This window comes from Variovorax sp. Root411, assembly GCF_001425205.1.
Taxonomy (GTDB): domain Bacteria; phylum Pseudomonadota; class Gammaproteobacteria; order Burkholderiales; family Burkholderiaceae_C; genus Variovorax.
Map to the genome: position 1 here is coordinate 415,123 of NZ_LMDW01000020.1, position 55,855 is coordinate 470,977.

At 66.9% G+C, this 55,855-nt stretch carries 54 protein-coding genes (2 of these 54 running past the window's edge); 34 read left to right on the top strand and 20 right to left on the bottom strand.

Annotation, left to right across the window (positions count from 1 at the left end):
* The 12 genes from ASC92_RS26450 to ASC92_RS26505 all read left to right on the top strand — a co-directional run.
* Nucleotides 1-1,453: the 3' portion of a thiamine pyrophosphate-binding protein gene (locus tag ASC92_RS26450; protein ID WP_056521905.1), read on the top strand. Its footprint begins 245 nt before the window's first position; the window shows 1,453 of its 1,698 coding nt (coding positions 246-1,698); the start codon falls outside the window, past its left edge; the stop codon is at nt 1,451-1,453.
* 14 nt (nt 1,454-1,467) lie between these two features.
* Entirely contained in the window at nt 1,468-2,265 is a 798-nt protein-coding gene (locus tag ASC92_RS26455; protein ID WP_056521908.1) for an aspartate dehydrogenase, read from the top strand.
* Nucleotides 2,266-2,273: 8 nt separating this feature from the next.
* Nucleotides 2,274-3,752: an aldehyde dehydrogenase gene (locus ASC92_RS26460; protein ID WP_056521911.1), complete on the top strand. Its 1,479-nt coding sequence runs from the start codon at nt 2,274-2,276 to the stop codon at nt 3,750-3,752.
* A 334-nt stretch (nt 3,753-4,086) separates the two neighbouring features.
* Nucleotides 4,087-5,058 carry a VOC family protein gene (locus ASC92_RS26465; RefSeq protein ID WP_056521914.1) on the top strand — a complete coding sequence of 324 codons (972 nt, stop codon included), beginning with the start codon at nt 4,087-4,089 and terminating at the stop codon, nt 5,056-5,058.
* Between the two features lie 14 nt (nt 5,059-5,072).
* Nucleotides 5,073-6,068 carry a Bug family tripartite tricarboxylate transporter substrate binding protein gene (locus ASC92_RS26470; RefSeq protein ID WP_056522187.1) on the top strand — a complete coding sequence of 332 codons (996 nt, stop codon included), beginning with the start codon at nt 5,073-5,075 and terminating at the stop codon, nt 6,066-6,068.
* A gap of 44 nt (nt 6,069-6,112) precedes the next feature.
* The gene (locus tag ASC92_RS26475) at nt 6,113-6,334 is read left to right on the top strand and encodes a recombinase-like helix-turn-helix domain-containing protein (protein ID WP_056521917.1); all 222 of its coding nucleotides are present in this window, start codon (nt 6,113-6,115) and stop codon (nt 6,332-6,334) included.
* 26 nt (nt 6,335-6,360) lie between these two features.
* Nucleotides 6,361-7,383 (top strand): aromatic ring-hydroxylating oxygenase subunit alpha, encoded by a 1,023-nt coding sequence (locus ASC92_RS26480; protein ID WP_056521920.1) that lies wholly within the window; start codon nt 6,361-6,363, stop codon nt 7,381-7,383.
* A gap of 124 nt (nt 7,384-7,507) precedes the next feature.
* Nucleotides 7,508-8,476, top strand: a complete 969-nt coding sequence (locus ASC92_RS26485; protein ID WP_056521924.1) for a PDR/VanB family oxidoreductase — start codon at nt 7,508-7,510, stop codon at nt 8,474-8,476.
* Nucleotides 8,477-8,525: 49 nt separating this feature from the next.
* A complete protein-coding gene (locus ASC92_RS26490; protein WP_056521926.1) occupies nt 8,526-9,632 on the top strand; it encodes a porin in 1,107 nt (368 codons plus the stop codon).
* 42 nt (nt 9,633-9,674) lie between these two features.
* Complete coding sequence (locus ASC92_RS26495) at nt 9,675-10,997, top strand: MFS transporter (RefSeq protein ID WP_056521929.1); 1,323 nt, start codon at nt 9,675-9,677, stop codon at nt 10,995-10,997.
* 613 nt (nt 10,998-11,610) lie between these two features.
* A complete protein-coding gene (locus tag ASC92_RS26500; protein ID WP_056521932.1) occupies nt 11,611-13,833 on the top strand; it encodes a M1 family metallopeptidase in 2,223 nt (740 codons plus the stop codon).
* Nucleotides 13,834-13,912: 79 nt separating this feature from the next.
* The gene (locus ASC92_RS26505; protein ID WP_056521935.1) at nt 13,913-14,323 is read left to right on the top strand and encodes a hypothetical protein; all 411 of its coding nucleotides are present in this window, start codon (nt 13,913-13,915) and stop codon (nt 14,321-14,323) included.
* A 222-nt stretch (nt 14,324-14,545) separates the two neighbouring features.
* On the opposite strand, the gene ASC92_RS26510 is transcribed toward ASC92_RS26505, so the two are convergent.
* The 7 genes from ASC92_RS26510 to ASC92_RS26540 form a co-directional block, all read right to left on the bottom strand.
* Nucleotides 14,546-15,283: an ABC transporter substrate-binding protein gene (locus ASC92_RS26510; RefSeq protein WP_056521939.1), complete on the bottom strand. Its 738-nt coding sequence runs from the start codon at nt 15,281-15,283 to the stop codon at nt 14,546-14,548.
* A gap of 40 nt (nt 15,284-15,323) precedes the next feature.
* Nucleotides 15,324-16,151 carry a substrate-binding domain-containing protein gene (locus ASC92_RS26515; protein ID WP_056521943.1) on the bottom strand — a complete coding sequence of 276 codons (828 nt, stop codon included), beginning with the start codon at nt 16,149-16,151 and terminating at the stop codon, nt 15,324-15,326.
* Between the two features lie 102 nt (nt 16,152-16,253).
* Complete coding sequence (locus ASC92_RS26520) at nt 16,254-16,451, bottom strand: hypothetical protein (RefSeq protein WP_056521946.1); 198 nt, start codon at nt 16,449-16,451, stop codon at nt 16,254-16,256.
* 21 nt (nt 16,452-16,472) lie between these two features.
* Nucleotides 16,473-17,369: an SPFH domain-containing protein gene (locus ASC92_RS26525; protein WP_056521950.1), complete on the bottom strand. Its 897-nt coding sequence runs from the start codon at nt 17,367-17,369 to the stop codon at nt 16,473-16,475.
* Nucleotides 17,370-17,520: 151 nt separating this feature from the next.
* The gene (locus ASC92_RS26530) at nt 17,521-18,291 is read right to left on the bottom strand and encodes a TIGR04325 family methyltransferase (protein ID WP_056521953.1); all 771 of its coding nucleotides are present in this window, start codon (nt 18,289-18,291) and stop codon (nt 17,521-17,523) included.
* Between the two features lie 90 nt (nt 18,292-18,381).
* Nucleotides 18,382-19,275: a response regulator transcription factor gene (locus tag ASC92_RS26535; protein ID WP_056521956.1), complete on the bottom strand. Its 894-nt coding sequence runs from the start codon at nt 19,273-19,275 to the stop codon at nt 18,382-18,384.
* Nucleotides 19,253-22,651, bottom strand: a complete 3,399-nt coding sequence (locus ASC92_RS26540) for an ATP-binding protein (protein ID WP_235506013.1) — start codon at nt 22,649-22,651, stop codon at nt 19,253-19,255. The genes ASC92_RS26535 and ASC92_RS26540 overlap by 23 nt, the downstream gene beginning before the upstream one ends.
* Nucleotides 22,652-22,895: 244 nt before the next feature.
* Between ASC92_RS26540 and urtA the strand changes: the two genes are divergently transcribed.
* The 8 genes from urtA (at nt 22,896) to ASC92_RS26580 (ending at nt 30,231) form a co-directional block, all read left to right on the top strand.
* Nucleotides 22,896-24,161 (top strand): urea ABC transporter substrate-binding protein, encoded by a 1,266-nt coding sequence (gene urtA, locus ASC92_RS26545; RefSeq protein ID WP_056521962.1) that lies wholly within the window; start codon nt 22,896-22,898, stop codon nt 24,159-24,161.
* Nucleotides 24,162-24,237: 76 nt separating this feature from the next.
* Nucleotides 24,238-25,152, top strand: coding sequence for an urea ABC transporter permease subunit UrtB (urtB, locus tag ASC92_RS26550; protein ID WP_056521965.1), 915 nt, complete (start codon nt 24,238-24,240; stop codon nt 25,150-25,152).
* A 29-nt stretch (nt 25,153-25,181) separates the two neighbouring features.
* Nucleotides 25,182-26,372, top strand: coding sequence for an urea ABC transporter permease subunit UrtC (gene urtC / locus ASC92_RS26555; RefSeq protein WP_056521968.1), 1,191 nt, complete (start codon nt 25,182-25,184; stop codon nt 26,370-26,372).
* 18 nt (nt 26,373-26,390) lie between these two features.
* Complete coding sequence (urtD, locus tag ASC92_RS26560) at nt 26,391-27,134, top strand: urea ABC transporter ATP-binding protein UrtD (protein ID WP_056521971.1); 744 nt, start codon at nt 26,391-26,393, stop codon at nt 27,132-27,134.
* A 308-nt stretch (nt 27,135-27,442) separates the two neighbouring features.
* The gene (gene urtE, locus ASC92_RS26565) at nt 27,443-28,132 is read left to right on the top strand and encodes an urea ABC transporter ATP-binding subunit UrtE (protein WP_056522190.1); all 690 of its coding nucleotides are present in this window, start codon (nt 27,443-27,445) and stop codon (nt 28,130-28,132) included.
* 36 nt (nt 28,133-28,168) lie between these two features.
* Nucleotides 28,169-29,401: a formamidase gene (gene fmdA, locus ASC92_RS26570; protein ID WP_056521974.1), complete on the top strand. Its 1,233-nt coding sequence runs from the start codon at nt 28,169-28,171 to the stop codon at nt 29,399-29,401.
* A gap of 8 nt (nt 29,402-29,409) precedes the next feature.
* A complete protein-coding gene (locus ASC92_RS26575; protein ID WP_056521978.1) occupies nt 29,410-29,751 on the top strand; it encodes a zinc ribbon domain-containing protein in 342 nt (113 codons plus the stop codon).
* 129 nt (nt 29,752-29,880) lie between these two features.
* A complete protein-coding gene (locus ASC92_RS26580; protein WP_056521981.1) occupies nt 29,881-30,231 on the top strand; it encodes a hypothetical protein in 351 nt (116 codons plus the stop codon).
* Nucleotides 30,232-30,307: 76 nt separating this feature from the next.
* Here ASC92_RS26580 and ASC92_RS26585 read toward each other — a convergent pair whose 3' ends face one another.
* The 3 genes from ASC92_RS26585 to ASC92_RS26595 are packed head-to-tail and all read right to left on the bottom strand — an operon-like array spanning nt 30,308 to nt 33,221.
* A complete protein-coding gene (locus tag ASC92_RS26585) occupies nt 30,308-30,994 on the bottom strand; it encodes an RraA family protein (RefSeq protein WP_414820429.1) in 687 nt (228 codons plus the stop codon).
* 14 nt (nt 30,995-31,008) lie between these two features.
* Nucleotides 31,009-31,995 carry a Bug family tripartite tricarboxylate transporter substrate binding protein gene (locus ASC92_RS26590; RefSeq protein WP_056521987.1) on the bottom strand — a complete coding sequence of 329 codons (987 nt, stop codon included), beginning with the start codon at nt 31,993-31,995 and terminating at the stop codon, nt 31,009-31,011.
* Nucleotides 31,992-33,221 (bottom strand): pyridoxal phosphate-dependent aminotransferase, encoded by a 1,230-nt coding sequence (locus ASC92_RS26595; protein ID WP_056521992.1) that lies wholly within the window; start codon nt 33,219-33,221, stop codon nt 31,992-31,994. Before ASC92_RS26595 ends, ASC92_RS26590 begins: the two co-directional genes overlap by 4 nt.
* 102 nt (nt 33,222-33,323) lie before the next feature.
* On the opposite strand from ASC92_RS26595, the gene ASC92_RS26600 reads away from it, so the two are divergent.
* Both ASC92_RS26600 and ASC92_RS26605 read left to right on the top strand, forming a co-directional pair.
* Nucleotides 33,324-34,328 carry a LysR family transcriptional regulator gene (locus ASC92_RS26600; RefSeq protein ID WP_056521993.1) on the top strand — a complete coding sequence of 335 codons (1,005 nt, stop codon included), beginning with the start codon at nt 33,324-33,326 and terminating at the stop codon, nt 34,326-34,328.
* A gap of 66 nt (nt 34,329-34,394) precedes the next feature.
* Nucleotides 34,395-35,690 carry an aspartate carbamoyltransferase gene (locus tag ASC92_RS26605; protein WP_056521996.1) on the top strand — a complete coding sequence of 432 codons (1,296 nt, stop codon included), beginning with the start codon at nt 34,395-34,397 and terminating at the stop codon, nt 35,688-35,690.
* A gap of 43 nt (nt 35,691-35,733) precedes the next feature.
* On the opposite strand, the gene ASC92_RS26610 is transcribed toward ASC92_RS26605, so the two are convergent.
* The 3 genes from ASC92_RS26610 to ASC92_RS26620 form a co-directional block, all read right to left on the bottom strand.
* Complete coding sequence (locus ASC92_RS26610; protein ID WP_056521998.1) at nt 35,734-38,016, bottom strand: glycoside hydrolase family 3 N-terminal domain-containing protein; 2,283 nt, start codon at nt 38,014-38,016, stop codon at nt 35,734-35,736.
* A 142-nt stretch (nt 38,017-38,158) separates the two neighbouring features.
* Nucleotides 38,159-38,926, bottom strand: a complete 768-nt coding sequence (locus ASC92_RS26615) for a class II aldolase/adducin family protein (RefSeq protein ID WP_056522001.1) — start codon at nt 38,924-38,926, stop codon at nt 38,159-38,161.
* Nucleotides 38,927-38,947: 21 nt separating this feature from the next.
* Entirely contained in the window at nt 38,948-39,544 is a 597-nt protein-coding gene (locus ASC92_RS26620; protein ID WP_056522004.1) for an HD domain-containing protein, read from the bottom strand.
* 103 nt (nt 39,545-39,647) lie between these two features.
* Here ASC92_RS26620 and ASC92_RS26625 point away from each other — a divergent pair, with 103 nt between their 5' ends.
* Nucleotides 39,648-40,370, top strand: a complete 723-nt coding sequence (locus tag ASC92_RS26625) for a Crp/Fnr family transcriptional regulator (protein ID WP_056522007.1) — start codon at nt 39,648-39,650, stop codon at nt 40,368-40,370.
* A 15-nt stretch (nt 40,371-40,385) separates the two neighbouring features.
* On the opposite strand, the gene ASC92_RS26630 is transcribed toward ASC92_RS26625, so the two are convergent.
* The 7 genes from ASC92_RS26630 to ASC92_RS26660 form a co-directional block, all read right to left on the bottom strand.
* Nucleotides 40,386-41,555: an ABC transporter substrate-binding protein gene (locus ASC92_RS26630; RefSeq protein ID WP_056522011.1), complete on the bottom strand. Its 1,170-nt coding sequence runs from the start codon at nt 41,553-41,555 to the stop codon at nt 40,386-40,388.
* A 95-nt stretch (nt 41,556-41,650) separates the two neighbouring features.
* Entirely contained in the window at nt 41,651-42,061 is a 411-nt protein-coding gene (locus ASC92_RS26635) for a VOC family protein (RefSeq protein WP_056522014.1), read from the bottom strand.
* 35 nt (nt 42,062-42,096) lie between these two features.
* On the bottom strand, nt 42,097-42,546 hold the full coding sequence (locus ASC92_RS26640) for a helix-turn-helix transcriptional regulator (RefSeq protein WP_056522018.1): 450 nt from the start codon (nt 42,544-42,546) through the stop codon (nt 42,097-42,099).
* Nucleotides 42,547-42,601: 55 nt separating this feature from the next.
* Entirely contained in the window at nt 42,602-43,375 is a 774-nt protein-coding gene (gene trmB / locus ASC92_RS26645; RefSeq protein WP_056522022.1) for a tRNA (guanosine(46)-N7)-methyltransferase TrmB, read from the bottom strand.
* Nucleotides 43,375-44,340, bottom strand: a complete 966-nt coding sequence (gene gluQRS, locus ASC92_RS26650) for a tRNA glutamyl-Q(34) synthetase GluQRS (protein WP_056522197.1) — start codon at nt 44,338-44,340, stop codon at nt 43,375-43,377. The genes trmB and gluQRS overlap by 1 nt, the downstream gene beginning before the upstream one ends.
* Before the next feature lie 10 nt (nt 44,341-44,350).
* Nucleotides 44,351-45,433, bottom strand: a complete 1,083-nt coding sequence (locus ASC92_RS26655) for an NAD(P)/FAD-dependent oxidoreductase (RefSeq protein WP_082519736.1) — start codon at nt 45,431-45,433, stop codon at nt 44,351-44,353.
* A 119-nt stretch (nt 45,434-45,552) separates the two neighbouring features.
* The gene (locus ASC92_RS26660; protein WP_056522025.1) at nt 45,553-46,506 is read right to left on the bottom strand and encodes a LysR family transcriptional regulator; all 954 of its coding nucleotides are present in this window, start codon (nt 46,504-46,506) and stop codon (nt 45,553-45,555) included.
* A 163-nt stretch (nt 46,507-46,669) separates the two neighbouring features.
* Here ASC92_RS26660 and ASC92_RS26665 point away from each other — a divergent pair, with 163 nt between their 5' ends.
* The 11 genes from ASC92_RS26665 to ASC92_RS26715 all read left to right on the top strand — a co-directional run.
* Nucleotides 46,670-47,371: a pirin family protein gene (locus tag ASC92_RS26665; protein ID WP_056522028.1), complete on the top strand. Its 702-nt coding sequence runs from the start codon at nt 46,670-46,672 to the stop codon at nt 47,369-47,371.
* Nucleotides 47,372-47,455: 84 nt separating this feature from the next.
* Nucleotides 47,456-47,875 carry a DoxX family protein gene (locus ASC92_RS26670; protein WP_056522031.1) on the top strand — a complete coding sequence of 140 codons (420 nt, stop codon included), beginning with the start codon at nt 47,456-47,458 and terminating at the stop codon, nt 47,873-47,875.
* 128 nt (nt 47,876-48,003) lie between these two features.
* Complete coding sequence (locus tag ASC92_RS26675; RefSeq protein ID WP_056522034.1) at nt 48,004-48,555, top strand: flavodoxin family protein; 552 nt, start codon at nt 48,004-48,006, stop codon at nt 48,553-48,555.
* Between the two features lie 28 nt (nt 48,556-48,583).
* Nucleotides 48,584-49,507, top strand: a complete 924-nt coding sequence (locus ASC92_RS26680) for a pirin family protein (protein ID WP_056522037.1) — start codon at nt 48,584-48,586, stop codon at nt 49,505-49,507.
* Nucleotides 49,508-49,905: 398 nt separating this feature from the next.
* Nucleotides 49,906-50,847: an alpha/beta hydrolase gene (locus ASC92_RS26685; RefSeq protein ID WP_056522041.1), complete on the top strand. Its 942-nt coding sequence runs from the start codon at nt 49,906-49,908 to the stop codon at nt 50,845-50,847.
* Nucleotides 50,848-50,959: 112 nt separating this feature from the next.
* Nucleotides 50,960-51,793 (top strand): helix-turn-helix transcriptional regulator, encoded by an 834-nt coding sequence (locus ASC92_RS26690; protein WP_056522044.1) that lies wholly within the window; start codon nt 50,960-50,962, stop codon nt 51,791-51,793.
* A 16-nt stretch (nt 51,794-51,809) separates the two neighbouring features.
* Nucleotides 51,810-52,685 carry a branched-chain amino acid ABC transporter permease gene (locus ASC92_RS26695; RefSeq protein ID WP_056522048.1) on the top strand — a complete coding sequence of 292 codons (876 nt, stop codon included), beginning with the start codon at nt 51,810-51,812 and terminating at the stop codon, nt 52,683-52,685.
* A gap of 6 nt (nt 52,686-52,691) precedes the next feature.
* Nucleotides 52,692-53,768: a branched-chain amino acid ABC transporter permease gene (locus ASC92_RS26700; protein WP_056522052.1), complete on the top strand. Its 1,077-nt coding sequence runs from the start codon at nt 52,692-52,694 to the stop codon at nt 53,766-53,768.
* Nucleotides 53,765-54,583 (top strand): ABC transporter ATP-binding protein, encoded by an 819-nt coding sequence (locus tag ASC92_RS26705; RefSeq protein WP_056522054.1) that lies wholly within the window; start codon nt 53,765-53,767, stop codon nt 54,581-54,583. The genes ASC92_RS26700 and ASC92_RS26705 overlap by 4 nt, the downstream gene beginning before the upstream one ends.
* Nucleotides 54,584-55,028: 445 nt before the next feature.
* Complete coding sequence (locus ASC92_RS26710; RefSeq protein ID WP_056522057.1) at nt 55,029-55,802, top strand: ABC transporter ATP-binding protein; 774 nt, start codon at nt 55,029-55,031, stop codon at nt 55,800-55,802.
* Nucleotides 55,803-55,807: 5 nt separating this feature from the next.
* Nucleotides 55,808-55,855 carry the start of an AMP-dependent synthetase/ligase gene (locus ASC92_RS26715; protein ID WP_056522059.1) on the top strand. 1,809 nt of this gene lie beyond the right edge of the window, so only the first 48 of its 1,857 coding nucleotides appear in the window; the start codon lies at nt 55,808-55,810; its stop codon lies off the right edge, out of view.

Genomic DNA, 55,855 nt, shown 5'->3' on the forward strand with positions numbered 1-55,855 from the left:
CGCGGGCAACATCGCGGGCAGCATGGTCGAGGCGCTAACGGCCGGCGCGCCGCTCTTGCACATCACCGGGCAGATCGAGACGCCGTACCTGGACAAGGGCATGTCGTACATCCACGAGGCGCCCGACCAGCTCACCATGCTCAAGGCCGTGTCGAAGGCCGCGCTGCGCGTGCGCAGCGTCGAGACGGTGCTCGGCACGCTCAAGCGCGCGGTAGAGCTCGCGCTGACCGCACCCACCGGCCCGGTCAGCGTGGAGATTCCGATCGACATCCAGTCGGCGCTGACGACCATGCCGGCCGACCTGTCGCCGCTGCCCATCGAGCGGCCGGTGCCGTCGGCCGCCGCGCTCGACGCGCTGGCCGCGCGCCTCGCCGTTGCCAAGCGCCCGATGCTGTGGGTCGGCGGCGGTGCCCGCCACGCCCGCGCCGCCATCCAGCGCCTGCAGAAGCTGGGCTTCGGCGTGGTCACCACGACGCAGGGTCGCGGCACGGTGCCCGAGGACGACGCCGGCTCGCTCGGCGCCTACAACATCCAGAAGCCGATCGAGGCCCTCTACCAGACCTGCGATGCGATGCTCGTGGTCGGTTCGCGCCTGCGCGGCAACGAGACGCTGAAGTACGAACTGAAGCTGCCGCACCCGCTGTACCGCATCGACGCCGATGCCGCCGCCGAAGGCCGCTGCTACGCGTCCGAGGCCTTCGTCTGCGGCGATTCCGCGCTGGCCCTCGAAGGCCTCGCCGATCGCCTCGAAGCCGCCAGGTACAAGGCCGACCCGCAACTGCTGGTCGACCTGCGCACCGCGCACGACCAGGCGGTCGCCACGCTGCGCGACGGCCTCGGCCCGTACGCCGAACTCGTGCGACAGATCCAGTCGGTGGCCGGCCGCAAGTTCAACTGGGTGCGCGACGTCACCGTTTCCAACAGCACCTGGGGCAACCGCGAACTGCGCGTGTTCGAACCCAGCGCCGGCGTGCACGCCACGGGCGGCGGCATCGGCCAGGGCATGCCCATGGCCATTGGCGCGGCCATCGGCGCGGCGGTGACGGGCTCGGGCCGCAAGACCTTCTGCCTGGCCGGCGACGGCGGCTTCATCCTGAACCTGGGCGAGCTGGCCTGCATGGTGCAGGAGAAGGCGCCGATGGTGATCGTGCTCATGAACGACAAGAGCTACGGCGTCATCAAGAACATCCAGGACGCACAGTACGGCGGCCGCCAGTGCTATGCCGAGCTGCACACGCCCGACTACGACCTGCTGTGCAAGTCGATCGCGCTGCCGCACGCCCGCGTGCAGGACCTGGCCGATCTGCCGGCCCGCCTGGACGAGGCGCTGTCCGCCAACGGCCCGTTCCTGCTGGAGATCGACATGCTGTCGATCGGCGGTTTCAAGACCACCTTCGCCGGCCCGCCGACCAACACGATCACGCAGATTCCTGCGCTCGGCGCGGCCAAGTGAGCGGAGCCTTTCCCATGCCCGCCATCACGCGCATTGCACTCATCGGCTGCGGAGCCATCGGCACCTCGGTGCTCGAACTGCTCCGGGGCGATCCGGCCCTCGAGGTTGTGGCCATCGTCGTGCCCGCTGAGGGCATCGCCGCCGCGCAGAAGGCCGCCCCCGACGCACAGGTGGGCAGCGCCGTGCCCGCCGCCGGCATCGACCTCGTGGTCGAGACGGCCGGCCATGCCGCCATCGAAGAGCACGTGCTGCCTGCGCTGGCACGCGGCACGCCTTGCGTGGTGGCCTCTGTCGGCGCACTGTCGGCCACGGGCTTCGCCGAGAAGCTCGAGGCTGCCGCCATTGCCGGCAACACGCAGGTGCAGCTGATTCCCGGTGCCATCGGCGCCATCGACGCGCTCGCCGCGGCCCGCATCGGCGGCCTCGACAGCGTGCGCTACACCGGCCGCAAGCCGCCGCAGGCCTGGAAGGGCACGCCGGCCGAGCAGGGCCGCGACCTCGACAGGCTGGCGCGGGAAACCGTGATCTTCGAAGGCAGCGCGCGCGAAGCGGCCTTGCTGTATCCGAAGAACGCCAACGTCGCGGCCACGGTGTCGCTCGCGGGGCTGGGGCTGGACAAGACGGTGGTGCGCCTCATTGCCGACCCCGCCACCACCGAGAACGTGCACACCGTCGAAGCCGAAGGCGCCTTCGGCAGCTTCGAGCTGACGATGCGCAACAAGCCGCTCGCGGCCAACCCCAAGACCTCGGCGCTGACCGTGTACAGCGCCGTGCGCGCGCTGCGCAACCGCGTCGCGCCTCTCGCCATCTGAGTCACCCCATGATTTCTTCCGAACTTCTCCCGATCTGCATCGCAGGCGAATGGCGCCTGGGCGGCGGCGACGTGTACGAGAGCTTTTATCCGGCCACCGGCGAACCCATCGCGCGCCTGAAGGCCGCGAGCCTCGCCGATGTCGAGGAGGCCATCACCCGTGCCGACCATGCGTTCCGCACCAGCGGCTGGGCCCAGCGCCTGCCGCACGAGCGCGCCGCCGTGCTGCACCGCGTGGCGCAGCTGATCCGCGAAGAGGGCGAGTCGCTCGCGCAGAAGCAGCGCCTGGACAACGGCAAGCCGATCAGCGAAACGCGCAACCTCGTGGCCAGCGCCGCGGGCACTTTCCAGTTCTTCGCGGCAGCGCTCGAGACGCTGGAAGAAACCATCACCCCTTCGCGCGGCGCCTTCGTCACGATGAGCGTGCACGAGCCGATGGGTGTGGTCGCGGCCATCACGCCGTGGAACTCGCCCATTGCGAGCGAAGCCCAGAAGCTCGCACCCGCGCTCGCGGCCGGCAACGCGGTGGTCGTGAAGCCCGCCGAAGTCACGCCGCTGATGGCGCTGGAGCTGGCGCGCATCTGCGAGCAGGCCGGCGTGCCGAAGGGCATCGTGAGCGTGCTGCCGGGCAGGGGCTCGGTCATCGGCGATGCGATCACCAAGCATCCGCTGGTCAAACGCGTGTCGTTCACGGGTGGCACCACCACCGGCAAGCACATTGCGCACATCGCGGCCGACAAGATGATGCCGGTGTCGCTGGAGCTGGGCGGCAAGTCGCCCACCATGGTGCTCGACGACGCAGACCTCGAGCATGCGGTGAATGGCGTGCTGTACGGAATTTTCAGTTCGTCCGGCGAGTCGTGCATCGCGGGTTCGCGCCTGTTCGTGGCGCGCGGCATCTACGACGAGTTCCTCACGCGGCTGGCCGAAGGCGCCAATGCATTGCGCGTGGGCGATCCGGCCTTGGAGCGCACGCAGATGGGGCCGCTCATCACCGCCAAGCATCGCGAGGGCATCGAGCGTTATGTGGACCTGGGTGTGTCCGAAGGCGGGCGCATCCGCACTGGTGGCGTGCGCCCGCACGGCGCCGGCTACGACGGCGGTTATTTCTACAAGCCGACCATCATCGAAGGTCTCGACAACAGCGCGCGCATCAGCCAGGAAGAGATCTTCGGCCCGGTGCTCGTCGCGATGCCTTTCGACGATGAAGAGTCCCTGATCGCGCAGGCCAACGACAGCGTCTACGCGCTGGCCGCCGGCATCTGGAGCCGCGACTTCAAGCGCGCCTGGAAGCTCGGCCGCGCGGTGCAGGCCGGCACGGTCTGGGTCAATACCTACAAGCAGTTCTCAGTGTCCACGCCGTTCGGTGGCTGGCGCGACAGCGGCCTGGGCCGCGAGAAGGGCCGCGAAGGCATCTTCCAGTACATGGAGCAGAAGAGCATGTACTGGGGAACGAACGAACAACCTTTGCCTTGGTCACTGGGATGAAATCCTTCGCTTCCATTTGTCGCGTTGTGCGTTGTTCGGGGTGCGATCACGCCGACGGGGTACCTTGCTCCGCGAATGTCCCCCGGCCTGCGGCCTCCTCCTTTATTTCGCTGCGCAAGGCACCCCGCCAGCGTGATCGTTGGACAGAGCAGTCGTTGATCGGCCAACACCACAGCCGCGCTCATCGTGCACAGGGCACCGGGTGCTCCCCGCAGCGAAATAAAGGAGGAGCCGAAGGCGGGGGACATTCGCGGAGGGGAGTACCCGGTGGCCTGTGCACGCGCCCCGAGCAAGAGCACCCGAACGAAACAACGCAGCACAGCGAAAGCCTGACATGAGCGTACTCGGCATCGACCAGATCACCTATGGGGCAGACGACCTGCCCACCTGCCGCCGCTTCTTCGAAGACTGGGGCCTCGCGCTCAAGTCGGAAGCGCACGACGAACTCGTCTTCGAGTGCCTCAACGGCTGCAAGGTCGTCGTTGCGGCGTTGGACAAGCCCGGCCTGCCGAGCGCGATGGAAGAGGGCCCGACGCTGCGCGAAGTGGTGTGGGGCGTGCAGAACGATGCGGACCTCGACCGCTACGCCGCCGCCATCGCTAAAGATCCGGCCTTCTTCGACAGCACCGTCGACGGCGCACGCCGCATCGGCTGCATCGACCCCAACGGCCTCGCCGTGCGCCTGCAGGTCAGCCGCAAGCATGCCGTCGACGTCGAATGCGGCGCCATGAACACCTGGAACGCCAAGCCGCGCATCAACCAGGCCGCACCCATCTACGAACGCGCGACGCCCATCGAGGTCGGCCACGTCGTGTTCTTCGTGAGCGACGTGAAGGCCACCAGCGCGTTCTACGCGCAGCGCTTCGGCTTCGTCTCGTCCGACAGCTATCCGAACCGCGGCGCCTTCATGCGTTGCGCGGCGGAGGGCGGCCACCACGACCTGTTCCTGCTGCAGATTCCCTCGGGCAAGCGCGGGCTCAACCACGTGGCCTTCACCGTGCGCGACATCCACGAGGTGTTCGGCGGCGGCCTGCATTTCTCGCGCCGCGGCTGGGAAACCCAGCTCGGCCCGGGCCGTCACCCGGTGTCTTCGGCGTACTTCTGGTACTTCAAGAACCCGGCCGGCGGATTGATCGAGTACTACGCCGACGAAGACCAGCTCACCGCCGACTGGCAGCCGCGCGAATTCGAGCCCGGCCCCACGGTGTTCGCGGAATGGGCGGTCGACGGTGGCCTCGATGGAGACACGCGCCGCCAGAAGAACGCGGAAGGCCCCAAGGGCGCTTTCCTTACCGAAAAGAAATGACCCACCCGACCACCATGCAAAGACGTTTCACCATTTCCGTCCTGTTCGCCGCGCTCACGGCCTTCGCCGTGGCCGCACCCGTGCACGCACAGCAGAGCGACGCACAGAAGCAGCTCGCCAGCGAACGCTTCACCATCGTCTCGCCGTTCCCGCCCGGCGGCCCGGTCGACACGCTGGCGCGCGTTCTCTCCGACGGTCTCGCCAAGCGCTACGGCCAGGCCGCAGTGGTCGAGAACCTCGTCGGCGCGGCCGGCAACATCGGCATCGACAAGGTCAAGCGCGCCAAGGGCGACGGCCACACGCTGCTCGTGGTGCCGGCAGGCAACCTCACGATCAACCCGACGCTGATGCCGAACTTTCCGTTCGACATCGAGAAGGACTTCGTGCCCGTCACCATGCTCGCCAAGGCGCCCAACGTGCTGGTGGCGTCGCCGTCGTCGGGCATCAAGAGCGCGAAGGAACTGGTGGCGATGGCCAAGGCCAAGCCGAACACGCTGTCGTACGCCTCGCCGGGCGTGGGAAGCGGCCTGCACCTGGCGGGCGAGCTGTTCAAGCAGCAGGCCGGCATCGATCTGCTGCACGTGCCTTACAAGGGCACGGCGCCCGCGCTGAACGACGTGCTCGGCGGCTCGGTGCCGCTGATGTTCAGCAACCTGCCCGCGAGCATGCCCTTCATCAAGAACGGCAAGCTCGTCGCATTGGGCGTGACCGAGGCCAAGCGCAGCGCCGCCGCACCGGACATCCCGACGCTCGCGGAACAAGGCATCCAGGGCGTGACCGTGACCTCGTGGTACGGCCTGCTGGCGCCCAAGGGCACGCCGCCCGCCGTGGTCGAGCAGCTCGCGAAGGACGCGGCGCAGATGCTGGCCCAGCCCGACGTGCGCGAGAGCCTGAAGGCGCAGGGCATGACCGACGCGGCGATGAAGCCTTCCGAGTTCTCTGCGCTCATCCGCGACGAGACAGCCGTGTGGGCCAAGATCATCAAGGCTCGCAACATCGTGGCCGAGTGAGCGGCCGGCCCCCATTTATTCACCTCATCCCACGGAGGCACACCATGCAACAAGACCGCTATCTCCAACCGCACCAGGCGCGCCAGCGCCCCGCGACCACCTACGAAGACCTGCTGGGCGACGTGATCGAACGCGCCTTTGCCGACGGCATCCACGACCTTGGCGGGCTGGTGCAGCGCCTGAACGACAGCGGCCTCGCCACCCCCGGCGGCCAGCCGTGGACCGAAGCGCTGTACGGCAAGGAAATGGCCGCGCTCGGCGCCTGAGCAGAGAGGCTGAGAGAGACATCACCATGACCATCGCCATCACCCCCGTCCCCGCCGACCCGGTGGACCACCTGCTCGAGATCGGCCTGAAGGATCTCTGGTACCCGATCTGCCCCTCGCACTTCATCAAGGAGAACCCCATCTCGCTGCGCCGCCTCGGCCGCAAGCTCGCGCTGTGGCGCGACAACGAAGGCGTGCTGCATGCGCTGGAAGACCGCTGCCCGCACCGCGGCGCGCCGCTGTCGCAGGGCGTGGTGCTCGGCGACCGGCTTTCGTGCCCCTACCACGGCGTCGAGGTGCGCCACGACGGCGTCGTCACGCGCGTGCCCGGCAGCCCGGGCTGCAAGCTGGAAGGCTCGCAGGCCACGCGGCACTTTCATGTGCAGGAGCGTGCGGGCGCCGTGTTCCTCTACAACTCGAAGGAATCGGTCGACGTGCCGCCGCCGCTGGTGCTGCCCGAGCAGCTGACAGACGACGCCGAATACGCGAGCTTCCTCTGCTACACCGAGTGGAAGGGCGACTACCGCTATGTGCTCGACAACGTGATGGACCCGATGCACGGCACGTACCTGCACAAGCAGTCGCACTCGATGGCAGAGGGCGACTCGAGCGCCAAGTTCGGCATTCGCGCGACCGACATCGGCTTCGTGTTCGAGAAGGAAGGCCAGCGCAACGTCAACTTCGACTGGACCGAATGGGCCGACACCGGCATCCACTGGATGCGCCTCGAAATCCCGTACCCGAAGACCGGCGGCCCCGGCGGCAACTTCATCATCATCGGTGCCTTCTCGCCGATCGCGAAGGGCATGACGGCCACCTTCTTCTGGCGCGTGCGCAAGCTGCCAGCAGGGTGGGAGCGCGACACCTGGCGCTTCCTCTACAAGAACCGCCTGGAGGCGCGCCACTGGCACGTGCTGGAGCAAGACCGCGTGATGCTCGAAGAGATGGAGCCCGACGCCAACCAGCACGAGAACCTGTACCAGCACGACCTGGGCATCGTCCGCCTGCGCCGCCACATGCGCAACCTCGCGCAGGCACAAATTGGCTAACCCCCAGGCTTGCCCACTTCGTGTGGCCTCCAACCCCCTTGCAGGGGGCAACACCAGCGGCCCGGCAAAGCCGGTTCCGCGGTGTTTCTGGAATGAATCCGGGTCTTTGAAGAGGTAGTTACCAATGTCTTCTCCCACGCTGAACGCCCTCGTGCACACCATGCGCTACGAGGCTGACGGCATCGTCAGCGTCGAGTTCCGGCCGGCCACGCCGGCGGTGGACTTTCCCGCCTTCGAGGCCGGCTCCCACATCGACCTGCACCTGCCCAACGGGCTGGTGCGCAGCTACTCGCTGTGCAACCCTTCGAGCGACCGCCAGCGCTACGTGGTCGGCGTGCTCAACGACCGCAAGAGCCGCGGCGGCTCGCGCTACGTGCACCAGCAGCTGCGCGTGGGCATGACGCTGCCCATCTCTGCGCCGCGCAACAACTTCAAGCTGGAAGAGGGCGCAGAGCGTTCGGTGCTGGTGGCCGGCGGCATCGGCGTGACGCCCATCTGGTGCATGCTGCAGCGGCTGGTGGCCATCGGTAAACCTGTCGAGATCCTGTACTGCGCACGCACCCGCAAGGAGGCGGCCTTCTGCGATGCCATCGAGGCGCTGGCGAAGGAAAAGTCGGTACAGCTCACCTGGCATTTCGACGACGAGAAGGGCGTGCCGCCCGACCTCGCATCGCTGCTTGCCGGCAAGGGCGCCACCAGCCACTACTACTGCTGCGGCCCGACGCCGATGCTCGACGCTTTCGAGAAAAGCTGCGAGCAACTCGGCTACGCCAACGCGCACATCGAACGCTTTGCCGCCGTGCACGTGGAGGCGCCCAGCGCCACGCAGAGCTGCGTGGTGATGTGTGCAAAGAGCGGCAAGAGTGTCGAGGTGCCTCCGGGTAAATCGATTCTCGACAGCCTGATCGACGCCGGCCTCAACCCGGACCACAGCTGCAAGGAAGGCGTCTGCGGCGCCTGCGAGACCGCTGTGATCGAGGGCGAAATCGATCACCACGACGGCATCCTCACGAAGATCGAACGTGCGTCCAACAAGACCATGATGATCTGCGTCTCTCGCTGCAAGGGCGAGCGGCTGGTGCTGGACATCTGAACAAGGCCACAACCCAAAGGCGGCCGAGAAAAACCAACCGAGACATTCAATGAAAAAGTACTTGATCGCGATGGCTGCGGCCACCGCGGCTGGCGCAGCGCTGGCCCAATCTTCCGTCACGCTCTTTGGGGTGGTCGATACAGCCGTCACCTACACCACGGGCAGCGGCGACGGTTCGGCCCACAAGACGCAGCTGACCAACAGCGGCAACATGTTCAGCCGCCTGGGCTTTCGCGGCACCGAAGACCTCGGCGGCGGCTACTCTGCCAACTTCTGGATGGAGATGGGCCTGCAGAACGACAGCGGGCAGGGCTTTCCGTCGAACTCGAACAACCAGGCCAGCGGCAACGGCACCGCGGGCATCCTGAGCTTCAACCGCCGCTCGACGGTGAGCCTTGCGGGCCCCTTCGGCGAAGTGCGGCTGGGGCGCGACTACGTACCGGCGTTCTGGAACACGGCGATCTTCGATCCCTTCGGCACGGGCGGCGGCATCGGCGCTAACCAGATCTATTTCTCGGGCCTCGGCGGCCTGGTGGCACCCACCGGCACGCGCGCCTCGAACAGCGTCGGCTACTTCCTGCCGGCCAATCTTGGCGGCTTCTACGGGCAGGTGATGTACGCCATGGGCGAGAACGCTTCCAACACGGTGCTGCCGAACACGCTGGTGTCGAACAAGCACGACGGCGAGCATACCGGCGCGCGCTTAGGCTACCAGAGCGGCGGACTCAACGTGGCCCTGGCCACCGGCCGCACGCGCTACGCGAGCGGCGACCTGCGCGTGACCAACCTCGGCGCGGCCTATACCTTCGATGCCTCGCTCATGAACCTCAAGCTCACGAGCGAGCTGTACAAGGAATCGAAGGGCAGCACCGACGCCAAGGGCGCACTCATCGGCTTCCAGCTGCCCATCGGACCGGGCGAGATCAAGGCCTCGTATGCACGCTACAAGCTCGAGCCCGCCAACGCGGCGCTCAAGCCCACGTCGTCGAAGCTGGCCATCGGCTACGTGCACAACCTGTCGAAGCGCACGGCGCTGTACGCCACCATCGCGCGCATCAGCAACAAGAACGGTGCCTCGCAGGCCCTGGCGGGCGCGATCACCATGCCGAACCGCGCCTCCAGCGGCACCGAGTTCGGCATGCGCCACATGTTCTAGGCGCGCAGGCGCGTCATCCCCCTCACACCGGCAGGACAGATCATGCAGAGCAAGAGCAAGAACTTTCGTTGGTACGGCGTCTTCACGCTGTTCGTGATCGTTGCGATCTCCTACGTGGACCGCATCAACATCGCAGTGCTGATCACCGATGCCGCGTTCCTGAACCACGTGGGCATCGCCGCCACCGACCGCGTGAGCCAGGGCTTCCTGGCGACGGCCTTCATGCTGGGCTATGGCGTGTCGGCCTTCGTGCTCACGCCGTTCTGCTCGGCCTTGTTCGGCGTGCGGCGCAGCCTGGTCTACGGGCTGGTCCTCTGGGGCGTGGTGACGTGGGCCTCGCCGATGTTGCACAGCTACGGCCTGCTGCTGGCTTCGCGCGTGCTGCTGGGCGTTTCGGAGGGGCCGCTGTTCTCGCTGGCCTCGTCGTACATCAAGGCGCATTTCCGCAGCGACGAGAACGGCAAGCCCAATGCCTTCGTCAACATGGGCACGGGGCTGGGGCTGGCCATCGGCTATCCGCTGGTGGGCTGGCTGCTCACTCGGTTCGCGTGGGACACCTCGTTCCATGTGCTCGGCGTGCTGAACATCGTGCTCGGCATTCCGCTGGTGCTGGCCTTCGTGCGCATGCCGCCCGCTCATGCCGATGGTGTCAAGCCTTCGTCGTTCGGCGAGGCGATAGCGCGCGTGGGCGGCATCGTGAAGGGTGCGCTGCACACGCGGCACCTGTTCCTCATCACGCTGCTGACCTCTGCTGCGCTGGCCTACCTCTGGGGCAGCAGCAACTGGCTGCCGACCTACCTGCGCGAGGCGCGCGGCTTCTCGATGCGCGAGATGGGGTGGCTGGCCTCGCTGCCGCAATACGCCACAGTGCTCGCGGTGTTCGTGGGCGGCGTGCTCATCGACAAGATCGAGCGCGACCGCGTGCCCTTCATCTTCATGGGCGCGAGCGCGGGCGTGGCGCTGTCGGTGCTGATGGCCATCAACGCGAGCGACCCGTATGCGGCGGCGTGCTGCCTCGTGGCGGCCAACTTCTTCTGGGGCCTGCAGAGCCCGGCCATTCCGAGCACGGTGCAGTACGGCTCGCGGCCCGAGCACACGGCCAGTGCGTTCGGCGTGACCAATGGTGCCGGCAGCCTGGTGGCGGGCTTCATGCCGGCGCTGATGGGCGGCGTGATCAGCGCGGTGTCGCATGGTTCGGGGGCATCGGGCGCGGCCGCGGCTTCGGCCGCATCTGCATCGGGCTTCTTCGCAGGCTTCGCGCTGCTGATCGGCACACAGGTCGTGGTGTTCGGCTGCGGCTTCATGCTGTGGCTGCGCGACCGTACGCCACCGGTGGTGGGCGTGTCTCAGTCGCAGGTTTCATAACTGCTCCGCGGCAGAAATCCATTGCTGTGGCTGCAAGGTCACAGCGAATGCGCGCGGCATTCACAGCACGCGGCGCACGCAAAGAACCATCTTCGTACCGCATGGCACACGCGATGTGCGGTGACTCCATTCGGCCTATCGCGCGCGAACATTTTGAGAGGGAAAAGTTCCGCGATCCGTTGAGCGGACGTGTGCGATCAGATAAAACTGAGCGCACACCAATGGACGAGGGAATGCGCGTGAAATCAACGACAAGAGCCGCAGAGAGTCTTGCCATCGCCGAGATGGCCCGTGCCGCTTGCACTTCGCGCAAACGCACCGCGTCGATACCCGAGCACTGAACGCAAGCCTTCGCGCTACAAGCCCGCGTTCGCATCCCACCACCCCGCGTCTCGACGGGAATGGAACCTCTTACGCCCCGCATCCTGGGACCACCGCCTTCTGCGCGGTGTGCCCTTGCATGACTGTGCGGTCCTGACGAACGCAAGCGTTCGCCGGGAGGGCATGGTGTTGTTCATCTCATCACCGCGCGCGTCACGCGCATCGCCGGCTATCCGCCGGTGCATGCGGGACGGCGCATGTTTCTTCTTACCAAGAGTACCCAGAGGCGATCATGAAAAAATTCAGTACACCCGTCTTCAATCATCTTGCCATCACGGCGGTGACCCTTGCCGTGCTGACGGCATGCGGCGGCGGTGGGGACAGTGGTGGCGGTTCGCTCGGTGGCGCAGGCGTCGGTCTCGGTGCGCCGTCGGAGCCGGTCGCTTCCGCTCCGGCGTCCGATCCCACGGCGAAGGCCCCCGACGATGGCGTGCCCGCCGTGGCGGCCGTAGACCGCTCGGCCACGCCGATGGAACTGCCCGACACCGTCTGGCCCAGCAACTACAAGCTGTGGTTCCGCCCCGATGCGGCGCTCAAGACCTTCGTGGGCCGCGGTGACGTGGAGATCGAGGTGCTCAAGCCGGTCGATGCCATCGTCGTCGCCGCGCACAACCTGAACTTCGCCAAGGGCCGCACCACGCTGCGCAAGGTGTCGAAACCGGGCGAGGCGATCCCGTTGATTCCCACGCCGCAGACGCTCGGCGATTTCGTGCAGCTGCGCCTGAACGACGGGCAGATCGCCAAGGGCAAGTACCTGCTGCACATGGAGTGGGACGGCAAGATCCAGTTCTCCGATGCCGAGTACTGCCCGCCCGCCGAAGTGGCGCGCAACCCGTTCTGCTCGGCCGCCACCGGCGTCTTCAAGGTGGGCCTTTCCACACCTGAAGGCGTGAGCAGCGACGCCATCGTGACGCAGGGCGAAACCAACTATGCGCGGCAGTGGTTCCCGGGCTGGGACGAACCGGCCTTCCGCCACACCTTCGAGATCTCGGCCGAGGTGCCGGGCGACTGGAAGACGGTGTCGAACGGCGCGCAGACCGAGGCGACGAAGCTGCCCGACGGCTACCAGCGCGTGGCCTTCGAGAAGACGCCCTCGATGCCGATGTACCTGGCCTTCTTCGGCGGCGGCAAGTTCGACATCCTGGCCGACAACTTCAAGAACCCGCTCGATGGCAGCGACATGCCGCTGCGCTGGTTCACGCCGCCGGGCCGCTCCGACTGGGCGAAGTTCGCTATGGAGTGGACCAAGGTGTCGATGGACTATTACTACAAGTACACCGGCATTCCGCTGCCTTTCAAGAAGTTCGACACCGTCGCGGCCAACGACAGCTACGACAACAAGCCCAACACCGGCTTCGGCGGCATGGAGAACTGGGGCTCGATCTTCGAGTTTGCCGATGCGGTGCTCACCAAGCCGGGCGACAAGCCCACGCTGTACTCGGTGACGGTGGTCACGCACGAGGTGGCGCACCAGTGGTTCGGCGACCTGGTCACGCTCGACTGGTGGGACAACGTGTGGCTCAACGAATCGTTTGCGCGCTGGTTCGAACGCCGCACCACGATCAAGTTCCACCCCGAGTACTACAGCTTCTCCGACTACGTGCTGGACAAGCACAACGTGATCGTGGCCGACCTGAAGAGCACCGCGGTGCCCGTGCAGCGCAACCTGAACGATGCGGGTTCGTTCGGCTTCATCAGCCCGTCGATCTTCGTCTACAACAAGGGCAGCCACGTGCTGGAGACCATCCAGAACTACATCGGCGAAGAAGCGATGCAGAAGGGCCTGCAGATCTACCTGAAGGACTACGCGTTCGGCAACGTCACGCCTTCGCGCCTGTGGAGCTCGCTGGAGAAGGCGACCGACAAGAAGGTCAGCGAGATCGGCGACAGCCTGATCCGCCAGACCGGTATTCCGCTGCTCACGGTGGACGCGCAGTGCGCGGGCAACAGCACCTACGTGAACATCACGCAGGAGTCGTTCCCCAACCAGAACGTGTACCCGGCCTCGACGTGGACCATCCCCGTCACGCTGGCGTACGGCGACGCGATGGACCAGCGCAAGACCTTCGTGATGTCGAACAACAGCACGCAGGTGGAACTGCCTGGCTGCACGGCTGTGCTGGCCGGGCCGACCGGGCAGGACTACTACGTGAGCAACTACAGCGCGCAGTCGTGGAGTGCGTTGCTGGCCAAGGCGCAGAGCTTTGCCGGCAACAAGCCGCTGCTGCTGAACATCGAGCGCGACGCGTTCCGGTTGCTGAGCGTGGGGCGTATCACGCAGGCGCAGTACGACCAGATCAAGGGCGTGCTGAACCTGCCGGCGACGCTGCTGGCCAAGACGCAACTCAGCGAGCAGAAGATGGCGGCGGTGGCCACCGGTGCGCAGAAGGAGGAGTACCCGCATGCGCTGCGCTTCCAGGGCGGCCTGAAGCTGCGCGAGAACCTCAAGCGCTGAACGTTGTTTGAAACCCCGGCGCGCACCGACCGGCATGCCTGCAGGGCGGTGCGCGCCTCATCATCACACCGGGATCATCATGAACACAGCATTGAAATGGCTGGCCACGGGCGCTTGCGCCATGTTGCTTGGCGCTTGCGGCGCAAGCAATGGCGGGCCTGAGGCCGAATTGGTCGGCGTCTACGCCGTAAAGCAGAACGGCGCGCTCAAGGAACTGGTCAAGATCGAGCGGCAGGGCGACCACTACGTGATGCGCGACAAGGTGCGCACACCCGAATGGAGCGAACCCAAGATGCAGATGCAGCCCGTGACGCGCGAGCGCTGGAGCCGTATCACGACCGACACGGAGAACACGTCCTTCGTCGGCATCTCGAGCGACCAGCTCGGCATCTTCAAGGTGCCACCTGGGTGGCAGAAGAACGGCTTCAGGACGCAGACGGGGTACTTCCTGTTCTACTCACAAGGGCCTGTGGAGGCACACAAGCTTTGATTTCGCGCTGCTTTGTTCAGTGCGTCGCTCACGCCGACGCGGTGACCTTTTTCGCGAATGTCCCCCGCTTCGCTCCTCCTTTATTTCGCGAAAAAGGCCCCCGCATCGGCGTGATCGTTCAGAGTGCTCCCCGCAGCGAAATAAAGGAGGAGCGAAGCGGGGGACATTCGCGGAGGGGAGTACCCGGTGGCCTGTGCACACGCCCCGAACGAGAGCGCTTAATTACGGCGCAACGATCGCACCCTCGATGCGATGGCGTTTCAACGCATCGGCCACAAACCCCGAGGCCTTCATCTCCTCGACAAAGGACGAGAGCAACGCTTGCGCCTCGGCCCCACGGCCGGCCGGTGTGCCCATGGCTTGCTGGATCACCATGAAGCGTCCCGGCAGCACACGCACGCCCGGCATGCGGGCAGCTTCGCCTTCGAGCAGCTGGCGGATGCCCGCCGCCACCTCGACCTGGCCCGCACGCAACGCGGCGAGCGCAGGGCCTGCACCCTGGAGGCGCACGATCTCGGCGGCCTTGATCTCGCGCGTGAGGAACAGGTCGTAGGCGCTGCCCGCGCCGACCGAGATGCGATGGCCTTCGGCATCGACCTGCGCGTTGTCGGTCAGCACCGACGATTCGGGCACGAGGTAGCTGCCTTCGATCAGCACGTAGGGTGCCGTGAAGCGCAGCCCTTCGCTGCGCGCCGGATCGACCGCGAAGAAGCCGATGTCGGCCTTCTCGTTTTTCACCGCGTCCACCGAGGCCGCGGCCTTCTCGAACACCACCAGCTCGATGCCCACGCCAAGCCGCCGCGCGAACTCGCGTGCAACGTCGATCGACACGCCGACGGGCTCGCCCGTGGCGACGTCCTTGTTGGCGAGGATCGGGTTGCCGAGGTTGATCGAGGCGCGCAGCGTGCCGCTGGGCGCGAAAGCGGAAACGAGGGCGGGGGAGATGGTCGGCTGTGTCATGGCGTTGGAGCGTCGATGAAAGCTGGGAAGGCCGGCCAGTTTACGGCGCGGCCAGTGGCTCCAACCCGGTCTTCGCGATGGTCGGCGCGGCGGCCGGCGAGTTGAGATAGCGGATTAGTTGCCGCGCCGCATCGGGCTGCTTCGACGCAGTGGCGACGCCTGCGGAAAACACCGTCACGCGCTGCACCTCGGCGGGCAGCGGGCCGATGTAGTCGATGCCCTCGATGGGCAGCAGCTCGCTCACCTGCTGCAGGCCGAGCGCCGCATCGCCGCGCGCCACCACGGTGCCGACGCGCTCGCTCAGGATGCGCTTGCTCCTGGGCTTCACCTGGTCTTCGATGCCCAGCTTCTTGAGCAGCTCGGTCTCGTAGTAGGTGCCGCTCGCGCTCGCCGAGTAGGCGATCGACGGTGCCGCGAGCAGCGTGCGCTTGAGCGCGTCGACCGTGCCGATGTCGGGCTTGGGCGCGCCCTTGCGCACCGCGAAGCCGATGGACGAGCGCACCAGGTCGACCTGGCTGCCCGCCACCACCCTGCCTTGCGCCACCAGCGCATCGAGCGCGGGGCGCGCGAGGATCACCACGTCGGCGGGCTCGTTGCGCACGAGGCGGCTGGGGATGGAGTCGGCGGCGTTGCCCATCGAGGCGCCATAGGCGGTCTTCACGCTGCGGCCGCTGCTGCGCTCGAACTCGGGCCGCAGGTCGTTGTAGGCGGCGGTGAAGCCGCCCGAGGTCATGACGTGGATGTCTTCGCCCGCAGGTTTGTTGCCGCCGCCGAGGGTGCCGCAGCCGGCGAGCGCGAGGGCCGCGACCAGTGGCAAGGCGGCGCGGCGGGTAAGGGCGAGGAAGGGGGAAGGAAGGGGCTTCGTCACGATGTCTCCGGAAGGAAGAAAAGGGCGGTGGCCTGGAGGCCGCCTGTCGTTGCCATCGTAGAAGCCGGGGCTGTCATTCCGCCTTCAGCGGATTCGGGGTTATCACCGAGACGGCGCAGGCTTGCCGGTCGCGTTGGCGTCCGTGGCCGGCAGGCGCCCGCGCCTGGCCAGGCCTTCGCGCAGCAAAAACTCGACCTGCGCGTTCGCGCTTCGCAGCTCCTGCGCCGCCAGGCGTTCGATCTCGGCCCACAAGGCCGGGTCGATGCGCAGGGGGTAGGATTTTTTTCCGGGACTGGCCATCGAGAGGGTCGGGAGCGGGCTTCAGGTGTACAGCGTACCGGTGTTCACCACGGGCTGCGTCTCGCGGTCCGAGCACAGCACCACCAGCAGGTTGGACACCATCGAGGCCTTGCGTTCGTCGTCCAGCACCACGAGATTGCGCTCCGACAGGCCCTTGAGCGCCGCTTCGACCATGCCGACCGCACCCGCCACGATCTGGTGCCGCGCACTGACGATGGCTACTGCCTGCTGGCGGCGCAGCATCACCTGCGCGATCTCCGGTGCGTACGCGAGGTGGGTGAGCTTGGCGTCGAGCACCTCGACGCCCGCGCTGGCGAAGCGCTGGTTCAGCTCCTCCTTGAGCGCGTCGGCCACCGTGTCGAGCCCGGCGCGCAGCGTGGTCTCTTCGCTGTGCAGGTCGTCGCCGCTGTCGTAGGCGTAGAGGGTGGCGAGGTGGCGGATCGCGGCTTCGGCCTGGATGGCGACGAACCTGTTGTAGTCATCGATCTCGAACACGGCCTGCGCCGTGTCGTAGACCCTCCACACCACCGCCGCGCCGATCTCCACCGGGTTGCCGCGCTTGTCGTTCACCTTCAGCGGCGGCGTGTTGAGGTTGCGTGCGCGCAGCGAGATCTTCTGGCCGCTCTGCAGCGGGTTGGTCCAGCGCAGGCCTTCGGTGCGGTCGGTGCCCTGGTACTCGCCGAACAGCGTGAGGATGATGCCCTCGTTGGGCTGCAGCATGTAGAGGCCGGGGATCAGCACGAGGCCCACCACGATCAGCAGGATGCTCATCGGCAGAGGCATCAGGCGTTGCACTATCGCCAGCACGCCGACGGCGATCAGCAGCAGCACCACCGCGCACACGCCGTATCCGTTGATCGACCGGTAGGGGCGCTCCTTGCGCACGGGCCGTGGAGTGTTGCGGGTCTTCTCTTGCATGGATGCCTCCGTTAAAAGTGATATCACTTTAATATCTTTTTGGAGGCGGTCAAGATTTTTTTCGCGGCACTGCGCCGCCGCGATGCCCGAAGCGGCGCCAAGTCACCAGCAGGGATTTGCCGGCCGGAGTTCCCCGGCCGGTTGGTGCGCGTCAGTCGACGAGGTCGAAGCAGCAGCCCGCGTAGTACGGCTTGTCGCCGCCGGCGACGAAGGGCACCTCGATCGGCTTGCCTTCGTTGCGCCACACGTCGCGCTTCCTGTAGCCCGAACGTGCGAGATCGGCCAGGAGTTCGTCGTGGTGCTGGATGCGATAGGCGCACACGGCCACGCCGATGCTGTTGAGCGTGTAGATCGTGCGCTCGGGGTGCACGGCCGTGGTGTTCATGATGATGCGCGTGGGCTTCACGGCCAGCGCGGAAAGAATCGCGTCCATGCGCGTCGGCAGGTACTGCAGGCTGCCCGAGACATACAGCACGTCGCAGCCGCTCGCGTCGCGGTAGTCGGTGGTGAAGCCGAGCTGCGCGCTGGCCTCCCGCTTCACCGCCATCGCGCGGCCGCTCTCGACCACGCCGGGCACGTCGCACACGGTCCACTGCAGGGTGGCGGGGTAGGTCAGCACGCGCCGGAATGCGTAGTACTTGATGCCAACGTGTCCGCCGAGGTCGAACACGCGCGTCAGCCCCGCATCGATGGAGCGGCCCAGCCAGAAGAGGCCGGGATAGTCGTAGAAATAGATCTGCGGGCTGTAGAGATCGCTCGCATCGGCATTGGCGTAGCCCACGGCTTTGGAGGGCGGCGCGCCGGCCTCGGCTGCCGCGAAGCTCTCGAACGAGCCCATGAAGAGGTTCTCGTCCGTGTTGTTCAGGAACTTGCGCCTGTACGCACTTTCGCGGGGAGGAAACTGCAGGAGGCTTGAGAGCATTGTTGACTCCGGTGGCGTTCTCATTTTGAATGCAACCAAAGTATTCGCGACCTATAGCCCCGTGCCATTGGGGCGGTTACCCCATGGGGGTTACATACCGCTCGCCAGCGCCGCTGCAGCCGCCCGCGTCTCCACCCCCAGCTTCTCGAAGATGTGCTCCAGGTGCTTGTTCACCGTGCGCGGGCTGGTGCCGAGGATGTCGCCGATGTCGCGGTTGGTCTTGCCCTTGGCGAGCCAGGAGAGCACCTCGGTCTCGCGCGGCGTGAGGGCGGCATCGGCCAGCCGGGCCGCCGGGCCTTCACGCTGGATGGCGAACAGCAGCATCGTCTCGCCGAGCGCCGCGGCGCCCAGGTTGCGCACCGACAGCCGCATGCCCGTGGCGGTGCCGATGGCAATGGCCGCGCCCTGTGCCAGCGCCGGTTCCAGCGACGCGGGCAGCAGGCCCGGCGCCACCGGGTCTTCGAGCGCGTGCAGCCACAGCGCGGCCTGTGGCGAGCGCCACGCGATGCGTCCGCGCGTGTCGACGAACACCACGCCCATGCCGGCCACATCGACCGCGTCGCGCGCCATGCGCGTGATGCGGGCGTTGCGCGCGTGCGTGTGCAGCCGCGCCAGCACCTCCTGTGCGCGGATCGGCTTCACCACGTAGTCGACGCCGCCGCACTCGAAGCCCTCGACCACGTGCGAGGTTTCCGACAGGCCCGTCATGAACAGCACCGGGATGTGCGCGAGCGCGGGGTTGGACTTGATGCGCCGGCAGGTCTCGAAGCCCGAGAGACCGGGCATCAGGCCGTCGAGCAGGATCGCGTCGGGCACCACGAGTTCGAGCCGCTGCAGCGCGGCCTCGCCGTCGACCGCCACCAGCACGGTGTAGCCGCTGGCCTCCAGCGTGTCGCACAGCATGCCGAGGCTGCTGGGCGCGTCGTCCACCACCAGCACCACGGGCCGTTCGGATGACGATTCAAGGGGCGAGGGTGTCTGCATCTTCGGCCAGTGCGTTGCGGAGGTTGTCGAGTTCGAAGCGCACGACCATGCCGCGCAGCCAGGTGCAGGTCGTTGCGGCGGCGGGCGAGGCGGCTGCCAGCCGGTCGAGCGCCGTGTGCAGGCCGCGCACGTGGCCCATCTGCACGAGGCGCATGAGTTCGGCGCGGTCGTCTTCCGAAAGAGCGAGTTGCCGGGGGCGCTGCGGCGCTTCTTCTGCTTCACCCGCGAGAGGCGCGAGCGCATCGGCGGTCGACAGCCATTCGAGCCCGAGGTGGCGCTCCAGCGTGGCGATCAGCTCCGACTCGATCACCGGCTTGCCCACAAAGGCCTGGCAGCCCGCCGCTTGCAGGCGCTCGTTCTTGTTCTCGAACATGTTGGCCGAGACGATGATGATCGGGATGTCCCCGAAGCCCGAGGCGCGCACCGAGGTGGCGGTCTGCCAGCCGTCCATGTCGTCCATCGTCAGATCGAGCAGGATGGCCGAGGGCAATTCTTCGCGCAGGCTGTCGAGACATTCGGTGCCGCTCGCGGCCTCGCGTATCTCGAAGCCCAGCGGTGCGAGCATGCCGGCCAGCATCTGGCGCTGCACGGGCTGGTCGTCGACCACCAGCAGCGTGCGGCGCGCGCCGATGTAGCCCGACACGGGCTGCCGCAGTGCGCCGGCCTTGGCCTGGGGGCCGGGGTCGGCCACCTCGCGCAGGTACACGCGCACGCTGAAGGTGCTGCCCTGCGACGAGGTCTGCGCCAGCTTGAGCTCGCCGCCCATCAGCGAGGTGAGCAGCCCGGTGATGGTGAGGCCCAGTCCCGTGCCCGGCTCGCCACGGCGGCGGCCCGCTGCGCCGCGCTCGAAGGGCAGGAAGATGCGCTGGTGGTCCTGCGGCGCGACGCCGATGCCGGTGTCGACCACGTCGAAGCGCAGCACCTCGCGCCGCGCATCCACATGCAGCGTGACCGTACCGCTGTCGGTGAATCGCACGGCATTGGTCAGCAGGTTGATGAGGATCTGCCGCAGCCATTTCGCATCGGCGTGTACCCACGGCGGCAACTGCCCCGCATGCGTGCAGACGAAGGCCAGGCCCTTGTTCTCGGCCTGCGGGCGCACCATATGCACGAGCTGGTCGAGAAAGGCGGGCAGCGCGAGCGGCGCGGGTTCGAGCTGCAGCCGGCCGGCCTCGATGCGCGCCAGGTCGAGCAGCCCGTCGATCAGGCCCAGCATGTGCTCGCCGCTGCGATGAATGGTCTGCACCGCCTCGCGCGGGGGCGCGACCGCGTCGCCCTTGAGCAGGATCTGCGAGTAGCCCAGGATGCTATTGAGCGGCGTGCGCAACTCGTGCGTCATGCCGGCCACATAGCGCGTCTTGGCCTGGTTCGCTGCCTCGGCGGCTTCCTTGGCGGTCTGCAGCGCGGCGTCGGTGCGGCGGTGCGCCTCGATCTCGAGCGCGAGCAGGTTGTTGTGGCGCATCGATTCTTCCTGCGCCATCTGCCGGCTCTCGCTGCCCAGCACCACCCACCATGCGGCGACCGCGGCCACCACCGAGAGCAGCGCGAACACTTTCAGGAAGGCCGTGGCCATGACCGAATCGCTCGTGCCCGCCAGCGCCTCCTGCGCATAGACCACGCCGACCACGGTGGCCAGCAATGCAATGAGCGAGGTGGCAATCAGCAGGTAATGCGCCACGCGGAAGTTGAGCCGCGCCGACAGCGCCGGCGGCAGCAGCGCCTGCAGCCAGCCGCTCATCTGCTCGGCCGCGCGCGAGTCGGTCTTGCAGCGGTCGTGGCAGCGCGATTCGAGCGTGCAGCACAGCGAGCAGATCGGTGCGCTGTAGGCCGGGCAGTGCGCCATGTCTTCCGACTCGAAGCTGTTGTCGCACACCGAGCACTTCACGTTCTGACCGGGCGTCCAGCGGTCGATGTCATGGCGTGCGAGGTAGTAGCGTCCGCGCGTGCGCCAGGCCAGCAGCGGCGACACGGCCATGGCCGTCGCCAGCGCGATGAAGGGCGAGAAGGCTTTTGCCCAGTGGCCGAGCACGCCCGAGTAGGCCAGCATCGCCAGCGCGGCGGCCACCAGCATCGCCATCAGCCCGACCGGGTTGATGTCGTACAGGTGCGCGCGCTTGAACTCGATGGTCTTCGGGCTCCACCCCAGCGGCTTGTTGATGACCAGGTCGGCCACCAGCGCGCCGACCCAGGCGATGGCGATGTTGCTGTAGAAACCCAGCACGTGCTCCAGCGCCGCGAACACGCCCAATGCCATCAGCAGGATGGCGATGACCACGTTGAACACCAGCCATACCACGCGCCCCGGGTGGCTGTGCGTGAGCCGCGCGAAGAAGTTCGACCACGCGAGCGAGCCCGCGTAGGCGTTGGTCAGGTTGATCTTCATCTGCGAGACCACCACGAACAGCACCGTGATGCCCAGCACCCAGGCCGGGTCGCGCAGCACGTACGAGAAGCCCGTGAGGTACATCTGCGTGGGCTCGATCGCATGATTGGCCGGTATCTCGTGCTGCAGCGCCAGGAAGGCGAGAAACGCGCCGCCCATCATCTTCAGCATGCCCGGCACGATCCAGCCCGGCCCGGAGACGAGCACCGCTGTCCACCAGCGCACGCGGTTGGCGGCGGTCTTCTCGGGCAGGAAGCGCAGGTAGTCGACCTGTTCGCCGATCTGCACCACCAGCGAGAAGGCCACCGTGGCGGCCGCGCCGAACATCAGCGGATCGAAGCCGCTGCTGTCCGAGGTGCGGCCCACGAGGCCGGTAAAGTCGGCGTACAGCTCGGGCTTCTTCGCCAGCACCGCGACGAAGGGGCAGACGAACAGCACGATCCAGATCGGCTGCGTCCACAGCTGCAGCCCCGATATGAGCGTGATGCCGCGCGCCACCAGCGGAATGATGACGATCGACGACACCATGTAAAGCAGCCACAGCGGCCAGTCCAGGTACATCTGCAGCGCCAGCGCGAGGATGGCCGCCTCCAGCGCGAAGAAGATGAAGGTGAAGCTCGCGTAGATCAGCGAGGTGAGGGTGGAGCCCAGGTAGCCGAAGCCCGCGCCGCGCGTGAGCAGGTCCATGTCCACGCCGTGGCGCGCCGCGTAGTAGGAGATCGGCAGCCCGGTGAGGAAGGTGATGAGCCCCACCACCAGGATGGCCCACAGCGCGTTCGAGAAGCCGTAGCTCAGTGCGATGGCCCCGCCGATGGCCTCCAGCGCCAGAAAGGAGGTGGCGCCGAAGGCCGCGTTCGCCACGCGGAACTCCGACCATTTGCGGAAGCTGCGTGGCGTGTAGCGCAGCGCGTAGTCCTCCAGCGTCTCGTTCGCGACCCAGGCGTTGTAGTCGCGGCGGATGCGAAAGATCTTCTGTCCGGAGACGGATTGCATGGCGGGTTCTCGCGGCGGCGGTGGCATGAGGGCGGACACAGCAAGAAGTGCTCCCCGGTTGCATTGCCGCCAATGTCGTGCCTTCGAGTCTGCAGGCAGGGCGCCTGCGCACCGCTACGTTGAATGACGTATTCGCGAGTACGCAGGTGATTTCTAAAGTACCAGCCATGGTGCTCGGGGCACCGTCCGATGCACTTCGATGGTGCGCGGCCCTACTTTCCAACAACCTGCCTGGAGTTTCCTGATGTCGCGTGATTCCGATCTTTCTCTCGATGCCCTGGCATTGCGCCGCCGCCGTCTGCTGCAGGGCGCCGCCGCGTTGCCCGTGTTGGGCCTGAGCGGCCTCAGCTTCGGCCAGGGACAGTTCCCCACGGCCAAGGTGAACACCACCAAGCTCGCCGTGACCGACACCGAGGTGACGGTGGGCCAGCTACACTCGTCCTCCGGCACCATGGCCATTTCGGAGACCGGCTCCATCCAGGCCGAGCAGCTCGCCATCGACCAGATCAACGCGATGGGCGGCATCCTCGGCCGCAAGATCAAGGTCATCAAGGAAGACGGCGCCTCCGACTGGCCCACGTTTGCCGAGAAGTCGAAGAAGCTGCTCGTCAACGACCACTGCGCCGCCGTGTTCGGCTGCTGGACCAGCGCCTCGCGCAAGGCCGTGCTGCCGGTGTTCGAGAAAGAGAACGGCCTGCTGTACTACCCGACCTTCTACGAAGGCCTGGAGCAGAGCAAGAACGTGATCTACACCGGCCAGGAAGCCACGCAGCAGATCATCTGGGGCCTGGACTGGGGCGCGAAGGAGAAGAAGGCCAAGACCTTCTTCCTGGTGGGCTCCGACTACATCTGGCCGCGCACCTCGATGAAGATCGCGCGCAAGCACATCGAGAATTTCCAGAAGGGTTCGGTCAAAGGCGAGGAGTACTACCCGCTGGGCCACACCAACTTCAACTCGCTGATCAACAAGATCAAGGTGGCCAAGCCGGACTGCATCTTCGCGGCGGTGGTGGGCGGCTCGAACGTGGCTTTCTACAAGCAGTTGAAGGCCGCGGGCATCACCGGCGACAAGCAGTTCCTGCTGACGCTGGCCGTGACGGAAGACGAAATGACTGGCGTGGGCGGCGAGAACTTCGCGGGCTTCTACTCGTCGATGAAGTACTTCCAGTCGCTGGACAACGCGAACAACAAGAAGTTCGTGGAAGCCTTCAAGGCGAAGTACGGCAAGGACGCGGTGATCGGCGACGTGACGCAGGCGGGGTATCTGGGGCCGTGGCTGTGGAAGGCGGCGGTGGAGAAGGCGGGCAGCTTCGATGTGGACAAGGTCGTGGCCGGCTCGCCGGGCATCGAGCTGAAGACGGCGCCGGAAGGCTACGTGAAGCTGGATGCGAACCACCACCTGTGGAGCAAGGCGCGCATCGGGCAGGGGCAGCTGGATGGGACGTTCAAGGTGGTGGCGGAGTCGGCTGAGTTGATCAGGCCGGATCCGTTTCCGAAGGGCTATCAGTAAGTCGACCCTCACCCCAACCCTCTCCCGCACGCGGGAGAGGGAGAGGGAGTAACTCCAACACTCCGGAACCTCCGCCATGACTCTGTCGGACATGATGAACATCGGCCTCATGCAGGGCTTCGCGGGGCTGAGCCTCTTCGCGGTGCTGCTGCTGATGGGGCTGGGCCTGGCGATCATCTTCGGCCAGATGGGCGTGATCAACATGGCGCATGGCGAGTTCATGACCATCGGCGCCTACTCGATCTACCTGGCCGCGCGCGTCACCGAGAGCCTGGCGCCCGCGTTCATGCCGTACTACTTCCCGATCGCCATCGGGCTGGCCTTCGTCTTCGCCTTCATCGTCGGCTGGCTCGTGGAGTGGGTGCTGATTCGACACCTCTACAAGCGACCGCTCGACACGCTGCTCGCCACCTGGGGCGTGAGTCTGGGCCTGCAGCAGATCTTCCGCACCTTCATCGGCCCGAAGGAAGTGAGCCCGACGCTGCCCGAATGGCTCATGGGCTCGTGGACGCCGCACGAGGGCCTGGACATTCCGATCAACGGCCTGTTCGTGCTGGCCCTCACCGCGCTGGTCACCGGCGGCGTGCTGATCGCGCTGCACAAGAGCCGCTGGGGCCTCAGGGTGCGCGCCACCGTCGCCAACCGCACGATGGCCAACGCCACCGGCATCGACACGAAGAAGACCGACCGACTCACCTTCGCCATCGGCTGCGGCATTGCCGGCATGGCGGGCGCGGCCTTCACCACCATCGGCTCCACCGGGCCGACCTCGGGCTCGCTCTACATCGTCGACGCCTTCCTGGTCGTCACCTTCGGTGGTGCGGCCAGCCTGCTGGGCACGGTTGTATCGGCCTTCGGCATCGCGCAGACGCAGTCGATTTCCGAGTTCTTCATGACCGGCTCGATGGCCAAGGTGCTGACGCTGTCGCTGATCGTGCTGATCCTGATGATGCGACCGCAGGGCCTATTCGCAGTCAAGGTCCGCCGCTGAACCCGATTCCTGTTTTGGAGAACGTTCCGATGAATTTCATCAAGGCCTCGATCCAGCGCTACCAGCTCGGCAGCCTGTTGCTGCTGGTGCTGCTGCTCGCGGTGGTGCTGCCGCTGTCGCTCGACATCTTCCGCCTCAACCTCGTGGGCAAGTACCTCACCTACGCCTTCGTGGCCGTGGGCCTCGTCATGGTGTGGGGCTACGGCGGTGTGCTGAGCCTGGGGCAGGGCGTTTTCTTCGGCATCGGCGGCTATGCGATGGCGATGTTCCTCAAGCTCGAAGCCTCCGACCCCGTTTCCACCAAGATCCAGACCACGCCCGGCATTCCGGACTTCATGGACTGGAACCAGATCACCGAACTTCCCGCGCTGTGGCTGCCGTTCAAGAGCCTGCCGCTGAGCCTCGCGCTGGTGGTTCTTGCACCGATGGCGCTGGCCTGGCTCGTGAGCTTCGCGATGTTCAAGCGGCGCGTGGGCGGGGTGTACTTCGCGATCATCACGCAGGCGGTGGCGCTGATCTGCACCGTGCTCATCATCGGCCAGCAGGGCTACACGGGCGGCGTGAACGGCATGACCGACCTGAAGACGATGCTGGGCTGGGACACGCGCACAGACGGCGCCAAGTACGTGCTGTATTACGTCTGCGTCGGCCTGCTGGTGGCGAGCATCGTGCTGTGCCGCTGGGTGCAGACCAGCAAGCTCGGCACGCTGCTGCTGGCCATGCGCGACAAGGAAGACCGTGTGCGCTTCTCGGGCTACGACGTGTCGAACTTCAAGGTCTTCATCTTCTGCCTGGCGGCCGGGCTTTCGGGCATCGGTGGTGCGATGTTCGCGCTGCAGGTGGGTTTCATGTCGCCGAGTTTCGTGGGCATCGTGCCTTCGATCGAGATGGTGATCTTCTGTGCGGTGGGCGGGCGCATGAGCCTGGTGGGCGCGGTGTATGGCGCGCTGCTGGTGAATGCGGGCAAGACGCTGTTCTCGGAGAGCTTTCCGGACCTGTGGCTGTTCCTGATGGCGGGCCTCTTCATCGGCGTGACCATGGCGTTCCCGATGGGGCTCGCGGGGTTGTGGGAAGAAAAGATCCGGCCGTGGTGGAAATCGCGCCGCCAAGCCTTGCGCGATGCGGCAGTCAGGCGACCAGCGGCCGCAGCACCCGTGGCACCCGCAGCAACACCGTCCGAACCCACGCTGCCCGACGGCGTCGGCAGCCAGCGCGCCTGAACCCGGAGCCACACCCTCATGAGCAACACCGACTTCGCGCTCGCCGTGGAAGACCTCACCGTGTCCTTCGACGGCTTCAAGGCCATCGACGACCTCACGCTGTACATCGACCGCAACGAACTGCGCGTGATCATCGGCCCCAATGGAGCCGGCAAGACCACGCTGCTCGACCTGATCTGCGGCAAGACGCGTGCAAACGCCGGCAGTATCAAGTTCAACAACACCGAGCTCACGAAGCTGGCCGAACACAAGCGCGTGCGGCTGGGCATAGGCCGCAAGTTCCAGACGCCGTCGATCTACGAGAACCTCTCGGTGTTCCAGAACCTGGAGGTCTCATTCCCGAAGGGCCGCTCGGTGTTCGGTGCGCTGGCCTTCAGGTGCGACGACGAGGTCAAGGACAAGGTACAGGTCGTTGCCGAAGACATCGGCCTTGCCGACAGGCTGGACACCGAGGCCGGCCTGCTGAGCCACGGCCAGAAGCAGTGGCTCGAGATCGGCATGCTGCTGATGCAAGAGCCGGAGCTGTTGATGCTCGACGAGCCCATCGCCGGCATGAGCGCGCGCGAACGCGAACTCACGGCCGACCTGCTCAAGCGCATCTGCCAGAACCGCGCGGTGATCGTCATCGAGCACGACATGGCCTTCGTGAAGCAGATCGCGCACAAGGTCACCGTCATGCACCAGGGAAAGATCCTTGCCGAAGGGCCTATGGAGAAGGTGCAGGCGGATCCCAAGGTCATCGATGTCTATCTGGGGCACTAGATGAGGCGCCGTCGTTCAGGGCTCGCTCACGCCGACGGGGTACCTTGCTCCGCGAATGTCCCCCGGCCTTCGGCCTCCTCCTTTATTTCGCTGCGCAAGGCACCCCATCGACGTGAGCGTTGTTCGCTCCGGAGGTTGATCGGCCGCGAACCAGCAGCGTGTCCTCTTGCACAGGGCGTCGGGTGCTCCCCGCAGCGAAATAAAGGAGGAGGGCGAAGCCCGGGGGACATTCGCGGAGGGGAGTACCCGATGGCCTGTGCAAGCACCCCGAACACAACCCAAACGAGTCCAAGAATATGAGCAACCTCATGCTGAAGGTAGAAGACCTGCACGTAGCCTACGGCCAGAGCGAGGCCCTGCACGGTATCTCGTTCGAGGGAAGGGCCAACGAAACGATAGCCATCATGGGCCGCAACGGCATGGGCAAGACCACGCTGTTCAAGGGCCTGATGGGAATCTTGCCCTTGAAGAGCGGGCGCATCGAGGTAGCAGGCCAGGACGTGTCGCGCGACGAGAGCTTTCGCCGCGTCGCCAAGGGCATCGCCTACGTACCGCAAGGCCGGATGATCTTTCCGACGCTCACGGTGGAGGAGAACATCCAGACCGGCCTGGAGAACTCGAAGACCCGCCGCATCCCCGAGGAAATCTACGCGCTGTTCCCCGTTCTGTGGGACATGAAGACCCGCAAGGGCGGCAACCTTTCCGGCGGCCAGCAGCAGCAGCTGGCGATTGCGCGCGCCCTCGTCACCGACCCTAAGGTGCTGCTGCTCGACGAGCCCACCGAAGGTATCCAGCCTTCGATCATCAAGGACATCGCCAAGGCGCTCAACGAGATCCGCAAGCTGCGCGGCATCACCATCGTCGTGTCCGAGCAGGTGCTCAGTTTCGCGATGGACGTGGCCGACAGGCTCTTCGTCATCGAAGGCGGCCGGCTCGTGCACGAGACCGCGCGCGAGAAGACCGATGTCGACCACATCAAGGCCTATCTCTCCGTTTGACCTGACCGCAACCAACCCAACCAGGAGCCACTGCACATGACTGACACGCTGATCAAGGTCGACCTGACCAAGTCGCCCGTCGAGAACGAGAACATCCACAACCGCTGGCATCCGGACATTCCGATGGCCTGCTGGGTCAACCCGGGCGACGACTTCATCCTCGAGACTTTCGATTGGACCGGCGGCTTCATCAAGAACAACGACAGCGCCGACGACGTGCGCGACATCGACCTGAGCACCGTCCACTACCTCTCGGGCCCCGTGGGCGTGAAGGGCGCGGAGCCCGGCGACCTGCTGGTGGTCGATTTGCTCGACATCGGCGCCAAGCAGGACAGCCTCTGGGGCTTCAACGGCTTCTTCTCGAAGAAGAACGGCGGCGGCTTCCTGACCGACCACTTCCCCGAGGCGCAGAAATCGATCTGGGACTTCAAGGGCATGTTCACCAGTTCACGCCACGTTCCGGGCGTGAACTTCGCGGGGCTGATCCACCCCGGCCTGATCGGCTGCCTGCCCGACAAGCCCATGCTCGACATGTGGAACGAGCGCGAGAAGGCCCTCATCGCCACCGATCCGGAGCGCGTGCCCGGCCTCGCGAACCCGCCGTTTGCGGGCACTGCCCACATGGGCAAGATGACCGGTGATGCCCGCGCCAAGGCAGCCGCCGAAGGCGCGCGCACCGTGCCGCCGCGCGAGCACGGCGGCAACTGCGACATCAAGGATTTGTCGCGCGGCTCCAAGGTGTTCTTCCCCGTGTACGTCGACGGCGCGGGCCTGAGCGTGGGCGACCTGCATTTCAGCCAGGGCGACGGTGAGATCACCTTCTGCGGTGCCATCGAGATGGCCGGCTGGGTGCACATGAAGGTCACGCTCATCAAGGGCGGCATGGCCAAGTACGGCATCAAGAACCCGATCTTCAAGCCCAGCCCGATCACGCCGCAGTACAACGACTACCTGATCTTCGAAGGCATCTCGGTCGACGAGAGCGGCAAGCAGCACTACCTCGACGTCAACGTGGCCTACCGCCAGGCCTGCCTGAACGCCATCGAGTACCTGAAGAAGTTCGGCTACTCGGGCGCGCAGGCCTATTCGATCCTGGGCACGGCGCCGGTGCAGGGCCACATCAGCGGGGTGGTCGACGTGCCCAACTCGTGCGCCACGCTGTGGCTGCCCACGGGCATCTTCGACTTCGACATCAACCCGAACGCCTCGGGGCCGGTGAAGTTCATCGACGGCAGCATCGACATGCCGCTGTCGCACGACCTGCGCTGAAGCCAGCCATGCCGACCTACGACTACGCCTGCGGGCAGTGCGGGGGCTTCGAGGCGTTGCGGCCCTCAGGCCTACGCGACGAGCCGGCTGCGTGCCCCGATTGCGGATGCGCTTCGCCGCGCGTGCTGTCGGCCGCGCCGCGGCTCGCACTGATGGCCTCTGGCACGCGCCGCGGCATGGAAACCAACGAGCGCGCGCGGCACGAGCCGGGCAGCTCGCGCGACTACGCGCGCTTCAAGCACCCGGCGGGGTGCGGCTGCTGCGGCTCGGGCAAACGAAGCGCGACGGTGACGGCGCCGAGCGGGGCCAAGTCTGCGCCGTCACGGCGACCGTGGATGATCAGCCACTGAAGACCAGTTGTTTTTCAAGGGCTCGATTGTTTCAATCCCGTGAACGCCGTGGTTCCTTTTGCCGGCGTTTTCCGAGGCTTTTCAGGATCAAACTTCTCCTCACCAACCAACCCCCTGAAGGAGATTGAAATGAATGCCTCGAAGATCCTCGCTGCTGCTGCTCTCTCGCTCCTGGCCGCTGCCGGAGCTCATGCAGAAACCTACGACGGCGTGCACGTCGTGAACTCTTCTGTCACCCGCGCGGAAGTCGCACCGCAAGCCGCTGCCGCCGCACGCGCCGGCAACGAGTACGCCGATGCCTCCAGCGCTGGTGCACAGACCTTCACGTCGACCGCCAACCGCGCGACCGTGCAAGCCGAAGCCGTTGCCAAGGCCCACGACCCGCTCGCCAGCCTCGACCGCCGCGCGTTCTACCGCGACGAAGTGCCGCAAGCCTACAAGAAGCCCAGCGTGTCGTTCACGCGCCAAGCAGGCCTGTAAGCCGAACCGGCAAGCATGAAGAACGGGCCTTCGGGCCTTTTCTTCGTGTCCGCGTCATCGACTGATGACGCCGACCCTAGAGGATCTCGTTTTCCTTGAGAACGCCCGCGTTGCGCAGCGCGGAGTTCAGCCATTTGGCAGCCGTGTTGCCATTCTTGATGGCCTCGATGCGCGCAGCCTCGTCCTCGACCTTCTTCGCCGCCGTCTGAAGAAGCGTCTCCACCTTCTCCCGCTCGATGACGACCACGCCATCCGCATCGCCGATGACGAGATCGCCGGGGCGTACCGCCACGCCGCCCACAGACACTGGATGCCCGATGCGCCCCGAGGCCAGCTTGGTCGGCCCATTGGGATTGGTGCCGACCGAGAACACCGGGAAGTCCATCTCGTCGATTTCCACGCTGTCGCGCACCGCGCCGTCGATCACCACGCCCGCGATGCCGACCTGGCGGCAGGCGTTCATCATGATCGTGCCCATGAGGGCTGCGCTCTGGTCGCCCTTGCCGTCGATCACCAGCACGTCGCCGGGCTTCGCGAGCGCGATGGCGGCATGGATCATCAGGTTGTCGCCGGGCCGCACTTCCACCGTGAGCGCGCTGCCCGCCAGTGTCATCCGATGGCGCAAGGCCTGGATGCGGCCGTGCAGGGCGCCGCGGCGGCCCGCCACGTCGGCGAGGATGGCCGGCTGGAAGGCCGAAGCCTGGCGAATCTGCTCGGAGGAGACGCGCTCGAAGTCGCGGACGATGTCTGGAAGCTGGTTCATGCTCGGGTTCCCGTTCATTCGGCCTTGACGTCGGCGTCCTTCACCACGCGGCCCCACTTGCGCTTGTCCGCAGCCAGGAAGGCGCGGAACTGCTCCGGCGTGCTTCCCACGGGCTCCAGCCCGTCGGCGATGAGCCGCTTGGCAATCTCGGGCATCGCCAGCACCTTGGCGACTTCGCGCTGGATGCGCTCGACCACGGCCGTCGGCGTGTTCTTCGGCGCGCAGATGCCGGCCCAGGTCACGGGGTCGAAGTCGGGAACGCCGGCTTCCGCCACGGTCGGGATGTCCGGAAAGGCCGGCAGCCGGCGCGGGCTGGCGACCGCCAGTGCGCGCAGCTTGCCCGAGCGGGCGTACTGCATCGAGCTCACGGGCTGGTCGAAGATCATCGAGACCTGGCCCGCGATGAGGTCCGTCATCGCCTGGCCGGTGCCCTTGTAGGCCACGTGGACGATGTCGATGCCCGCGCGGCTCTTCAGCATTTCGCCCGCAAGGTGCCCGCCCGTTGCCGTGCCCGAGGAGGCGAAGTTGATCTCGCCGGGCTTCTGCCTGGCGTAGGCGATGAGTTCCTTCACGCTCTTCACCGGCAGATTCGAATTGACCAGCAGCATGTAGGGCGCGTTGACCACCTGCGTGACCGGCACGATGTCCTTCTCGGAGTCGAAGGGCATGCTCTTGAGCACATGCGGCTGAATCGACAGCGTGCCCGTGGTGCACATCAGCAGCGTGTGTCCGTCGGCGGGCGCGGCGAGCATGGCCGACGCGGCGATGTTGCCGCCGGCGCCCGGCCGGTTGTCGATCAGCACCTGCTGCCCGAGTCCTTCGGCCAGCTTCGGCCCGATCAGGCGCGCCACCATGTCGTTGGAGCCGCCGGGCGAGAAGCCCACGAGGATCTTGATCGGCTTCGACGGAAAGGCATCGGCGGCCCATGCGTGGGTGGTGCCGAACCAGGCGGTGCCGATGGCAAGGGCCGGCAGCAGCTTCAGAAGGGGGCGGAGTTTCATTGCGGTTCCTGGTTGATGGCTTGACCCGAGAGTTCGTCGCGTGCCCGCGCGATGCGTCGGCAGCCTTCCAGCAGCTGCTCGGTGCTGGCTGCGAAGGAGATGCGGAAATGCGTGGGCACCCCGTAGGCGCTGCCCTGGAGTGCAGCGAGATTCTGCGAGTCGAGCAGGTGCATCACCCAGTCGTCGCTGCTGTCGATTGCCGTGCCCTTGCGGGTGCGAAGCCCGAAGAGCGCGCTGCATGAGGCGAAGACGTAGAACGCACCGTCGGGCACTTCGCAGCGGATGCCGTCGATGGCATTGAGCGCGGCGACCACCATGTCGCGCCGCGTTTCGTATTCGCGCCGGTTGCTGGCGATGGTGTCCTGCGGCCCCGTGAGTGCCGCGACGGCCGCCGCCTGGGCGATCGAGTTCGGGCCGGACGTGCTTTGCGACTGCAGCTTGACCATCGCCTTGATGAGCGCCGAGGGGCCCGCGCCGTAGCCGATGCGCCAGCCAGTCATCGCGTAGGCCTTGGAGACGCCGTTCACCGTCAGCGTGCGGTCCTTGAGGTCGGGCGCCGCCTCGGCCATGGTGGCGAACTCGACGCCGCCATAGATCAGGTGCTCGTAGATGTCGTCGGTCAGTATCCAGACGTGCGGATGGCGCCGCAGCACCTCCGCCAGCGCCTGGAGCTCGGCGCGCGTGTACGTCGCCCCGCTCGGGTTGTTCGGCGAGTTGAGCATCAGCCAGCGCGTCCTGCCGGTGATGGCGCGCTCGAGGTCGGCGGCCTGGAGCTTGAAGCCCGCCGCCGCCGGGCAGTCGACGAAGACCGGGACACCGCCGGCCAGCAGGGCGATGTCGGGGTAGGACACCCAGTAGGGCGCCGGCACGATGACCTCGTCGCCCGCCGCGACCGTGCACATGAGCGCGTTGAAGATCACCTGCTTGGCGCCGGTGCCCACGATGATCTCGCCCGGCGCGTAGGCCAGCCTGTTCTCGCGCAGGAGCTTGCCCGCGGTGGCTTCCTTTAGCGCCGGCGTGCCACCGACGTCGGTGTAGCGGGTCTGGCCGTCCGCCATGGCGCGGGTTGCGGCCTCCTTGATGTGGGCTGGCGTGTCGAAGTCGGGCTCGCCCGCCGTCAGGCCGAGGATGTCCCGGCCCATTGCGCGCAGTTCGCGCGCCCTCTGGCCGGCCATGGAGCTGGGGGAAGGCTTGATACGGTTCAGGCGTGGAGCGATGTGAAGCATGCGCGCAGTATCGAAGTGCGCCCGCCGCGGGACAAACGAGAAATCGGAGCGGCGAGGTATTCCTTTTCCTCCTGCGCAGCCATGGGCGTACATTCCGGCGGAATGAACTTCACCTTCAAGCAGCTGGAGGCGTTTCTCTTCAGCGCCAAGCTCCAGAGCTTCAGCGCGGCGGCGGTGAAGCTGCACACCACGCAGTCGGCCATCTCGAAGCGCCTGGCCGAGCTCGAGGATTCGCTCGGCGGCCCCTTGCTGCATCGCACCTCGCACGGCCTGGAATTGGCTCACTCCGGCCGCGAACTGCTGCCGCTCGCGGAAGAGGCCTTGCGGCTCTGGCAGCGCATCCAGCATGACATCAGCCTCGACAAGACGCTGCGCGGCACCTTCCGCGTGGGCGTGACGGAACTGATCGCGATGACCTGGCTCACGCGGCTGATCCAGTTGCTGCAGAAATTGCACCCCGAGGTGACGCTCGAGCCGGTGGTGGATGCGGGACTGACGCTCTTCGAGCGGCTGGAAGCCAATAAGCTCGACCTGACCATCATGCCCGGCACCTTCTGGGGGCAGGCCTTCGAGTCGATCAAGGTGGGGCAGGTCGACCAGGCCTGGATCGCGAGCCCGAGACTGGGCATTCCACAGCGGGCGCTGAAGCCGCACGAATTTGCCGACTATCCGGTGATCGAGCAGCCCGCCGGTGCCTCGAAGAACAGGTTCTACGAGGCTTGGCGCGCAGAGCATGGCTTCCGCTTCGGCAAGGTACTGCTGACGAACAGCACGACCGTGTTGCGCGAGCTGACGATCAGCGGCTTCGGCATCAGCCAGCAGGCGCTCGACTATGTGCGCCCGGACATCAGGAGCGGCCTGCTGCGCGTCGTCAGGAGCGACCCGATGCCGCCGCCGCTGGTCTACAGCGCCGTCTACCGGCGCGACAACGCCAGTCCCACGCTGGCGCGCATCGTCGAGCTGGCGGTGAAGACATGCGATTTCACTTCGAGGGCGAGCCAGCACGACGTGGCGCCGGCGAACCCGCCGCGCGGTTCGGGCTCGACGCTGCGGCAGCGCTCGCAGCGCCAGGTGGCGAAGAAGCCCGCGAGGAAGACCCGGAGGTAGCTGAAACGGCAGGCAGTTTTTCGTTGGGTTTTGAAAATATACGCGTTGAGTATATATTTGCGGCCCATGAACATGCCGCAACAGGTGCTCCTCCGCGACGCGATGCGTCAACTCAACATGACGCGCGACGCTTTCGCGGAGCGCATCGGCAGTCGAAGAAGGGCGCTGGACGCCTGGCTGCTGCCCGACGAGTCCAATGAATTCAGGGCCATGCCCGAAGTGGCCCGGCGCTTCGTGAGCGAAATCCTGGCTTCTGACGGGCGTCGCGCAGAATATACGCAAAGCGCATATGAAAGCGCCTTGCGAAAGTCGCTTGCCACTGAAGGCTCGCACCACCTGCTCTCGGTCAGCCAGTTCAACCGCGACGCCATCGACGAGCTGTTCCAGCTGGCCGACGTCATGCAGCCCATCGCGCGCCGACGCAAGGTCAGCCGCGTGCTCGAAGGCGCCGTGCTGGCCAATCTTTTCTTCGAGGCCAGCACGCGCACGCGCGTGAGCTTCGGCGCGGCGTTCTGCCGGCTCGGCGGCTCGGTGTGCGACACCACCGGCTTCACCTTCTCGTCGATGGCCAAGGGCGAATCGATCTACGACACCAGCCGCGTGATCAGCGGCTATGTCGACGCCATCGTGGTGCGGCATCCGGAGCAGGGCTCGGTCGCCGAATTCGCGCGCGCCACCAACGTGCCGGTCATCAACGGCGGCGACGGGCCCGGCGAACATCCGAGCCAGGCGCTGCTAGACCTGTACACCATCCAGCGCGAGTTCTCGCGCCTGGGCAAGCTGGTGGACGGTGCGCACATCGCCATGGTCGGCGACCTGAAATACGGGCGCACCGTGCACTCGCTCATCAAGCTGCTCGCGCTGTACAAGGGGCTGAAGTTCACGCTGATCTCGCCGCCGTCGCTCGCGATGCCGGCGGAAATCGTGGACGCCGTGAGCCGCAACGGTCATGTGGTCCAGACTGCCGCCACGCCGGCGCAGGCGCTGGCCGGCGCCGACATCATCTACGCCACGCGCATCCAGAAAGAGCGTTTCGCGCATGACGAAATGCTGGAGGGCTTCGACAACGCCTTCGAGATCAACCGCGCACTCATCGAATCGGCCTGCAAGCCCGAGGTGGTGGTGATGCACCCGCTGCCGCGCGACGGCCGCCCCGGCTCGCACGACCTCAGCGTCGACCTGAACAACGATCCGCGCCTGGCCATCTTCCGCCAGACCGACAACGGTATTCCCGTGCGCATGGCGATCTTCGCCACGCTGCTGGGCGTGGAAAAGCTCGTGAGCCGCTCGATGCGCGATGCGGCCTGGACGCCGCCCTCGCACATCGGGCCGGACGACAGCGTGTTCCACGGGCTCGACTGAAACCTGTGCCATGGAGCAGCGCCCCTGACCGGCGCCGACGGCTTCAATCCCGCGTGAGCACGAAGCGCTTGCGGATGCCGCTCGCGGCCGAGGGCGCAACCCACAGGTCGAACTCGCCGGGCTCCACGGTCGGCTTCATGTCGCGGCCGATGAACGCCAGGTCGTCGGCCGTGAGCGTGAATTCGACGACCGTCGATGCGCCGGACGCAATGCTGACCTTGCGAAAGCCCTTGAGCTCGCGCACCGGGCGCGTCACGCTGGCTGCGCGCTCGCCGATGTAGAGCTGCACCACTTCCTGCGCATCGCGCTGGCCGGTGTTGGTGACGGCGGCGCGCACGCGCAGCGTGCCCGACAACGGCAGGCGCTCCGAACTCAGCTCCACGCTGTCGTAGCGCACCGGCGCATACCCGATGCCGAAGCCGAAGGGGTAGAGCGCCTCGTTGGTCGCGTCCAGGTAGCGGGTCTTGAAGGCGGTGCCTGGTGCGTTCTCGGGCGAGGGGCGGCCGGTGCGCTTGTGGCCGTAGTAGTAGGGCACCTGGCCCGCCGTCTGCGGAAAACTCACGGGCAGGCGGCCCGAGGGATTGAAGTCGCCGAACACCACGTCGGCGATCGCGTTGCCGGTCTGCACGCCCAGGAACCATGTGACGAGGATGGCGCGCGCATCGCGCACCGCACCCTTGAGCGCCATCGCGCGGCCGTTGCTCAGCAGCACGACCACCGGCTTGCCGGTGGCGGCCACGGCCTCCGCGAGATCCTGCTGCGCCTGCGGCAGGCCGATGTCGCTGCGCGAGCGCGCCTCGCCGGACATCTTCTGGCTCTCGCCGATGGCCAGCAGCACCACGTCGGCATCGCGCGCGGCGGCCACCGCGGCGTCGATGCCGCCGGGCAGCGCCGACTCGATGCCCGAGCCGCGCACCACGTTCACCGACGAACCGGACCCCAGCACAGCGCGCAGGCCTTGGTCGATGCCCACCGGCGCCGACTGGCCCGGGAACAGGCTCCAGGCGCCCATCAGATCGACGGTGCCTTCGGCGAAGGGGCCGATCAGCGCGATCTTCGTGCCGGCCTTGGGCAGCGGCAGCAGCATGCGCTCGTTCTTCAGCATCACGATGGAGCGGCGCGCGCTCTCGCGGGCCAGCGCGATGAATTCGGGGTTCTCGGTGCGTTGCGCGGCAGGCGGGCCGTCGAGGCCGCGCATGGGGTCGTCGAACAGGCCGAGCTTCTGTTTCACGCGCAGCACGCGGCGCACTGCGTCGTCGAGCCGCGCCATCGGCACTTCGCCCGAAGCCACCAGCTCGGGCAGGTAGCGCGCGTACAGGCCGCTCTGCATGCTCACGTCGGTGCCGGCCATGAAGGCCTGCCTGGCCGCTTCGCGCGGGTTGGCGGCGTAGCCGTGCTCCACCAGTTCCTCATCGGCCGTGTAGTCGGACACCACGAAGCCCTTGAACTTCCATTCGTCGCGCAGCACGCCCGTGAGCAGCGCGGGGTTGGCGGTGGAGGGCACGCCGCCGATCTCGTTGAAGGCGCTCATGATCGACAGCGCGCCCGCGTCCAATGCCGCGCGGAAGGGCGGCAGGTACACCTCGCGCAGCGTGCGCTCGGAGATGTCGCTCACGCTGTAGTCGAGTCCGCCCTCGGCCGCGCCATAGGCCGCGAAGTGCTTGGGCGTGGCCAGCATGGCGTCGGGCCGCGAGAGGTCGGGGCCCTGGAAGCCTCGCACGCGCGCGGCGGCGAACTGCCTGGAGAGGTACGCGTCTTCGCCCGCGCCTTCGAGGCCGCGGCCCCAGCGCGCGTCGCGCGCGACATCGACCATCGGCGCGAAGGTCCAGCGGAAGCCGTCGGCCGTGGCTTCGACCGCCGCGGCGCGCGCGGTGCGCTCGGCGAGCGCGGGCTCCCAGCTCGACGCCTCGGCCAGCGGCATCGGGAACATGGTGCGAAAGCCGTGGATCACGTCCGCGCCGAAGATCAGCGGAATGCCCAGGCGCGACTCGTTCACCGCCATCTGCTGCAGCCGCCGCTTGCCCTCGAGGCCCGCGTTGTTGAACAGGCCCGTGAGGCGGCCGGCACGCACGTCGGCGGTTTCCTGCTGCGCATTGCGCCAGCCCGCCTGCGGGTTGTTGGGGGTGTCGGTGTCGGCCGGGCCGTAGAGGCTGAGCTGGCCGGCCTTCTCCTGCACCGTCATGCGGGCGATGAGGGACTCGATGCGGGCCTCGGCCGGCTCCGCAGCATCTTCCGCAGGGGCGGCGGATACCGGGGGAAGCAGGAGCGCGAGGGAGAGAAAGGCCGAGGCGGGGGCTAGAAAGGAAGACGGGAATCGGACGTGCATGGCCTCCCATTCTCCAGATAGAGCCTCCACCGTGCTTCGGCGGGTTTCCGGGGTATCCGTAGGCTTACTCCAATAACGCCTTGCGCCTTCGTCCAACCCGAAGGCGAATTGGAAGCTCTCGGAACCGGAGCCGGCGCGCGTCCTATTGCTTGTAGCTGTCGTCGATGCGGTCGAGCTTGCGGATCAGCGAGGGCCACACGAACTGCCCACCCAGCCCGCCGGTCTGCACCTTCATCGCCTGGCCCACGCCCTCCACGATCTTGGGGTTCACCTGCGTGAGTTCGCTGCCGCCCGACTGTGCGGCGATCTGGATCTGGCAGGTGTTCTCGAAGGTGTACATCGAGAGGAAGGCGTCGGCAATGGTCTTGCCGCAGGTCATCAGGCCATGGTTGCGCAGCATGAGGAAGTTGGCGCTGCCCATGTCGGCCTGCAGGCGCGGCTTCTCGTCGTCGCGGAAGGCCACGCCTTCGTAGTCGTGGTAGGCCAGCGAGGCCAGCACGAAGGTCGATTGCTGGCTGATGGGCAGCACGCCGTTTTTCTGCGCGCTCACGGCAATGCCGGCCTTGGTGTGGGTGTGCAGCACGCACTGGATGTCTTCGCGCGCGGCATGCACGGCGCTGTGGATCACGAAGCCGGCCGGGTTCACGGGGTAGGGCGAGTCGATGATCTTGTTGCACTGCTGGTCGACCTTGACCAGGCTCGACGCGGTGATCTCGTCGAACATCAGGCCGTAGGGGTTGATCAGGAAGTGGTGCTCGGGCCCGGGGATGCGTGCGCTGATGTGCGTGAACACGAGGTCGCTCCAGCCGTAGAGCGCCACGAGGCGGTAGCAGGCGGCGAGGTCGATGCGAAGCTGCCATTCTTCGGCGGAGACGAGCTTCTGGATTTCGGGTTGGGTGGTGGCGTTCATGGGTGTTTCCTTTTTGGGTTCTCAGGCGGCCGCTGGCTGTTGCTGCAGCGCCGTCTTGTAGATGCTTTGCTTGGGGCTTGCCATCACACGGCGCAGCATGGGTTCGAATTCGCCGATCGGCAGGGTCTCGGCCTTGGGGTCGAAGGCGGGGTTGTCGTACAGCGCGCAGAACTCGGCCGTGCGCTCGTAGTGCGGATGGTCCTTGAAGTTGTCGCGCATGTCGCGGTCCAGGCCGATGTGATGGAAGAAGTAGTGGCCCTGGAAGATGCCGTGGTGCTGCACCATCCAGTGGTTGGCTTCGCTCACGAAGGGTTTGAGGATGGCGGCGGCGATGTCGGGGTGGTTGAAGCTGCCGAGCGTGTCGCCGATGTCGTGCAGCAGCGCGCACACCACGTACTCCTCGTCGCGGCCATCGCGCAGTGCGCGGGTGGCGGTCTGCAGCGAATGGGTGTAGCGGTCGACCGGAAAGCCGCCGTAGTCGCCTTCGAGGATCTGCAGGTGCTTGATCACGCGTGCGGGCAGGCCGCCCGTGAACTGCATGAACTCGCCGCCGATCAGCTGCCAGTCTTCGCGCGTGCTTTCCTGCATGCTCCTGAAACTTGCGCGTGCGTTGCTCATCGTGAGGTCTCCGTTCTTGTGGGTGCCGGTCACTGTATGCCTGCGCTTGACCTGGAACTGTCAAGAATTTGACAATGCAGGGTTCTGGTAAACCCCCGCCCGTATGGCCGCTTCATCCAAACCCCGCCTCTCTGCCGCGCATCGCTCGGCACTCGAGGGCAATCCATGGTTCACCAGCATTCCGCGCGCGCAGCGGGAGGCGCTGCTCGGCGCGGCCGAGCTCATCCATGCACGGCGCGGCGCGATGGTGTTTCGCCAGGGCGATCCCATTCACGCGGCCGGCGGCGGCTTCTATGGACTGGTGGCGGGCACCATCAAGATCTCGTCTCTGCGGCAGGACGGACGCGAGGCCATCCTCGCGGTGCTGGAGCCCGGCAACTGGTTCGGCGAGATCACGCTGATCGACGGCTCGCCGCGCACGCACGACGCCACCGCGCTGGAAGCGCTCGACCTGCTCGCGGTGCCGCCCGCGGCCTTCGTGCAACTGATGCGCGACGTGGTCTTCTCCAACGCCATCGCCGCGATGCTGGCCGCGCGCGTGCGCATGCTCTATAGCCTGGCGGAAGACGCCACCTTGCGCAGCCTGCGCGCTCGCGTGGCGCACCGGCTGCTGGTGCTGGCGCGCGGCGATGCCACGCAGTCGGTGCACCTGCGGCACCAACTGCAGCTGCCGCAGGAGGCGCTTGCCATGATGCTGGGCGTGACGCGGCAGACGCTGTCGAAGGAGCTCAATGCGCTGGCAGGCGAGGGCATCGTGGCGCTGGGCTACGGGCGCATCGAGCTGCGGTCGATCGATGCGCTGCAGGCGCTGGTGAGCACGGGTTGAGCCCGTGCGCCGGCGTCAGCGCAATACGCGGCCGTCGGCGGAGATGCTGATGAGGTCGATGCTGCGCACGCTGTCGCGCAGGCCCGGGCGCAGGTTGATGCGGAAGCCGCCCACGTCGTAGTCGGTCATGCCGGACATCACGCGCTGCAGGCTCGCCGTGTTGAAGCCGCGGCCCGCGCGGCGCACGGCCTCGCCGGCAGCCTTGGCCGCGATGAAGCCTTCGAGCCCTTCGTACGACGCGGTCTGGTCGGAGTTGTCGACGGCCGCAAGGTATTCCTTGACGATCGGAATGGCCGATGGCCGTGGCGAGGGCACCACCTGGGAGATCACGATGCCGCCGATGTCCTTGCCGAGCGTGGCGTAGAGCGGGTCGATGCCGACGATGGAGAAGGCCATGAAGTTGCCCGCATAGCCGCTCTTGCGCAGCTTGCGGATGGCGTTGGCCGTGGTGCCCGAGAGCGACACCAGCACGATGGCCTGGGGCGACTGCTGCTGCACCGTCTTCAAGGCTGCGTCGAGCTTGTCGCCGGTCGGCGGCACCAGTGCGGTCGCCACCAGCGGCGCGAGCTTGAGTTCGCTGATGGCCTGCTCGACGGCCGCAAGGCCGGCGCGGCCCATCGCATCGTCGTCGCCCACCAGCGCCACGCGGGTCTGCCCCACGGTGGCGCACTGCTTCACGATCTTCAGGGCTTCGTCGATCATGCCGGGCCGCACGTGGAAGACGTTGGGATGGTCGGCGCCGCGCAGCGTGTCGGAGGCCGCGAAGGGCGCGAACAGCAGGCTGCCCTGCTGCGTGGCGACGTTGGCGCCGGCCTCGCTGCTGGCCGTGCCGACGAAGCCGAAGAGCATGTCGGCCTTCTGGGTGGTGAGCAGGGTGCGCGCGTTGACGGCGGCGCGGGCCGCATCGTAGCCATCGTCGAGCTGCAGCAGCTTCAGTTGCAGGCCGGTGGCGGCATTGCGTTCGTTGAAGTCGCTCACCGCAAGGCGGCTTCCGGCGGCGAAGGCGGTGCCGATCTCGTTGGCACTGCCCGTCAGCGGCACCGATTGCCCGAGCAGCACAACACGCGGTGCGCCGGCCGCCGCGCGCGCGGACTGCGCCATGGCGGGGTGGGCAATGCCGATGCCGCTGCCCAGCATCACCGCGCCCCATGCCTTGCCCAACCACTCTCTGCGAGATCCGTTCATTGGACACCTTCTTTCACATTAGTAAAAAAGTGTAGCAATTTCGGGACCAAGGGGGAAGGCGGGTTAGCTCGGCCCCCTCGTCGCGAGAGGCCGGCTCAGGACAACTGCTGGATGCGGATGAGGCTGCCCGCAGGATCGCGGACGGCGCAGTCGCGAACGCCGTACGGCTGGTCGGTCGGCTCCTGGACGATCTCGGTGTCGCTGGCCTGCAGCCGTGCGAAGGTGCCTTCGAGATCGGGGGTGGCCAGCAGGATGGCGGCGTAGGTGCCCTTGGCCATCATCTCGGCGACGGTGCGGCGCTCGTCGTCGGTGATGCCGGGGTAGGCGGCCGGTGGTGCCAGCACGATGGACGTGCCGGGCTGGCCGGCAGGGCCGACCGTGATCCAGCGCATGCCGCCGTATCCGACGTCGTTGCGGACCTCGAAGCCGAGGAGGTCTCGGTAGAAGGCCAGGGAGGCTTCGGAGTCGTTGTGGGGAAGAAAACTCGCGTGAATGGTGATGTTCATGGTGCTCTGTCCGGTCCAGGTGTTGTCAGGGCAGGTCAGTCTAGATTCGGACCGCCGAGCGGCGCTTCTCGATTCCTGATCGGTCTGGTGACCTGTTTCGCCACGCACGCCGGCATTTCCGCGGCCGCATGCGCGGCCTGGCGCCGGTAGGTGCTGGGCGGCACGCCGACCAGTTCGGCGAAGCGCGTGCTGAAGGTGCCCAGCGACGAGCAGCCGACCTCGAAGCAGACCTCGGTGACGTTGAGGTCGCCGCGGCGCAGCAGCGCCATCGCGCGTTCGATGCGCCGGGTCATCAGATAGGAATAGGGCGACTCGCCGTAGGCGAGCCGGAACTGGCGGCTGAGGTGTCCGGCCGACATGTGCACGCCATAGGCGAGCGCCTCGACGTCCAGCGGCTGTGCGTATTCCCGGTCGATGCGGTCGCGAACGCGGCGCAGCCGTGCGAGGTCGCGCAGATGCTGCGCCGCTTCGGGTTTGCTGGTCATCCGCGGGATCGTGCCACGCCGCACCGGGGCGCTCAAGCCCGCGGACGAGGCGTGGTCAGGTCGATGCGGCCCGCTCGAACACCAAGTCCCACACGCCATGCCCCAGCTTGATGCCGCGGTTCTCGAACTTGGTGAGAGGGCGGTAGCCGGGCTTGGGTGCATAGCCCTCGGTCGTGTTGCGCAGCAGCGGCTCGGCCGACAGCACTTCGAGCATCTGCTCGGCATAGGGCTGCCAGTCGGTGGCGCAGTGGATGTAGCCGCCAGGGCGCAGATGCTGCGCGAGCTTGGTCACGAACTCGGGCTGGATCAGGCGGCGCTTGTTGTGGCGCTTCTTGTGCCACGGGTCGGGGAAGAACACATGCACGCCGGCCAGCGTGCCGGGCTGCAGCATGTGGTCGAGCACGTCGACCGCGTCGTGGGCGCAGATGCGGATGTTCGACAGCGACTGCTCGCCGATGCGCTTGAGCAGCGCGCCCACGCCGGGCTCGTGCACTTCGCAGCAGAGGAAGTTGGTCTCGGGCAGCACCGTGGCGATGTGCGCTGTGGCCTCGCCCATGCCGAAGCCGATCTCCAGCACCGTCGGGCCGGCGCGGCCGCCGAAGGTGGCAGTCAGGTCGAGCGGTACGGGCTTGTAGGGCAGGAGGAACAGCGGGCCCAGTTCGGAAAAGGCGCGTGCCTGGCCGTCGGTGGTGCGGCCGGCGCGCTTCACGAAGCTCTTGAGGCGGCGATGCAGCGGGTGCGGCTTGGCCGCGTCGTCGTCGCTGCCTTCGGAAGAGGGTGCATCGTCGCTGCGCGGGAGGTCGTTGGACACGGTGTCGGGAGAATTCATTACGGCTGCGAATTGTAGAGAGCGCGCCATTCGGGCACCCAGCCGGCCAGGGCGTCCGCGCAGCCGGTGGCGGTGGCGGGGCGCAGACCGAGCACGCGCGCGGCGCTGTCGAGCGCGGCCAAGGCGGCTTCGGGCGTGCCGGTGTCGATGGAGGTGGCGCCGTTCTGCTTCGACAGCTTGTCGCCGTCGGCGCCGCGCACCAGCGGCGTGTGCAGGTAGCTCGGCGTGGGAAAACCGAGCGCGCGCTGCAGCAGGATCTGGCGCGCCGTGTTGTCGGTGAGGTCCTCGCCGCGGACCACGTCGGTCACGCCCTGTTCGGCATCGTCGACCACTACTGCGAGCTGGTAGGCCCAGGGGCCGTCGGCGCGGCGCAGCACGAAGTCGCCGACCTCGCGGCTCACGTTCTGGCACTGGCGGCCGAGGCGGCGGTCGGTCCAGCGGAGTTCGCTGCCGGTGTCCGGGGCGTCGGCGTCTTCTTCCTCCCAGGGCACGCCCGGCGTGGGCGGCCGGTCGGCTTCGAATTTCCCGGTGGCGAAGCGCCAGGCGCGCGCCGGCTTGCCGTGCAGTCCGTTGCGGCAGGTGCCGGGATAGACCCGCTCGCCGTGGCGCTCGTGCCGCAGGCCGAGGCGCGCGAGCGCCTGGTTGATGTCCTTGCGCGAGCAGCCGCAGGGGTAGGCCAGGTCGCTGGCCTGCAGCCTGGCCAGTGCGGCTTCGTAGCGCGCGGTGCGCTGGGTCTGCCACACGGGGGCTTCGTCGGGCAGCAGGCTGCAATCGGCCAACTGCTGGAGGATGTGCTCGCCCATGCCGGGCAGGCAGCGCTCGGTATCGGCGTCTTCGATGCGGACAAGCCAGCGCGCCTGCGGACCGCGGGCGCGCACGTCGAGCCAGCTTGCCAGCGCTGCCACCAGAGAGCCCGCATGCAGCGGGCCGGTGGGCGAGGGCGCGAAGCGGCCGGTCTCCCTCATCATCTCCCGGTCAGATGACTTCGAGAGCGAGCGACAGGCCGGAGAGGAACGCGTCTTCCACGCGGTGGCCGGTGCACCAGTCGCCGGCCACGCCGATGTGCGACTTGGCGTCCCAGAGGTGGGTGGTGCCCATCGGCACCTGTGTCTGCGCTTCGCTCCAGCACAGCGCCTGTGCGTGCGCGGGGGTGGCATGGACGCCGGTGATCTCGGCGAAGGCGCGCAGCAGCTTGGCCTCGACACGCGCGGGCGTGTCGCGCACGTGTTCCTGCGACCACGCGGCGCTGGCCTGCAGCGTCCAGCGTTCGACGGGCTCGCGGCCGGGCTTGGAAGATTCGCGTGCCAGCCATGCCACGCGGTGGTGAGTGCTGCGCGCAGCGTTCCACTGCGGGCCGAGGTGCGACATGGTGGGCTGGTTGGCCTGGGGGTAGGCGATCATCAGCGTCCAGCAGGGCGCGATGCGCACGGGTTCGATCTTGCGGCTGAGCGTGGCCGAGAGCTTGCCGTCGCCCAGCAGCGCGCGGGCGCGCGAAGGCGGCACGGCGAGCAGCACGGCGTCGAAGCCCGAATACACGTGCCGGGAGTCGTCGGTGCCTGTGGTGCGTAGCTGCCAGCGCTGGGGGGCGAGTGCATCGCGCTCGATTTGCGTGACCTGCGTGCCGGTCACTAGGCTGTCGCCGAGTGGCTTGGCCCAATGGGCCACCAGCGCATCCATGCCGGGCTGCGCCACCCAGTGCGGTTCGAGCGAAGGCAGGGCCGCCTCGGCTACGCGGCCGTGGGCGTCGAGCACGCGCACGAGATTGGCGCTCCAACGCTTGCACATGCCGGGCGAGCTTTCGAGTGCCAGCGCAAAGCGCGGGTCGCGCACGGTGAAGTACTGCGCGCCGCTGTCGAAGCGGCCGAAGGCGGTGTCGATGCTCGCCATGCGTCCGCCGGCCGCGGCCTCGCGTTCGAACAGCGTGACCTTGTGGCCGGCTTGCACCAGCGTTCGCGCACAGGCCACCCCGGCAATGCCAGCGCCGACGACGGCGTAATGGCGCGGGGTGGCTGGGGTTCGGTGGCGGACGGAGGGCTTGGCAGTTGCGCGAGTGCTCATTGCAGACTCTTTTCTTCTGGGTGGGAATGCGGTTGGATGTGTCTGCACTCTACATCGGTCCGAGAGGGGCTTCGCCTGAGGGCACACCCTTAGCGAAGCCGCGCGATCCTCGGCAATACTCATCGGCCCCGATGCCGCTCGAGCAACGCGCGCCGCGTGCCTTCATGCTCGAACTGCGCCAGCCACCATTCGAGCGCCTTCCCCGGCTTGCCCGCGCTGCGCACGCGCCATGCGCAATGCATCGTTCCAAGCGGCGGCTTGCGCTCCGTCTTCAGCTCGACCAGGTGCCCGGCTTCGATGTACGGCCGCGCCATCGGCTCCGGCAGGAAGCCGCCGCCCAGCCCGTGCAGCTGCGCCGCGATCTTGGCCTGCATGCTCGGCACGGTGAGCACGTCCTGCCCGCTCACGAGGTTCACCGTCATGCTGGGGCCGTGCCGCGCCGAATCGGCTGCGGCCACCGCGCGGTGCTGCCGCATCACCGCGTCGCTCAGCGGCTCGGACATGCGCGCCAGCGGATGGTGCGGCGCCACGGCGTAGACGAAGCGCAGCTCGCCGATCAGCCGGCTGCGGATGCCGGTGGCGGTGAACGTCAGGCTCGCCGCATCGAGCACCGCGCCGATGGCCAGGTCGGCCTCGCCGGTGGTCAGCGCCTCGATGGTGCCCAGCAGCGTCTCGTCGCGCAGCTTGAGCCTCGTCGGCGGCTCGAGGGCGAAGAAGGCGGTGGCCAGGTCGAGCAGCGGGTCGCGCGCGATCACGCTGTCTACCGCGATGGTCAGCATCGGCTCCCAGCCCGTGGCCACGCGCTTCACGCGGTTGGCCACCGCATCGATCTCGGCCAGCAGCCGGTCGGCCTCGCGCAGCAGTTCGGCGCCGGCCTCGGTCAGCCGCGCCTGGCGGGCGCTGCGGTCGAACAGCAGCACGTCGAGCGCGTCCTCGATCTGGCGCACGCGGTAGCTCAGCGCGCTCGGCACGAGGTTCAGCGCGCGGGCGGCGGCGGCAAAGCTGCCGGTGCCGGCCACGGTCTGGAGCATGGCAAGGGCGTCGGGGGTCAGCACATCGCGGGGGCTGGGCATGGGGGCTCCATTGATCAAATTGTTTGAATGGTGCCATCAAACCGCGGCGTCTTTCCGGATGGGGTGCGGACCTAAAGTTCCCTACATCCGCTGCGCATCCGGCGCGGCATACGAAGAAGGCCCGCACACCCCCCATACGGGGCAGGGCCAAAGGAGTTCGACGATGTTGCAAGTCCGTAAATCTCAGGAACGCGGTTATGCCGACCATGGCTGGCTGCGCTCGTTCCACAGCTTTTCCTTCGCCGGTTACTACGACCCTGCCTACATGGGCTTCGGCAACCTGCGGGTGATCAACGAAGACCGCGTGGCGGCGGGCGCCGGCTTCGGCACCCACGGCCACAAGGACATGGAGATCATCAGCTACGTGCTCTCGGGCGAACTGGCGCACAAGGACAGCATGGGCAACGTGGAAAGCATTCCGCCCGGCGACGTGCAGCGCATGAGCGCGGGCCGCGGCGTGATGCACAGCGAGTTCAACCACAAGGCCGACGAGACCACGCACTTCCTGCAGATCTGGATCGAGCCGAATGTGCGCGGCATTGCGCCGGGCTATGAGCAGAAGCAGTTCACCGACGCCGAGAAGCGCGGCAAGCTGCGCCTCGTGGCCTCGCCCGACGGCAGCGACGGCTCGGTGACGGTGCATGCCGATGCCCGCCTGTACGCCGGCCTGCTCGACGGCGAGGAAAAGGCCAGCCTGGCGCTCGACCCGCAGCGCAAGAGCTATGTGCATCTGGTGCGCGGCGAGCTCGACGTGAACGGCCAGAAGCTCGTGGGCGGCGACGCCGCGATGCTGCAGGGCGAATCGCAACTGACGCTGGGCGCCGGCAAGGACGCCGAAGTGCTGGTGTTCGACCTGGCCGCCTGATCCCCCTTGCCGGGCGCTTCGTGCGTCCGGTTTTTTCTTTTCTTTTTCCTTTTTTCAGCTTCAACAACCGAGGAGTTTTCAACCATGGCAACTACAACCACCACCACCAATTCCGCACAAGACACGCTCGGCCTGATCGGCCGCATCCTGGTCGCGTACCTGTTCATTCCGGCCGGCATCGGCAAGCTCATGGGCTTTGGCGGCACTGTGGGCTACATCACCTCGGTCGGACTGCCACTGCCCCAAGTGGGAGCGGCCATCGCGATCCTCGTCGAGCTGGGCCTCGGCATCGCGCTGCTGCTGGGCTTCAAGACCCGCTGGACCGCGATCGTGATGGCGATCTTCACCGTGGCCACCGCGCTGTTCTTCCACAAGTACTGGTCCGCGCCCGACGCAATGAAAATGATGCAGCAGATCAACTTCAACAAGAACATCGCGATTGCCGGTGGCCTGCTTGCGATCGCTGCTTTCGGCGCTGGTCGTTTCAGCATCGATCGAAAGTAAGCTTCCTGGCGGCTTTGCGCACTTCGTTTCGGGGTGCGCTCACGCCGACGGGGGACATTCGCGGAGGGGAGTACCCGGTGGCCTGTGCACGCGCCCTGAAACCCCATAGTCACTGGAGAAAACATCCCATGGCAAACATCGTCGTCGTCTTCCATTCCGGCTACGGCCACACCCAGCGCGTGGCGCAAGCCGTGGCGGACAGCGCAGGCGCCCAACTGCTCGCCATCGACGCCGACGGCAACTTGCCCGAAGGCGGCTGGGAACTGCTGGCTTCGGCCGACATGATCGTCTTCGGCTCGCCCACCTACATGGGCGGCGTGAGCTGGCAGTTCAAGAAATTCGCCGACGCGTCGTCGAAGGTCTGGTACACCCAGGGCTGGAAAGACAAGCTCTTCGCCGGCTTCACCAACAGCGCGACCATGAACGGCGACAAGGTCACCACCATGACCTACCTCTGGACGCTCGCCATGCAGCACGGCGGCATCTGGGTCAGCATGGGCATCCTGCCGACCAACAACAAGGCCGCCACGCGCGACTCGATGAACTACATGGGCGGCTACGGCGGCCTGCTGACGCAATCACCATCGGACGCCAGCTCGGCCGAGATCCCGAAGGGCGATCTCGATACTGCCCGCGCGTTCGGTGAACGCATCGGCGCGGTGGCAAGATCGCGCGAATAACCGGCAATCCACCCCCACGGAGAACACGATGACCGACACCACCCCCGAGACCCAACTGCTCAAGCCGCACGACAAGGACCTCGGCGGTGGCTTCAAGGTGCGGCGCCTGCTGCCCGCGGCGCAGCGCCGATCGGTCGGCCCGTTCGTGTTCTTCGACCATTTCGGCCCGGCCACCGAGCAGCCGGGCACCGAGCACGACGTGCGGCCGCATCCGCACATCGGCCTCTCGACGGTCACGTATCTCTTCAAGGGCGCGATGATGCATCGCGACAGCCTCGGCAGCGTGCAGGAGATCCTGCCCGGCGCCATCAACTGGATGACGGCGGGGCGCGGCATCGTGCACTCCGAGCGCAAGCCCGAGCGCCTCAAGGCCGACACCTACGTGAACCACGGCCTGCAACTGTGGGCCGCATTGCCCCAGGCGCATGAAGAGAGCGAGCCCAGCTTCGAGCACACGCCGGCCGGAGCGATCCCCGAGCTGAAAGAGCAGGGCGCAGGCGTGCGCGTGCTGGTGGGCGAGGCCTTCGGTGCGCATTCCCCGGTCAAGACGCTGTCGCAAACCGTGTACCTCGACATCGCGCTGCCGGCAGGCGGGCGCTTCGTACTGCCCGCGCTGGCGCCCGAGCTGGCTATCTATGCGGTCGATGCCGATGCGAGCGTGAACGGCGAGCCTGCTCCCGTGCACACCATGGCCGTGCTGCCCGACGGCCAGGGCGCGGTGCTGGCTTGCGACACCGCCGCGCGCCTGATGGTGATCGGCGGCGAGCCGCTCGACGGACCGCGCTACATCACCTGGAACTTCGTCTCCAGCCGGCGCGAGCGCATCCTCGAAGCGGGCTCCGACTGGGCCGCTCAACGCATGGGCCATGTGCCCGGTGAGACCGAGTTCATTCCTCTGCCGGGCAAGCCCTTCGGCGTGCGCGAGCCTGATGTGGGCACTACGCCGGTCTGATCTCGAGTGGTGTTGTTCGGAGCGCTCTAGTTCAGGGCGTGTGCACAGGTCACCGGGTACTCCCCTCCGCGAATGTCCCCCGCTTCGCTCCTCCTTTATTTCGCTGCGGGGAGCACCCGAYGCCCTGTGCACRAYGAGCGCTGYCGTTGTTCCGCTCGATCAACAAGTGCTCTGAACGATCACGCCGATGCGGGGGCCTTTTTCGCGAAATAAAGGAGGAGCGAAGCGGGGGACATTCGCGAAAAAGGCCCCCGCATCGGCGTGATCACCCCCGCACAGCGCTCTTCAAAAACAAACGCGCCGCTGGCAGCCGCAGCCAGTTTCCGCAAGCCACGCCCAGCAGGCGCAGGCATGGTGCGGGAAGTTCGAGAGACATCCCTCGACCTCCCGGAGACACCATGCTGCATCCCCAGGCGCGCGCCTTGCTCGACTTCATCGAGGCGCGCGGTATTCCGCCGACTCACACCCTCTCGCCTGCCGACGCGCGGGCCTTCTATCGCGAGCGCCGCGCCGCCTTGCAGCCGCTGCCGGCCGAGGTGGTCGAGGTGCGCGACCTGGCCGCGCAAGGGCCGCACGGCCCCATCCCGGTGCGTCTGTACAGGCCCCTGGGTTCGGGCGCCGGTCCGCTGCCGGTGCTGGTGTACTACCACGGCGGCGGCTGGGTCATCGGCGACCTCGACACGCACGACGTGCTGTGCCGCGAGCTGGCCAACGGCGCCGGCTGCGCCGTGGTCGCGGTCGACTACCGCATGGGTCCGGAGCACCGCTTTCCCGCCGCGGTGGACGACGTGCTCGCCGCCACCCGCTGGGTGCGCCGCGAGGCCGCGGCGCTGGGGCTCGATGCAAGCCGCCTCGCAGTGGGCGGCGACAGCGCGGGCGGCAACCTCGCGGCCGTGGTGTCGATCGCCGCGCGCGATGCCGGCGACCTGCCCATCGCCTACCAGCTGCTGATCTACCCGGCCACCGACATGCGCCGCGGCCATCCGTCGCACCAGGCCAACGGGCAGGGCTACCTGCTGACCAGCGACACGATGACGTACTTCCACGATCACTACATCACCGACCCGAAGCACGACCTCGACTGGCGCGCCTCGCCGCTGCTGCACACCGACCTGGCGGGCCTGCCGCCGGCGCTCGTCGTCACCGCCGGCTACGACCCGCTGCGCGATGAAGGCGCCGCGTACGCCGAGGCGCTCACGGCCGCCGGCAACAGCGCCGCGTACGTGTGCTTCGAGCGCCAGATCCATGGCTTCATCACCATGGGCAAGGTGCTCGACGAGGCCAACACCGCGGTCGCGCTCTGTGCCGCCGAACTGCGCCGGGCGTTCGCGCGGGCCTAGGGAAAGTCCCCGCGCAAATGCACGCCGCGCCGCCGGCCTGCGCCGCTACGATCCAGCGAGCGCGACACCATCCACCGTTGGCAATCGACCACCGATGCAGGAGATAGGCACCATGCAGCGAACGAGGACTGCGCCGCCGGACAACGGCGGTGCACGACAGGGTGAACGCCTCATGTGGCTCACGCCTCAGCGCGTGTTCTACGCCGGGCTGCTCGGCGCGGCCGCCGAGCGCACGATGGGCGGGCACGGCGTGTACCTTTCGCCCGCGGGCGTGCCGCCGATCCGCATCCGCATCGGCGGCGGCGCCTGGCAGGCGGGCGAGCTGATCGTGGTGCCGCCGCAGGTGCCGCACCATGTCGAGAGCGAGCATCCGCTGATCTTCAACCTGTTGATCGAATCGGAATCGGTCGACCCCGCGCGCTTGCCGGCGTTCATGCAGCACTGCGGCCCGGTCGATGCGCCCGCCTTCGCGCAGCGTGTGCGCGAGGTCCACGCGCACCTGCTCGCGGCCTCGGGCCGCGGCTCGGAATTCGACGGCTTTGAGTTCGATGCGCTGTTCTTCGGCGAGGCGCTTGCGCCGCGACCGATCGACGCGCGCATCCGCAAGGTCATCGACACCCTCGTCGCCGATCCCGCGGCGTCCGCCTCGGCCGAAGAGTGCGCGGCCTCGGTGCACCTGTCGTTCTCGCGCTTCCTGCATCTGTTCAAGCAGGAAACCGGCATGGCGTTTCGTGCCTTCCGGGCATGGAAGCGCGCGCGCAGCCTGCTGCGCTACGTGCGCCAGACCGGCACGCTGACCGACATCGCGCTGGACACCGGCTACCCCGACTCGACGCACTTCAGCCATTCGATCCGCCAGGTCTACGGCCTCAAGCCCAGCGACATCGTGGCCGGATCGCGGCGCCTCGCGCTGCACGACGCGGCCGGCGGTTTCATCAGGCAGTAGGCGCGGCGCACGGCCCATGCAGATCCTCCAACTCCTGCTGTCGGGCATTGCGCAAGGTTGCATCTACGGCCTGATCGCGCTGGGCTTCGTGCTGATCTACAAGGCCACCGAAACCGTGAGCTTCGCGCAGGGCGACCTGATGATGCTCGGGGCCTTCGGTGCGTTCGCGGGCATGTCGCTGTTCGGCCTGCCGTTCTGGCTCGCGGCGATCCTTGCCGTGGTGGCGATGGCGGCCTTCGGCGTGCTGCTCGAACTGGTGGTGATCCGGCCGATCCTCGGGCAGCCGCAGTTCTCCATCGTGATGCTGACCATCGGCATCGCCTACGTGGCGCGCGGGCTCATCACCATGGTGCCGGGCATCGGCACCGACACCCATACGCTGCCGGTGCCCTACAAGGACCAAATCTGGAAGCTGGGCGAGCTGGTGGTCAACCTCGAACAGCTCGCGATCATCATTGCCACGGCCGTGTTGTGCGGGCTGCTGTTCGCCATGTTCCGCTACAGCAAGCTGGGCATCGCGATGCAGGCCTCGTCGCAGAACCAGCTGGCGGCCTACTACATGGGCATTCCGGTGAAGCGGCTCAACGGGCTGGTGTGGGGGCTCGCGGCGGCGGTGGCGGCCATTGCCGGCATGTTGCTCGCGCCCATCACCTTCGTGCACGCGAACATGGGCTTCATCGGGCTCAAGGCGTTTCCGGCGGCGGTGGTGGGCGGTTTCGGCAGCCTGCCGGGTGCCATCGTCGGCGGGCTGGTGATCGGCATCGTCGAGTCGTTCGCGGGCTTCTACCTGCCCGATGGCTTCAAGGACACGGCGCCGTACATCGTGGTGCTGCTGATGCTCATGATCAAGCCGAACGGTCTGTTCGGCGAAAAGCTGCGCAAGAAAGTTTGATCGTTCATGCGCTTCATCTTCAAGACCAGCTACGACCAGGACATCCGCCTCGCCCGGCACGGCGGGCATGTGTTCTGGTACAGCCTGCTCGTGGCGTTCCTGGTCGTCGCGCCATGGGTCATCGACGAATACTGGCTCGCGCAGCTGACCTTCGTGCTGATCTACGGGATCGTCGGCCTGGGGCTGATGCTGCTGGCCGGGTTCACGGGGCAGTTCTCGATCGGGCATGCGGCGTTTCTTGGCGCGGGCGCGTACACGCAGGGCGTGCTGACGAACCTCGGCGTGCCGTTTCCGATTGCACTGATCGCGGCCGCTGCGCTGTCGGCGGCCGTGGGCGTGGTGGTCGCGCTGCCGGCCTTGCGCGTGAAGGGCATCTACCTCGGCATCGCGACGCTGTCGTTCGGCTTCATCGTCGAGGAAGTGTTCGCGCGGTGGGAGAGCGTGACGGGCGGCAATGCCGGCCTGCATGTGAAGGCGCCGGAAATCTTCGGCTGGTCGCTCGGCTCGGGCGATGGCTTCTACTTTCTGTGCCTGGTGGTCGCGGTGATTACCACCTTGGGCATCCTGAACCTGCTGCGCTCGCCGACGGGGCGCGCCTTTGTCGCGATCCGCGATTCGGAGATTTCGGCGCAGAGCATGGGCATCCACCTCGCACGCTACAAGACGATGTCGTTCGCGATCTCGGCGGCGCTTGCAGGCCTGGGCGGGGCCTTGTATGCGCACAAGCTCAGCTTCATCTCGCCGGACCAGTTCAGCATCCTGCAGTCGATCGACCTGCTGCTGATGGTGGTGATCGGCGGGCTCGGCTCGGTGCACGGTGCGTTCCTTGGCGCGATCTTCCTGATCGCGATGCCGCAGCTGATTTCCATCGGCAAGGACTGGCTGCCCGCGGTCATCGGCCAGGCGCCAGGGCTGCAGGGGCTGGTGTATGGCCTGGTGCTGATCGCCTTCGTGCTGTTCGAGCCGCTGGGCCTGTACGGCCGATGGCTCAAGGTGCGTACGTGGCTGCAGCTCTTTCCGTTCTATCGCCGCGGATTGTTCAAGCGTCAGAAGTCGTTCACCAAGTCGGACCGGTTGAGATGAACGGCGACATTCTCCTTTCCGCGAAAGAGCTGAGCGTGCGTTTCGGCGGCGTGCTCGCGGTCAACAAGGTGAGCTTCGACGTGCGCCGCGGCGAAGTGTTCACGCTGATCGGGCCGAACGGGGCGGGCAAGACGACGGTGTTCAACCTGATCAGCCGCATCTACACGCCGACCATGGGGGAGATCACGTGGCATGGCGAGGAGGGCGGCGCCATCGCGCTGACGCAGCAGGCCCCGCATGCGATTGCCGCGCTGGGCATTGCGCGCACCTTCCAGAACATCGAACTGTTCGAGCACGCGACGGTGCTGCACAACCTGCTGATCGGCCGCCACACGCACCGGCAGACGGGGTTCTGGAGCGAGGTGTTCTTCACGCCCGCCACGCGGCTCGCCGAGATCGAGGCGCGCGAGAAGGCGGAGCAGGTGATCGAGCTGCTGGACCTGCAGCACCATCGCGATTCGATGGTGGCGGGGTTGCCTTATGGCGTTCGCAAGGTCGTCGAGCTGGCGCGTGCGCTGTGCACGGAGCCGAAGCTGCTGCTGCTCGACGAGCCTTCTTCGGGGCTCAATGTGGAAGAGACGGCGGACATGGCGTTCTGGATTCAGGACATCCAGCAGGAGTTGGGCGTGTCTGTCTTGATGGTCGAGCACGACATGTCTCTTGTGTCGAAGGTGTCTGACCGGGTGCTGGCGATGAACATGGGCGAAGTGCTGGCTACCGGATCTCCCCGCGAGGTGCAAGCCGATGCTCGGGTTGTCGAGGCCTATCTTGGGACTGTGGATGATGTGAGCAGCTTGAGGAGGAGGGCGGCATGAACGCGTTGTTCGCTACCTCTTTGGGGGCGCCCGGTATGCGGTGCGGGGTGGGCGCCCCCACTATGCCGGCCCTTCGGGCTCCCTTCCGGTGCTCGCTTTCCGCGGGGTCCCGCCCAAACTCGCTTCGCTCAGACAAGGGCGGGCCCTTATCCGCGGAAAGCTGCGCTCCTCAGCGGCACAGAGGGGGCGCCCACCCCGCACCGCACACCGGGCTCAGTCAGTGGGGTGATCGCCCTGTGCGTACCCACGGCGTTGGGGCCCCTGTCTCCGGCGGGCCGTTGAGGCACCGCCGAGCAGCGCAGCGGCGGGCGGATCAGGGCTCGCAGCTGTTTGAGCGAAGCGAGTTCTGCGAGACCCCGCCCGGCGCGAGCAGCGCAGGGAAGCCCGAAGGGCCGGTGACGTCGCCCTTTGCAAGCGCCCCAGGAGCGACATCAGGAGCGGCGACATGAGCGACGTCGTACTCCAACTGCTCAACGTAGAGAGCGCCTATGGCCCCATCAAAGCCATCAGGGGTGTGAGTCTGAAAGTCAGGCAGGGCGAAATCGCGACCGTGCTCGGCTCCAACGGCGCAGGCAAGACAACCATCCTCAAGACCATCTCCGGAATCATCGACCCCCGCAAAGGCAGCATCGAATTCCAGGGCAAGAACATCACCGCCAAGGACCCGGCCCACATCGTCCAGCAGGGCCTGAGCCACGTACCCGAAGGCCGCGAGGTGTTCCCGCTGCTGTCGGTGAAGGACAACCTGCTGATGGGCGCCTATACCCGCAAGGACCGCGACGGCGTGGCGCGGGACATGGAGACGGTCTACGCCTACTTCCCGATCCTGCGCGAGCGGGCCACGCAGGACGCGGGACTGCTGTCGGGCGGGCAGCAGCAGATGCTCGCCATCTCGCGCGCCATCATGGCCGCGCCGCATCTGATTCTTCTGGACGAACCGAGCCTCGGCTTGAGCCCGAAGCTGACGAAAGAGATCTTCGAGATCGTCGTGCGCATCAACCGCGAGCGCGGCACCACCATCCTGCTGGTCGAGCAGAACGCCAACATGGCGCTCAACGCGGCCGACCACGGCTACGTGCTCGAGAACGGCCGCATCGTGATGGAAGATTCCTGCGAACGCCTGCGCGAGAAGGAAGACATCAAGGAGTTCTACCTCGGCGTGAAAGACGACGGCGTGCGCGGCGAGCGGCGCTGGAAAAAGAAGAAGACCTGGAGATAGCCGCCATGCAAGGACTCTGGGACCTCGACACCTTCGCACCCCGGCTCGACGTC

Bases quoted from the DNA above. Each gene is read 5' to 3' on its own strand.
- ASC92_RS26455 (WP_056521908.1), top strand. From the start codon at position 1,468: ATGCCCGCCATCACGCGCATTGCACTCATCGGCTGCGGAGCCATCGGC.
- ASC92_RS26460 (WP_056521911.1), top strand. From the start codon at position 2,274: ATGATTTCTTCCGAACTTCTCCCGATCTGCATCGCAGGCGAATGGCGC.
- ASC92_RS26465 (WP_056521914.1), top strand. From the start codon at position 4,087: ATGAGCGTACTCGGCATCGACCAGATCACCTATGGGGCAGACGACCTG.
- ASC92_RS26470 (WP_056522187.1), top strand. From the start codon at position 5,073: ATGCAAAGACGTTTCACCATTTCCGTCCTGTTCGCCGCGCTCACGGCC.
- ASC92_RS26475 (WP_056521917.1), top strand. From the start codon at position 6,113: ATGCAACAAGACCGCTATCTCCAACCGCACCAGGCGCGCCAGCGCCCC.
- ASC92_RS26480 (WP_056521920.1), top strand. From the start codon at position 6,361: ATGACCATCGCCATCACCCCCGTCCCCGCCGACCCGGTGGACCACCTG.
- ASC92_RS26485 (WP_056521924.1), top strand. From the start codon at position 7,508: ATGTCTTCTCCCACGCTGAACGCCCTCGTGCACACCATGCGCTACGAG.
- ASC92_RS26490 (WP_056521926.1), top strand. From the start codon at position 8,526: ATGAAAAAGTACTTGATCGCGATGGCTGCGGCCACCGCGGCTGGCGCA.
- ASC92_RS26495 (WP_056521929.1), top strand. From the start codon at position 9,675: ATGCAGAGCAAGAGCAAGAACTTTCGTTGGTACGGCGTCTTCACGCTG.
- ASC92_RS26500 (WP_056521932.1), top strand. From the start codon at position 11,611: ATGAAAAAATTCAGTACACCCGTCTTCAATCATCTTGCCATCACGGCG.
- ASC92_RS26505 (WP_056521935.1), top strand. From the start codon at position 13,913: ATGAACACAGCATTGAAATGGCTGGCCACGGGCGCTTGCGCCATGTTG.
- ASC92_RS26510 (WP_056521939.1), bottom strand. From the start codon at position 15,283: ATGACACAGCCGACCATCTCCCCCGCCCTCGTTTCCGCTTTCGCGCCC.
- ASC92_RS26520 (WP_056521946.1), bottom strand. From the start codon at position 16,451: ATGGCCAGTCCCGGAAAAAAATCCTACCCCCTGCGCATCGACCCGGCC.
- ASC92_RS26525 (WP_056521950.1), bottom strand. From the start codon at position 17,369: ATGCAAGAGAAGACCCGCAACACTCCACGGCCCGTGCGCAAGGAGCGC.
- ASC92_RS26530 (WP_056521953.1), bottom strand. From the start codon at position 18,291: ATGCTCTCAAGCCTCCTGCAGTTTCCTCCCCGCGAAAGTGCGTACAGG.
- ASC92_RS26535 (WP_056521956.1), bottom strand. From the start codon at position 19,275: ATGCAGACACCCTCGCCCCTTGAATCGTCATCCGAACGGCCCGTGGTG.
- ASC92_RS26540 (WP_235506013.1), bottom strand. From the start codon at position 22,651: ATGCAATCCGTCTCCGGACAGAAGATCTTTCGCATCCGCCGCGACTAC.
- urtA (WP_056521962.1), top strand. From the start codon at position 22,896: ATGTCGCGTGATTCCGATCTTTCTCTCGATGCCCTGGCATTGCGCCGC.
- urtB (WP_056521965.1), top strand. From the start codon at position 24,238: ATGACTCTGTCGGACATGATGAACATCGGCCTCATGCAGGGCTTCGCG.
- urtC (WP_056521968.1), top strand. From the start codon at position 25,182: ATGAATTTCATCAAGGCCTCGATCCAGCGCTACCAGCTCGGCAGCCTG.
- urtD (WP_056521971.1), top strand. From the start codon at position 26,391: ATGAGCAACACCGACTTCGCGCTCGCCGTGGAAGACCTCACCGTGTCC.
- urtE (WP_056522190.1), top strand. From the start codon at position 27,443: ATGCTGAAGGTAGAAGACCTGCACGTAGCCTACGGCCAGAGCGAGGCC.
- fmdA (WP_056521974.1), top strand. From the start codon at position 28,169: ATGACTGACACGCTGATCAAGGTCGACCTGACCAAGTCGCCCGTCGAG.
- ASC92_RS26575 (WP_056521978.1), top strand. From the start codon at position 29,410: ATGCCGACCTACGACTACGCCTGCGGGCAGTGCGGGGGCTTCGAGGCG.
- ASC92_RS26580 (WP_056521981.1), top strand. From the start codon at position 29,881: ATGAATGCCTCGAAGATCCTCGCTGCTGCTGCTCTCTCGCTCCTGGCC.
- ASC92_RS26585 (WP_414820429.1), bottom strand. From the start codon at position 30,994: ATGAACCAGCTTCCAGACATCGTCCGCGACTTCGAGCGCGTCTCCTCC.
- ASC92_RS26590 (WP_056521987.1), bottom strand. From the start codon at position 31,995: ATGAAACTCCGCCCCCTTCTGAAGCTGCTGCCGGCCCTTGCCATCGGC.
- ASC92_RS26595 (WP_056521992.1), bottom strand. From the start codon at position 33,221: ATGCTTCACATCGCTCCACGCCTGAACCGTATCAAGCCTTCCCCCAGC.
- ASC92_RS26600 (WP_056521993.1), top strand. From the start codon at position 33,324: ATGAACTTCACCTTCAAGCAGCTGGAGGCGTTTCTCTTCAGCGCCAAG.
- ASC92_RS26605 (WP_056521996.1), top strand. From the start codon at position 34,395: ATGAACATGCCGCAACAGGTGCTCCTCCGCGACGCGATGCGTCAACTC.
- ASC92_RS26610 (WP_056521998.1), bottom strand. From the start codon at position 38,016: ATGCACGTCCGATTCCCGTCTTCCTTTCTAGCCCCCGCCTCGGCCTTT.
- ASC92_RS26615 (WP_056522001.1), bottom strand. From the start codon at position 38,926: ATGAACGCCACCACCCAACCCGAAATCCAGAAGCTCGTCTCCGCCGAA.
- ASC92_RS26620 (WP_056522004.1), bottom strand. From the start codon at position 39,544: ATGAGCAACGCACGCGCAAGTTTCAGGAGCATGCAGGAAAGCACGCGC.
- ASC92_RS26625 (WP_056522007.1), top strand. From the start codon at position 39,648: ATGGCCGCTTCATCCAAACCCCGCCTCTCTGCCGCGCATCGCTCGGCA.
- ASC92_RS26630 (WP_056522011.1), bottom strand. From the start codon at position 41,555: ATGAACGGATCTCGCAGAGAGTGGTTGGGCAAGGCATGGGGCGCGGTG.
- ASC92_RS26635 (WP_056522014.1), bottom strand. From the start codon at position 42,061: ATGAACATCACCATTCACGCGAGTTTTCTTCCCCACAACGACTCCGAA.
- ASC92_RS26640 (WP_056522018.1), bottom strand. From the start codon at position 42,546: ATGACCAGCAAACCCGAAGCGGCGCAGCATCTGCGCGACCTCGCACGG.
- trmB (WP_056522022.1), bottom strand. From the start codon at position 43,375: ATGAATTCTCCCGACACCGTGTCCAACGACCTCCCGCGCAGCGACGAT.
- gluQRS (WP_056522197.1), bottom strand. From the start codon at position 44,340: ATGAGGGAGACCGGCCGCTTCGCGCCCTCGCCCACCGGCCCGCTGCAT.
- ASC92_RS26655 (WP_082519736.1), bottom strand. From the start codon at position 45,433: ATGAGCACTCGCGCAACTGCCAAGCCCTCCGTCCGCCACCGAACCCCA.
- ASC92_RS26660 (WP_056522025.1), bottom strand. From the start codon at position 46,506: ATGCCCAGCCCCCGCGATGTGCTGACCCCCGACGCCCTTGCCATGCTC.
- ASC92_RS26665 (WP_056522028.1), top strand. From the start codon at position 46,670: ATGTTGCAAGTCCGTAAATCTCAGGAACGCGGTTATGCCGACCATGGC.
- ASC92_RS26670 (WP_056522031.1), top strand. From the start codon at position 47,456: ATGGCAACTACAACCACCACCACCAATTCCGCACAAGACACGCTCGGC.
- ASC92_RS26675 (WP_056522034.1), top strand. From the start codon at position 48,004: ATGGCAAACATCGTCGTCGTCTTCCATTCCGGCTACGGCCACACCCAG.
- ASC92_RS26680 (WP_056522037.1), top strand. From the start codon at position 48,584: ATGACCGACACCACCCCCGAGACCCAACTGCTCAAGCCGCACGACAAG.
- ASC92_RS26685 (WP_056522041.1), top strand. From the start codon at position 49,906: ATGCTGCATCCCCAGGCGCGCGCCTTGCTCGACTTCATCGAGGCGCGC.
- ASC92_RS26690 (WP_056522044.1), top strand. From the start codon at position 50,960: ATGCAGCGAACGAGGACTGCGCCGCCGGACAACGGCGGTGCACGACAG.
- ASC92_RS26695 (WP_056522048.1), top strand. From the start codon at position 51,810: ATGCAGATCCTCCAACTCCTGCTGTCGGGCATTGCGCAAGGTTGCATC.
- ASC92_RS26700 (WP_056522052.1), top strand. From the start codon at position 52,692: ATGCGCTTCATCTTCAAGACCAGCTACGACCAGGACATCCGCCTCGCC.
- ASC92_RS26705 (WP_056522054.1), top strand. From the start codon at position 53,765: ATGAACGGCGACATTCTCCTTTCCGCGAAAGAGCTGAGCGTGCGTTTC.
- ASC92_RS26710 (WP_056522057.1), top strand. From the start codon at position 55,029: ATGAGCGACGTCGTACTCCAACTGCTCAACGTAGAGAGCGCCTATGGC.